We start from the raw sequence: 43,131 nt of genomic DNA on the forward strand, positions 1-43,131 counted from the left end.
GGCGAGGACCAGGGGCCGGCTCGCCCCCGCGGGTTCGGGGGCGGCCGGGGAGGGCACGCCGCGGACGGTGCCGTCGGGGGCGAGGAACGCCGGGTCGCCGCCGGGCACCATGCCCAGCTCGCGGGCCCGGCGCTGCAGGGCCTGAGGGGCGGAGAAGGCGTCGACGTCCCGTTGCAGCGCCTGCTCCTCGTCGGTGAGGGCCTTGGTGTCCTTCTGGAGGTCGTCCAGCTTGAAGGCGCCCTCGCTCAGGGCGGAGTTCAGCACGAGCAGCGCGATGAGGCCGCCGCCCAGCAGCAGGACGACCAGCAGCACGAACGGCGTACGGGCGGCCCGCCCCGGTGTCGCGGCCCCCGGGAGGAGCCGGGCGAGCCGGGCGGCGCGCCCCTTGAGTTCCGGTCTACTGCCCACCGTCCCCCCTCCGATCCGGTTCTCCGCCCCGGCCCGCAGCCGGCGCCGCGGCGGGACCGGCAAGGCCCGCACCCGGGTCTGTCACTCCACGTCCTCCCTGATGCGCTCGGCCCCGCGCAGCCGGGCGGGGGCGGCGCGGCGGTTGGCGGCGATCTCTTCCTCGGTGGGAAGTTCGGCACCACGCGTCAGGAGCTTGAGCCGGGGCTGGTAGCGCTCGGGCACCACGGGCAGTCCGGGCGGCGCGGTGGACGCGGCGCCCGCCGCGAAGACCTGCTTGACCAGCCGGTCCTCCAGCGAGTGGTACGACAGGACGGCGATCCGCCCGCCCACGGCGAGCGCCTTCACCGCGGCCGGGATCGCCCGCTCCAGCACGCTCAGCTCGCCGTTCACCTCGATGCGCAGCGCCTGGAAGGTGCGCTTGGCCGGGTTGCCGCCGGTGCGTTTGGCGGCCTGCGGCAAGGCGTCGCGGATCAGCTCGACCAGGCGTGCGCTGTTGCTGAACGGCTCCTTCTCCCGCTCGCGCACGATCGCCGCGACGATCCGCTTGGCCTGCTTCTCCTCGCCGTACGCGCGCAGGATCCGCACCAGCTCGCCGGGCGGGTAGGTGTTGAGGACCTCGGCGGCGCTGATGCCGGTCGTCTGGTCCATGCGCATGTCCAGCGGCGCGTCCTGCGCGTAGGCGAAGCCGCGGTCGGCCTCGTCGAGCTGCATGGAGGAGACACCGAGGTCGAACAGCACGCCCTGCACGCGCGCGATGCCGAGCCGGTCCAGCACGGCCGGCAGCTCGTCGTAGACGGCGTGCACGAGGGTGGCGCGCTCGCCGTGGGGGGCGAGTCGTTCACCGGACAGGCGCAGCGCCTCCTTGTCGCGGTCCAGGCCGACGAGCCGCGCCCCGGGGAACCGGGTGAGCAGGGCCTCGCTGTGGCCGCCGAGACCGAGGGTGCAGTCGACCACCACCGCCCCGGGCTCCTCGAGTGCGGGCGCCAGCAGGTCCAGGCACCGCTGGAGCATCACCGGGACGTGTCGACTCTGGCTCAAGGGGCCCTCTCAGGTCCGGCGCGGTCGCGCACGTACCGCTCGGTCCCCGCCCGCTCAGGAAGGGGAGGCGGGCCGGCGCCGGGGGCGTCGGCCGGCCGGGAGCGGGAGGAGGCCGGGCCGTACGTACGCACCGCGCACGTGGGAGATCTCCGGACAGCGCGCCGGGGTCTTACGGGTCGGGGGGTCTCACGGTGGAGATCCGTCCAGCGGGGAGGGCCTGGCCTCCCGCTTCGCGTCACTTTAGTCCACCCTGTCTCGCGGTCAATCAACCGGCCTGCGCGTCGCGGGCGGGCAGGAGTGGAACCGCCGGAGGGGGGAAGACGACCCGGACGCCGCACTCTCACCACCTGTGTGGCTTAGCTCACAAGTAGGACGTGATGACGCTCTTCTCCCGCTCTCACAGCGCGACCACGCCGCCTGTGACCAGTACGGTCATGGGTATGACGACTTCCGCATCAGTTCCCGCCGGCTCCCAGGGCGGCATACAGGACACGGTGACCGACCGCTTGGTCGCGGCGAACGCGCGGTACGCCGCCGAGTTCACCGACCCCGGTATGGACGCCCATCCGGTGCTGCGCGTGGCGATCGTGGCGTGCATGGACGCCCGTCTCGACCTGCACGCCGCGCTCGGCCTGGAGCTGGGCGACTGCCACACCATCCGCAACGCGGGCGGTGTGGTCACCGACGACGTGATCCGCTCCCTGACCATCAGCCAGCGCGCGCTGGGCACCCGCAGCGTGGTGCTGATCCACCACACCAACTGCGGTCTGGAGACCATCACCGAGGACTTCCGGCACGAGCTGGAGATGGAGGTGGGCCAGCGCCCGGCGTGGGCGGTGGAGGCGTTCCGGGACGCGGAGCAGGACGTACGGCAGTCGATGCAGCGGGTGCGGACCTCGCCGTTCCTGCTGCACACCGACGACGTGCGCGGTTTCGTCTTCGATGTGAAGACGGGTCTGCTGCGCGAGATCGACCCGGCCTGACGGACACGGCCCGGCCCCGTATTTCACGGATCCCGCTCCCGCCGAGGCCGATAAGGTCGGTAGACCCGACTTGTCGCGGCCAGTTGTCCACAGTCGAGTGACACGAATCGGTAACGGCAGCAAGAATGCGGAGTGTGACGTCACGCGGGCCTGCTCCCGGGTGGTGTCCGTGATTCGGGGTGGGCCGGTTTCGCACGCAGAGCGTCGGCCCGGAAAGTACGGGCCGAGGAGGGCCGGGTGACGACCTATGACGAGCGAGCGAGCCTCACAGACCTGACTGCCACCGTGGAGAGGGTCCGCGGGTCGGTGGAAGGGGTGATCGAGGGCAAGCCCGAGGTCGTACGGCTCACGCTCACGGTGCTGCTCGCCGAGGGACATCTGCTGATCGAGGATGTCCCCGGCGTCGGCAAGACGATGCTGGCCAAGGCGCTGGCGCGGTCCATCGACTGCTCGGTGCGGCGGATCCAGTTCACGCCCGACCTGCTGCCCTCGGACATCACCGGTGTGTCCATCTGGGACCAGCAGCGCCGTGACTTCGAGTTCAAACCGGGTGCGATCTTCGCGCAGATCGTGATCGGCGACGAGATCAACCGCGCCTCGCCGAAGACGCAGTCGGCGCTGCTGGAGTCGATGGAGGAGCGGCAGGTCACCATCGACGGGCAGACGTACGAGCTGCCGAGTCCGTTCATGGTGGTGGCCACGCAGAACCCGGTCGAGATGGAGGGCACCTACCCGCTGCCCGAGGCGCAGCGGGACCGCTTCATGGCCCGGGTGTCGGTGGGCTATCCCAGCGTGGAGGCCGAGCTTCAGATGCTCGACGTGCACGGCGGCATCTCCCCGCTGGAGGACCTCCAGCCGGTGGCGCACGCGCACGACATCGTGAAGCTGATCGAAGCCGTCCGCGACATCCACGTAGCCGAAACGGTACGGCGGTACGCGGTCGAGCTGGTCGCCGCCACCCGCAGCCACCCCGACCTCAGACTCGGCGCCTCGCCGCGTGCGACGCTGCATCTGCTGCGCGCGGCGAAGGCGTCCGCCGCCCTGAGCGGGCGGGACTACGCGCTGCCGGACGATGTGCAGGCGCTGGCCGTCCCGGTGCTGGCCCACCGGCTGCTGCCCACCGCGCAGGCCCAGCTCAACCGCCGTACCGCCGAGCAGGTCGTGCAGGAGATCGTCCAGCACACGCCGGTGCCGCAGGCGCCGCGGACCCATGGCTACGGTCTGGGCGCCGGCGCCCCGGCCTACCCGCAGCAGCCCCCGCGGAGGCTTTGATGAGCAGCGGGGGGACCGGGCGTCCGGAGGCCGACCGCGGGGAGCGGGGCGGCGTGCGGACCGCCCTGGCCGGGCTGACCACCCGCGGCCGTTCCTTCTTCGCCGCCGGTATCGCCGCGGCGATCTGCGCGTACGTGCTCGGGCAGGAGGACCTGCTGCGGGTCGGGCTGCTGCTGGCGGCGCTGCCGCTGGTGTGCGCGGCGGTGCTGTACCGCACCCGGTACCGGGTCGCGGCGAGCCGCCGGCTGTCGCCGGGGCGGGTCCCGGCGAGCAGCGAGGCCCGTGTCCATCTGCGCATGGACAACGTCTCGCGGCTGCCGACGGGGCTGCTGATGCTTCAGGACCGGGTGCCGTACGTGCTGGGGCCCCGGCCCCGGTTCGTGCTGGACCGGGTGGAGGCGGGCGGACGCCGCGAGGTGTCGTACCGGGTCCGCTCGGATCTGCGCGGACGGTACGCGCTGGGCCCGCTGCAGCTGCGGCTGTCGGACCCGTTCGGCATGTGCGAGCTGACCCGCTCGTTCTCGGCGTACGACACGCTGACGGTGATCCCGCGCACCGAGCCGCTGCCGCCGGTGCGGCTGACCGGCGAGGCGACGGGGTACGGCGACGGGCGGCAGCGTTCGCTGGCGCTGGCCGGCGAGGACGACGTGATCCCTCGCGGCTACCGCTACGGCGATGACCTGCGCCGCGTGCACTGGCGGTCCACGGCGCGCTACGGCGAGCTGATGGTGCGCCGCGAGGAGCAGCCGCAGCGCTCCCGCTGCACGGTGCTGCTGGACACCCGCGGCATCGCCTACCGGGGCGCCGGCCCGGACTCGGCCTTCGAGTGGGCGGTCTCGGGTACGGCGTCGGTGCTGGTGCACATGCTGGAGCGGGGTTTCTCGGTACGGCTGCTGACCGACACGGGCAGCTCGGTGCCCGGCGAGGGCGCGGACGGTTTCGCGGGTGCGAGCCAGGAGTCGGCGGACGCGGCCGGGCTGATGATGGACACCCTCGCGGTGATCGACCACTCGGACGGCACGGGCCTGTCACCGGCGTACGACGTGCTGCGCGGCGGCAACGAGGGCCTGCTGGTGGCGTTCTTCGGCGACCTCGACGAGGAGCAGGCCGCGGTGGCGGGGCGGATGCGGCAGCGCAGCGCGGCCGCGATCGCCTTCGTCCTGGACAGCGAGGTGTGGGCGCGTGAACCGAACGGTGTGCCCGGACCGATGAAGAGGACAGAGGAACGGCTGCGGCTGCTGCGGGAGGCCGGCTGGACGGCGGTGGAGGTGCCGCGGGGCGCCTCGCTGACCGAGCTGTGGCGGCAGGCAGACCGGCTGCGCACGGGTGTGCTGTCGGCCGGGGGAACGGGGGAGGCACGGTGAGCGGCGGGACGAGCGAAGGGGGAGCGCGGTGCTGAGCAGTCGGGCCCGGCTGGCCCTGTGCGCGTGGGCGGCCACGCTGCTGGCGGCGTGCGCGCTGCTGCCGCTGGTCGATCCCGCCACGTGGATCCTCCAGGCGGCGTTCCTGCTGGGCGTGCAGACCCTGGTGGGGGTGGCCACGCGCCGGGTGCCGCTGGCCCGCCCGGTCACCGTGCTGTCGCAGGCGATGGTGACGCTGCTGCTGCTCACGCTGCTGTTCGCCCGGCAGCAGGCGCTGGGCGGGATCGTGCCGGGCCCGGAGGCGTTCGCGCGTTTCGCCGATCTGTTCCAGCAGGGCTCGGACGACATCGCGCGGTACGCGATCCCGGCGCCCCTGGAGTCGGACGGCATCCGGCTGATGCTGCTCGGCGGGGTCCTGCTGATCGGGCTGCTGGTGGACACGCTCGCGGTGACCTTCCGCAGCGCGGCCCCGGCGGGTCTGCCGCTGCTCGCGCTGTACTCGGTCGCGGCCGGTCTGTCCGACGGGGCGGGCGACTGGGTGTGGTTCCTGCTGGCGGCGGCCGGCTATCTGATGCTGCTGCTCGCCGAGGGGCGGGAGCGGCTGTCCCAGTGGGGGCGGGTGTTCGGCGGGGCGCCCCGTATGCCGGGGGCCGCTCCGGCGCCGTTGGCGCCGGTGCGCACGGGCCGCCGGATCGGTGCGGTCGCGCTCGGTATCGCCCTGGTGGTGCCGCTGTTGCCGCTGCCCGCGATACAGGGCGGTCTGCTGGACGGCGCCGGGAGCGGCGTCGGCTCGGGCAGCGGCGGCGGGGGCACGATCTCCGCGGTCAATCCGCTGGTGTCGCTGCGGGACAGCCTGAACCAGGACCAGGACCAGGTCGTGATGACGCTGCGCACGACGTCTCCGACGCTGACCGACATGTATCTGCGGATCGTGTCCCTGGACGACTTCGACGGCACGACGTGGCGGCCGGCGAAGCGGAGCATCACCTCCGTGCCGGACACGCTGCCGTCTCCGCCGGGCCTGTCCGCGGACATCCTCCGCTCGGAGGTGCGGACCCGGATCAGGGCGGCCGACGGCTACCGGCAGGAGTGGCTGCCGATGCCGTATCCGCCCAGCTCGGTGCAGGTGGGCGGCGACTGGCGGTACGAACCGGTGGGCATGACGCTGGTCGGCGACCACCGCCAGACCACGGGCGGTCTCACCTGGGACGTGACCAGTCTGGACGTGCAGCCGACGGCCGAGCAGCTGGCGGCGGCGCCGCGGCCTCCGGCGGTAATGCTCCGCGAGTACACGGAGGTGCCGGATTCGCTGCCGTCGGTGGTGGCGCGCACGGCCCGCGCGATCACCGCGGGCGCGGACAGCGACTACGCGCGGGCGGTGAAGCTGCAGGACTACTTCGCCGTCACCGGCGGGTTCCAGTACGACACCGAGGTGGAGGTCGGCAGCGACTCCGGTGCGATAGCCCGCTTCCTGCGGGACAAGCAGGGCTTCTGCATCCACTTCTCGTTCGCGATGGCGGCGATGGCCCGCACACTGGGCATACCGTCCCGGGTCGCGGTGGGCTTCGCGCCGGGCACGCCGCAGGCGGACGGCTCGGTGAAGGTGGGGCTGAAGGACGCGCACGCCTGGCCGGAGCTGTACTTCGAGGGCGTGGGCTGGACCCGGTTCGAGCCGACGCCCAGCCGGGGGACGACGCCGTCGTACACGGTGGCGGACACGCCCGGCAACACCGTCCCGGACGTTCCGCGGCCATCGCATTCGGCGGGCGCCGACGCGTCGACGTCCCCGACGGAGTCCGCGGGCTGTGACGCGCTGGACAAGCGGCTGGAGGCCTGCGCCGGTGCCCTGCCGCCCGTCTCGGGGGACGACGCGGGCAGCGGTACGCCGTGGTGGGGGCTGCTGGGCTGGTCCCTGCTGGGGCTCGCGCTGGCCGCGGTGCCTCTGGCGCCGATGCTGTGGCGGCTGCGGCGGCGGGCGGTGCGGCTGGCGTCGGCGCAGCACGGTCCGGGGACGAGCGGCGCCGACGGCCCGGTGCCCGCGGCCGGCCCGGAGCTCGCTGCCGGGCCGGGTACGGCGCCGGCGGACGGCGAAGGGATCGCCGCGGGGAGGGTGCTCGCGGTGTGGCAGGAGCTCACGGACACCGCCTGGGACTTCGGCATCCCGCCGGACGAGGCGCTGACGCCGCGCAAGGCGGCGGCGCGGATCGTGCGGCTGGGAGAGCTGGACGAGCCGGCCGCGGCGTCGGTGCACCGGGTGGCGGGCGCGGTGGAGCAGGTGCTGTTCGCGCCGCGTCCCGAGACGCGGCCGGGGCTGGCGGAGGACGCCCGCAGGGTACGGGCGGCGCTGCGGGCGCGGGCGAGCCGGCGGACGAGGCTGCGTGCGGTCGTCGCGCCCCGCTCGGCCGTCCGGGCGGTCTGGGACCTGTCGGCCCGCTGGGCAGCGATCCGCAGCCGCTGGGCGGCCCGCTGGTCCGCGCTGCTCCGTCGCCCGACGCCGCAACAGCCGAGCTGACCTGGCCGAGGTCGCGTCGCCGGGCACGGGCGAAGACGTGCGGCGCCGGTCCCGGGTCTGCGGGCGGCGGGGGGGCGGGCCTGCCGCCGCCTGGGCCCCGGGCAGGTGCGATCCGGTGTGCCGGGTCGGGGCGGCCGGCTTCGGACAGCGGCGGCTGCGCTGCCATCGGGTCGGGGCGGCCTGATCGGTGCGCCGGTCCGGGTCAGAGGCGGGGCGGGGCCTGTCCGAGCCCCCTGGGGCCCGCGGCTCCGGGCGGGGCCGGGTCGGCATGCAGGGTGCCTGCTCGGTCAGCGCGCCGGTCGGCGGCGAGGTGCCGGTGTGGGCGCAGGGCGCGCCGGTCGTGGGTATTCGAGGCCGCTGGTGTGCGGGGCCGGTTGTGGGTGTGCGATGCCGAGCGTGGGTCTGCGGGGCCGGACGCTGGTGTGCGGGTGTATGTACGTGAAGGGGCGACCACCGAGGTGGTCGCCCCTTCAGGCGTCTGGCTGATGTTTCCTGGTCAGTGGCCCTGCTCGTCCCGGCGGCGCTGCCAGCGCTGTTCGATGCGGTCCATCATGGAGCGCTTGGGACGGCCCGGGTGCCGACCGTGGGAAGGGGTGCCGGCCTGTTCGCCGGGCTTGGGGGCCTTGCGCCAGCCGGTCACGGCGAGCACCGCGCATCCCAGCATGACGAGGAATCCCACCACGCTGAGCCAGACCTGCTGGGCGACCATTCCGGCCATGAGGAGCGCAATACCAACAAGGAAGCCCGCGACCGCCTGGTAGACCCGCCGCCGGGTGTACGTACGCAGCCCGCTTCCCTCAAGCGCCGACGCGAACTTGGGATCTTCGGCGTACAGCGCTCGCTCCATCTGCTCGAGCATGCGCTGCTCGTGCTCCGAGAGCGGCACGGAGTCCTCCTCATCGTGCAGTCGCCGGGGCGACCCGGGGGGTCTCTTCAGGATAGGCGGGGAATCGCCCCCTTGAAACCCGCCCCTCTGCGCCAGTTGGGCAACCGGGATCCGCCATGCGCGTTCCGGCTCGCTGAGGCTTCCATTCCCCGGCGACCGGCCCGTCATGCCGGGCGGTCTGCTTCGATCATACGGCTCCGAGCCCTCGAACGGAGGGGCTGTGGCTTACTCCATCTGCGGCGCTGCCGCTGATCAGCGGCAGCGCCCCGGCGGTCACGGGCGGCGGCTCAGGCCCCTGCGGCACCTTCGGTCTCACCGAGCACATGGAGCTGTGTGGCCACGGAGTGGAACGCGGGCAGTTGGGCGGCGGCTTCCTCCAGCTTCAGCAGTGCCTCCAGCGCGCCGGGCTCGGTGTCGACGAGGACGCCGGGCACGAGGTCGGCGAAGACCCGCACGCCGTGCACCGCGCCGACCCGCAGCCCCGCGGCCTCGAACAGCGAGGTCAGCTGCTCGGCGGTGAACCGGCGCGGCACGGGGTCGCCGTCGCCCCAGCGACCGCTGGGGTCGTCGAGCGCCTGCCGGGCCTCCTTGAAGTGACCGGCGAGGGCGCGTGCGAGGACGGCACCGCCGAGGCCGGCGGCGAGGACGCTGACGACGCCGTCGGGGCGCAGGGCGGCGACGGCGTTGCGGAGGCCTTCGGCGGGGTCGTCGACGTATTCGAGGACGCCGTGGCACAGGACGACGTCGTACCCGCCGCGCTCGACCACGTCGAAGAGGCCGTGCGCGTCGCCCTGGACGCCCTTGACCCGCTCGGCCACGCCGGCTTCGGCGGCGCGGCGCTCCAGCGCGAACAGGGCGTTGGGGCTGGGGTCGACGACGGTGACGCGGTGGCCGAGCCGGGCGAGGGGCACGGCGAAGTTGCCGCTGCCTCCGCCGGTGTCGAGGACGTCGAGCGAGTCCCGTCCCGTCGCCTTGGCCCGGCGGTCGAGGGCGTCCTGGAGGACCTCCCAGACCACGGCGGTACGGAGAGAGGCTCGGGGTCGCATCGGGTCCGACACGGCAGTTGACTCCTCGGCGCGGCACCGTCGGCGGCCCGGCGGTGCGATCGGGCTGCCTCCGCTCGGTCCGGGGACGGTGAAGGAGGCGTTCAGGCGTCCTCCACCCTATTGCCTCCGGCGCGCTGCCCGGCCATGACGGTCACGGACCGGGACATCCGGGTCACCGGCGCCCGGGGCCGCCGCGGGCGCGGGCGGGCTGCGCCGACACGTGCGGGGGCTGCTGTCGCCGTCTCGGGCGGGACCGCTGCCGCCGTCACGGGCAGGGGCGGTAGCTGCCGTGGCGGGCTGAGGCGGCGGCCGGCGTGGCGGGCGAGGGGCGTGGCCGGTCGGCGGGCCGGTGCTGTCAGCCGGCGTCAGGCATGTCGTCCCTCCCCTGCCTCGTCTCCCCCGCCGTGCGCGCGTCGGCGCCGCTTCCCCCTCCACGTGCGCCGTCCGTGTCCTGGCGGGGCTGGGGCAGGACCGGCTGGAGGACCAGCATCCGTTCGACGAGGCGGACGAACATCGCCACGTCACGTATCAGATCGTCGGCGTCGCGGCGGCTGGCCGCGCCCTGGATGCCTGCCTCGGCCCGGGCGCGGCGCCGGGCCCCGGAGGCGAAGAGCGCGCTCCACTCGGTCAGTTCCGGCGCGATCTCGGGGAGCACTTCCCAGGCGCTCCGGATCCTGGCCCGTTTGCGCGGCGAGGTCTCGGGGCGTCCGCGGGCGGCGAGCACGGCGGCGGCGGTGCGGAGGGCGGCGAGGTGTGCGGTGGCGTACCGCTCGTTGGGGGTTTCGAGCAGGGCGGCCTCGTCGAGGCCGGCGCGGGCCTGGGCGAGCAGGTCGAGGGCGGCGGGCGGGGCGCTCGCCCGGCGCAGCACGGGGTGCACGTCGCTCGCCGGGCCGGTCAGTGAGGGGGCAGGGCCGGTGGCGCGGCGCCGGCGGGCGGCTGCTGCGTGGTAGCTGGCCATGACGAACCTCCTGTCGTCTGTCGACGGCACGCTCCGCAGCGGAGTGCCGTATGTGCCCATCGTGAGGTATGGCACTGACAATCCGGTCTGACCTGGGCTTTTGCTTCGATCGCAGGTTCGGGTTAGTTTTTGCACTGACCAGTCAGTTCAAAATGAGCCGCTCGTGGCGGCGGCTCGCATCAAAGGGGGTGGGACTGTGGCCGGAGCACGTGTCGTCGCCGACGATCTGGGGCTGCGGGGTCCCCGGGGCTGGGCGTTCCGCGGTGTCGGCCTCGACGCCGAGCCCGGTTCGCTGATCGCGGTGGCGGGGCCGTCCGGTTCCGGCCGCACATGCCTGCTGCTCGCGCTGACCGGGCGGATGCGGCCCACGGAGGGCACGGCCGCCGTGGACGGCCTGCGGCTGCCCCGGCAGATGTCCGCCGTCCGCCGGGTCAGCGCGCTCGCCCATGTGCCGGGGGTGACCGACCTCGAACCGGCGCTCACGGTGGGCGAGCACCTGAGGGAGCGGGCGCTGTTGCAGCGGCGGTTCGGCGACTCGGTGCGCTCGCTGCTGCGCCCGCGCGCGCAGCGCGCCTGCGAGACCCGGCTGCGCATCGACGCGGCGCTCGAGGCGGCCGGTCTCGACCGTGAGGCGCTGCCCAAGGGGTCCCGGACCGCCGTACGTGATCTGGAGCGGCTGGAGGCGCTGCGGCTGTCGGTCGCGCTGGCCCTGATCGGCCGGCCGCGGCTGCTGGGCGTGGACGACACCGATCTGAAGCTGTCGGACGCGGAGCGCGAGGAGGCCTGGGCGCTGCTGCGGTCCGTCGCCGAGTCCGGCACGACCGTGCTGGCGGTGTGCAGCGAGGCACCGGACGGCGCGGTGACGGTGTCCACGGCAGCGGACGCGGCGGCGACACCGGCGGAAGCGTCCGGCACCGGCGAGGCCCCGGCGCCCGGCACCGACGACAGCGACGACAGCGACGACAGCGACGACGCCCACGACGACACCCCCGACACCGAGGAGACCGCGGATGCGCACCCCGCGACTGGCCGCGCTTGAGCTGCGGCGTTTCGGCCGGGGCAAGCTGCCGCGCGCCGCGCTGGTGGCGCTTCTGCTGCTGCCCCTGCTGTACGGCGCCCTGTACCTGTGGTCGTTCTGGGACCCGTACGGCCGCCTGGACCGTATCCCCGTGGCGCTGGTCAACGCGGACCGGGGCGCGACCGTCGACGGCAAGAGGATCACCGCGGGCGACGACATCGCCGAGCGGCTGCACGCCTCACAGACCTTCGACTGGCGGGAGGTCGACGCCGAGGAGGCCCGGCGGGGCGTGGAGGACGGCACGTACTACCTGTCGCTGACCATGCCGGCGGACTTCAGTGCCCGGATCGCCTCCAGTTCGGGCAGCGCGCCGGAGACGGGCGCGTTGCAGGTGCGCACCAACGACGCGAACAACTACATCGTCGGGCAGATCTCCCGGACGGTGTTCAGCGAGGTGCGCACGGCGGCGTCCACGCGGACGGCCCGCACGTTCCTGGACCGCATCTTCATCTCCTTCTCCGACATCCACGACAAGACCGTCGAGGCGGCCGAGGGCGCGGACGAGCTCAGCACCGGCATCGGCAGGGCGAAGAAGGGCTCCAAGGATCTCGCGGACGGGCTGAAGGAGGCCAAGGAGGGCAGCGGCAAGCTGTCCGGCGGGCTGAAGAAGCTCCACACGGGCGCCGGGGAGCTGAAGGACGGCTCGGCGCAGGTCGCCGAGGGCACGAAGAAGCTCGCGGAGAAGGTGAACGGCACCGCGGACAAGGTGCGGCCGTTCCTGCAGGACAACGAGAAGTTCATCGGCGACACCGCGCGGCTCGTCGCCGACTCGGCCGCCGGCATCCGGCACAACCTCGACACGCTGGTCGAGCGGGCCCCGAAGACCGCCGCGCGCGCCCACCTCGCCGCCGATCTGCTCGACGGGGTGTACGAGCGGCGCTGCGAGACGCCGGTGCTGCCCGACACGGCCTGCGAGGACCTGAAGAAGGCCAAGACGGGTGCCGCCGACGTGGCGACCGTCGCCGACGACCTCAACACACTGATCGGCGACGTGCACGGGGACCTGAAGACGCTGGACACGCATCTGGCCACGCTGGAGAAGCAGGCCAGGCAGCTCGCCGAGCGCGCCCCGCATCTGTCGGAGGACCTCGACGACGCCGCGGCGAAGATCAACAAGCTGAACAGCGGCGCCGCCGAAGTGGCCAAGGGCGCGAAGGCCCTGCACACGGGTCTCGGCTCGGCGAAGAAGGGCGCGGTCTCCCTCGACACGGGCGTGGGCAAGCTGAAGACGGGCGCGGACACGCTGAACGGCGGCATGTTCAAGCTGGTCGACGGCTCCGGCAAGCTCGCCGGCGGGCTCCACGACGGCGCGGGCAAGATCCCCGACTACGACCAGCGGGAGCGTGACGAGCGCACGGACGTGATGGCCGACCCGGTCCGGCTGGCCACGCAGAACCTGCACCGCGCGCCCAACTACGGCACCGGTTTCGCCCCGTACTTCATCCCGCTGTCGCTGTGGGTGGGCGCGATGGTGGCGTACATGCTGATCCCGCCGATGAACCGGCGTGCGCTCGCCGCGGGCGCCCCGGCGTGGCGGATCGCGCTCGCGGGCTGGCTGCCGGTGGCGGCGATCGGGGTGCTGCAGTCGGCCGCGCTGATGGCGGTGCTGCACTGGGCGGTCGGCCTTCAGGCGGTCCGGGCGGCGGGCACGGTGGGCTTCCTGTTCCTGGTGACGGCCTGTTTCGCGGCGATCGTGCAGTGGCTGAACGCCCGGTTCGGCGCGGCCGGCCGGATCCTCGTCCTCGCGTTGCTGATGCTCCAGCTGACGTCGGCGGGCGGCACCTACCCGGTGCAGACGTCCCCGGGCTTCTTCAACGCGCTCCACCCGTATCTGCCGATGAGCTACGTCGTCCAGGCGCTGCGGCGGCTGATCACGGGCGGCGATCCGGGGCCGGTGTGGACGGCGTGCGCGGTGCTGGTGGCCTTCACCGCGGGCGCGCTGGCGCTGACCGCGCTGGCGGCGCGCCGCCGCCAGGTGTGGACGCTGGACAAGCTGCACCCGGAGCTGAGCCTGTGACCACGCGCGCGTGCCCGCCTGTGACAATCGGTGCCATGGAAAGCAGCACCACGTCGGGCGGCACGTCCCGCCGCGAGGCCACCCGGCAGAAGCTCTACGAGGCGGCCGTCACGCTCATCGCCGAGCAGGGCTTCTCCGCCACCACGGTCGACGAGATCGCCGAGCGCGCGGGAGTCGCGAAGGGCACCGTCTACTACAACTTCGCGAGCAAGTCGGTCCTCTTCGAGGAGCTGCTGCGGCACGGGGTGGGTCTGCTGACCGCCTCGCTGCGTGAGGCGGCCGAGGCAACGGCCCGGGAGGGCGGCTCGAAGGTGGACGCGCTGGACGCGATGATCCGCGCCGGCCTCGTCTTCATCGACCGCTACCCGGCCTTCACGCAGCTGTACGTGGCCGAGCTGTGGCGCACCAACCGCGCCTGGCAGTCCACGCTGCTGGTGGTGCGGCAGGAGGCGGTCGCGGTGGTCGAGGGGGTGCTGCGCGAGGGCGTGGCGGCCGGCGAGTTCAGCGAGGAGATCGATGTGCCGCTCACGGCGGCGGCCCTGGTCGGGATGGTGCTGGTGGCGGCGCTGGACTGGAAGTCGTTCCAGCCGGAGCGGTCTTTGGACGATGTGCACGCGGCGCTGTCGCGGCTGCTCCAGGGCCGGGTGAGCGGGCGCCGCTGACCCCGGCGCCCACGGCCGGCGTCACGGCCGCGGAAAGCGCCGGTTCCGGCAGGGGCCCTGTCCCCCGACAGGCCCGCTCGCCGGAACCGGCGCTCGTGTCGCTCCCCGTACGTCCCGCACGAGGGACGCGGCACGCGTGCGTGTGCCGCTGTTCCCCGTGCGGTGCGTACGCCCCCGTCGGAACCCCCGTCGACGGTCGTCCCCCGGGTTCCCCCTGCCTCGCTCCCGCCGACGCTCCGGCCGGCGGAAGGAGCGGATCGAGGGCGGCTCCGTTCCGGCGCCCCGTGTCGCCGGTGCCGGAGCCGTGCCCTGTCTCCGTGCCTCCACTCTCCCGGTTGGACGGGCCCGTCCCCATCCGCGCGGGTACTCATCTCTGCGCCTAGGTACGGATACTCAGTCCTGAGCACTCACCCCCGGCCGCCTGAGGGCAGGGGCGGTGGCGCGGACACTCCCGGGCGCCGGCCGACACGCCCGTCAGCGGGGCGGACGCGCCCCGCGACCGGGGCGGCCACTCCCCCGGCCCGGCTGTCGGTGGCGGCGGATAAAGTCGCGGGCATGGCACGGATTGCGGTGATCGGCGCCGGGATGGGCGCCCTGGCGGCGTCCGCCCGGCTGGCCGTGGCAGGCCACCGGGTGGTGGTGTACGAGCGGACGGACACGTACGGCGGTGCGCTGCGCCGCGTCGAGCGGGACGGCTTCCGTTTCGACACCGGTCCGGGCCTGCTGCCGCTGCCGGCCGTCTGGCGGGACCTGTTCGTGAAGACGGGCAAGGAGCCGCTGGAGGACCGCGTCGACCTGGTCCAGGTCGATCCGGCGGCCCGGCACGTCTTCCCGGACGGCACACGGGTCGCGCTGCCGAACGCCTCACGTGCCGGTGTCGTCGCCGCCCTCGACGAGGCGCTGGGCGACGGGGCCGGGCAGCGCTGGGGCGACTTCCTGGTGCGCGCCCGCGAGACCTGGGACCGCACCCGGCGGCCCCTGCTGGAGGAGCCGCTGTGGCCGAACTGGCAGGTGCTCGCCGAGAAGGAGCCGTATCCGTCGGTGCCGGTCAAGCGGCTGCTGCGCACCCGGCGTGCCCGCACCCTGCGCGAGATCGGCGCCTTCGAGCTGCGCGACGAGCGGCTGGCCGCGCTGCTGGAGAGCCACGCCCTCGCGTACGGCCTGGACCCGCGGACCGCCCCGGCGAGCACGGCCGTGCTGCCGTACATGGAGCACGCCTTCGGCATGTGGTACGTCCGCGGCGGGCTGCGTGAGCTGGCCCGTGCCGTGTACGAGCGGTGTCTGGCGCGGCGGGTCGAGTTCGTGTTCGGCGCCGAGGTCACGCGTGTCGTGGAGAAGGACGGCCGGGCGGCCGGGGTGGAGCTGGCCGACGGGACGGTCGCCGAGGTGGACCATGTGGTGGCGGACGTGGACCCGGCGCGGCTGCGCACCCTGACGGGTCACCAGCTGGACGGGGAGGGCGAGGTACGGGCTGACCCGGCCGGCGAGGGGAAGGGCCGGGCCGTGCTGCTGCTGGCGTTGCGCGGGGAGCGCGAGGAAGGCGCCGCCCACCGCACGGTGGTGCATGCGCGGGACCGGGAGACGGAGATGGACTTCCTGGTGGCGACCGGTGGCGAGGAGATCCCCTCCACCACGGCGACGGTGCTGCGCCCGGACGATCCGACGCTCGCCCCTGAGGGTCACGAGGCGGCGGTCGTGTCGGCGGTGCTCCCCGCCGGCCTGGACTGGGCGGACGAGGGCACGGTACGGCGCTGTACGGACGTGCTGCTGGACGCGGCGGAGCGGGCGGTGCCCGGTCTGCGGGAGCGGCTGCTGTGGCACGAGCTGCGCACCCCGGCGCACACCGCGGAGGAGACGGGCGCCCGTCCGGGTGCGGTGCCGCCTCCGGCGTTCGCCGCCGCCGGGGGCCGGCTGCTGCATCCCGCGAACACGACGCGGCTGCCGGGCCTGTACCGGGTGGGCGGCTGGGCGCATCCGGGCGGCGGTCTGCCGCACGCGGGCATGTCGGGTGCGCTGGTGGCCGGGCTGATCGTGGAGGGGCCGGACTTCCGCGGCTCGCAGTGAGCCCGGACCCGTGCGGGGCGCCGGGGGTTCAGAAACGGTACTGCTCGTCGTACCCGGCGCTCTGCCCGTTGCCCTGCTGGTACGGGTAGGGCTGCTGCTCCGGCGGCAGTTCACCGCCGTAGGTCTCGTCGTTGCGCTGCTGCGGCACCCACACCCCGCCGGCCGGGGTCGTCCCGTCGTAGCCGCCGGTGGCGTACTGGTCGCCGCCGTACGTCTGCTGGCCGTAGGCCTGGTCGCCGTAGCCGGTGTCGTATCCGGCGCCGCCGTAGGTCTGCGTGCCGATGTACGGGTCGGAGTAGGCGGCGTACTGCTGCTGACCGGTGTCGTAGCCGTAGCCGTAGCCGGAGTACGCGTCGTAGCCGTACGTCTGGTCGGTGGACTGGGCGGTCGCGGCGTACTGGTCCTGCGGCCGGGCCTCGCCTGCGCGGTCGCCGTAGACGCCGTAGGAGCCGGTGTCGTCGGGCAGCGGCTCCGGCTGGTAGACGGCCGTGGTCCCGCCGGCGGCCGGGCGGGCCGGGGTGAACACGTCGTCGCGGTCGTCGTCGTAGGAGAGCCGGTCCTCGTAGGCTCCGGAGGCCGCGGTGGCGTCGGCCCCGCTGTCGTCGTCGGCCTGGAGGTCGGACACCTCCAGGGTGGGCTCCCGGCGCTCCGCGCCGCCGCGGCGGCGCTTGCTGCCCTTGTCGGCGCCGGGACGGCTGACCGCCCAGCCGGCGGCGAAGCCGCGCCGGAACGACAGCGTGACGTAGGTCTGCCCGACGGCGAAGGCGGCGGCGCCCGCCGCGATCACGAGGACAGACGGGATCAGTACACCGAAGACGACGCCGAGGAAGCCGACGAACGCGAGCAGCCGCCAGCGGAGCCGCGCCTTGTACTGCAGCAGCACCTCACCGAGCAGCCACAGCGCGACGACGCCGAACGCGATGTAGAGGACCGTCCAGCCCATGTACGCCCCTCTCCCAGTGGCCGCTGTGCAGTGTGTCGTACGGCAGTGCGACCGGTCTAGGCCTGCGGCGGGTGGTGCAGACCCAGGTTCTCGTAGATTTCCAGCGTGGCCGTGGAGTTGTTGAGCGTGATGAAGTGCAGACCGGGCACACCTTCGGCCAGCAGTCGCGCGCAGAACTCCGTGGCGAATTCGATGCCAATGGAGCGTACAGCGGCCGGATCGTCTTTCGCTGTGAGGATCCGCTCTTTCAGGCTGTCGGGGAAGGCCGCCGTGCTCAGCTTGGGCAGCCGCTCCAGCATCCTGATGCTGGTGACCGGCAGGATCTCGGGGATCACGGGGGTGTCGCAGCCGGCCGCGGCGACGGTGTCCCGCAGCCGCAGATAGGGCTCCGGGTCGAAGAACATCTGTGTGATGGCGTAGTCGGCGCCCGCCCGGCACTTGTCGACGAAGTACCGCACGTCCGTGTCCCAGTCCGTGGACCGCGGGTGCATCTCCGGGAACGCGGCGACGCCCACGCAGAAGTCACCGGACTCCTTGATGAGCTGCACCAGCTCCGCCGCGTACGTCAGCCCCTGCGGGTGGGGCACCCAGGGGCCCATGGGGTCGCCGGGCGGGTCGCCGCGTACGGCGAGCATGTTGCGGATCCCGGCGTCGGCGTACTGGCCGATGATGTTGCGCAGTTCGGCGATGGAGTGGTCGACGGCGGTGAGGTGGGCGACCGGCGTCAGCGTCGTGTCGGCGACGATCTGCTGGGTCTCCTTGACCGTGGTGGCGCGGGTGGTGCCGCCCGCGCCGTAGGTGACGGAGACGAAGTCGGGGGCCACGGCCTCGACCCTGCGCAGCGCGTTCCACAGGTTGCGCTCACCGGCCGGCGTCTTCGGCGCGTAGAACTCGAACGAGTACGTCGTCTTGCCGGCGGCGAGGATCTCGCGCACGGTGCGCGCGCGATCAGTCCTGGTGGATGCGGTTCCTAGGGCCATACGGGCAGGTTAACCACGGGTAGGCGGTCCCCCAACCGGATGCCGGATATTTGCCCGAATTGCCGGTTCTCTGTCCACTCCTTGGACAGATGGGGGTCCCCGGCCGGGTGAACGGCTCCGCTCAGGCCTCCCGCAGCCGCTTGGCGAACTCCGCGGCGGCGGCGCCCGGGTCGGCGGCCTCGGTGATCGCCCGGACGACGACGACGCGGCGGGCGCCCGCCTCGATCACCTCGTCGAGGTTGCCGAGGTCGATGCCCCCGATCGCGAACCAGGGGCGGTCGGTGCCGAGCGCGGCCGTGTTCCGGACCAGGCCGAGGCCGGGCGCGGGGCGGCCGGGTTTGGTGGGGGTGGGCCAGCAGGGGCCGGTGCAGAAATAGTCCACGCCCTCCTGCACGGCGGCAGCGCGGGCCTCGTCCTCGGAGTGCGTGGATCGCCCGATGAGCACGTCGGGGCCGAGGACGGCGCGGGCGGCGGGCACCGGCAGGTCGCCCTGCCCGAGGTGCAGCACATCGGACCCGGCGGCGTGCGCGACGTCGGCGCGGTCGTTGACCGCGAGGAGCTTGCCGTGCCGGGCGCAGGCCTCGGCGAACACCTTCAGGTGCTCCAGCTCCTCGGCGGCCTCCATGCCCTTGTCGCGCAGTTGCACGATGTCGACGCCGCCGGCCAGCACCGCGTCCAGGAACGCGGGCAGGTCGCCCTGGCGCCGTCGGGCGTCCGTGCAGAGGTAGAGCCGGGCGTCGGCGAGCCGGGCGCGGGCGTCGGTGTGCGGCATGCGAAGTCCCCCCGTGGTGGGTGTCGAGGGCGTACGGGCCGGGGCGGGCGGCGGGCGGCCCTGAGGGCCGTCCTCACCCGGTACCCGGTGCCGGGACGGCCGCGGAGGCCGTCCCCGACCGGGGTCGTGGCCTGCGCGGACGCGGGCCCCGGCCCGTACGCCGGACGGTGTTCGGTGGTGCTGCGGAGTCGGCTCAGACGGCGAGCGCCTGGGCGCGGCGCTTCACCTCCGTGCCGCGATTCTCGCTCAGGGCCTGCGCCGGGGTGCCGGGCAGGCTCGGGTCGGGGGTGAAGAGCCACTCGATCATCTCTTCGACCGTGAAGCCGTCGTCCCGCAGCAGGGTCAGGGTCCCGGACAGACCCTTGACGACCTTGTCCCCGTCGATGAAGGCGGCGGGGACGTGCAGCGCGCGGTTCTCGCCACGGCGTACGGCGATGAGCTGGCCCTCCTTGACCAGCTGCCGCACACGCGTCACCTCGACGCCGAGCTTCTCGGCGATGTCGGGGAGGGTGAGCCAGGCGGGGACGAGAGCATCGATCTTTGCGTCAATCTCGGTCACGGAACCAAGACTGCCATCTGCCACTGACAGTCGGAAGCCGGGCCGGTCCACCTGGGAGAACACACCCCACGAGCGGGTCAGTGCCGGGGCCCACGCTGCTGTCGCGAGCGGGCCTGCGCCAGGGGACGGTGCGGGCGTCGCGGGCGGACCGGCCGCGCCGGGACCGGTGCGGCCGTCACGGCAGATCCGCACCAGGGCCGCCGCGGTGTCGGGCGACCGCCTTTTTCAACGGCACAGCCGGGTCCGTCAGCAGGTCCGCGTCCACGGGGGTGCCCGCCTCGATCAGGCGCCGTCCCTGAGCCATGTCACGGGGCCGGCCGACGGCCAGGAGGGCGACCAGCCGGGCGTCGCGCAGCCAGCACACCGTCCAGGCCGGTTCGCCCGGGTCGCCCCGCCACACCAGGCGGTCGGCGGCGGCATGGTGACCGGCGTACTGGACGAACCGGCCGAACTGCTCCGACCAGAAGTACGGCACCGGGTCGTACACGGCGGGCGGCGCCGCGCCGTCCGCGCCGACGATGTTCGCGGCGACGGTGCGCGGTCCCTGAAGCGCGTTGTCCCAGTGGTGGACGAGCAGCCGCTCGCCGTAACGCGCGGACGGGAAGGAGGCACAGTCACCGACGGCGTACACGTCGGGCACGGAGGTCCGCAGCATGTCGTCGGCGAGGACCTCGCCCTGCGCGCCCAGCGCGACGCCGGAGCCGGTCAGCCAACCGGTGGCCGGGCGGGCGCCGATGCCGACGACGACCGCGCCGGCCGGCACGCGCGTGCCGTCGTCCAGCACCACCGCGCCGGGCTCGACTCGCTCCACGCGCGCGTGGGTGCGCAGGACGGCGCCGCTGTCGGCGTACCAGGCGGTCATGGGGGCGGTGACCTCGGCGGGCAGCGCCTCGGCGAGGGGGCGGCCGGCCGCCTCGACGACGGTGACGGCGCAGCCCGCCTCGCGGGCGGCGGTGGCGAACTCGGCGCCGATCCAGCCGGCGCCGACCACCACGACGTCGTGCTGCCGTGCCAGCACCGGCCGCAGCCGCTCGGCGTCGTCCAGGGTGCGCAGCAGATGCACGCCGGGGATGCCGTCGGCGCCGGGCAGCCGCGCCGGTTCGGCACCGGTGGCGAGGACCAGCACGTCGTACGGGACGGGCCCGGCCTCGGTGTCCACCTCGTGGTCGGCGGGGCGCAGGCCGGTGACCTCGCGGCCGAGCAGCAGGTCGATGCCGAGGCCGTCGAAGTCGACGTCGAAGGCGGAGCCCTCGGCGGTGCCGAGCAGGACGGCCTTGGACAGCGGGGGCCGGTCGTAGGGCTGGTGGGGTTCGGCGCCGATGACGGTCACCGTGCCGGTGAAGCCCTGTTCGCGCAGGGCGACGGCGGTCTGCACCCCGGCCATGCCCGCGCCGACCATCACCACGCGTCGCGTCCCGCCCCGCCGTACGGCCTCTTCCCGTGTCTGCTCGCTCACCCGATCACCTTAGACATGTGACCCGCCGTCACTTCAGGGCCCCGGCTCGGCGACCTGTTCCACCACGCTGGTGCCGCTGCCCTCCGCCGACTCCCACTGCCACCTCTCCTCCAGCCGGACCCGCCCGTCGGGCAGCTCCACGACGTCCGACACACAGTGCCCGGAGGCGGTCGTGCCGTCGGTCCTGAGCTGCACGTACCGGAAGTCCAGCCGGTCCTCGTGCCGCATACCCACGAGGTGCCCGCGCACGACGTCACCGCCCGCGTACTCGGCCCAGATCACCCCGTCCCGCTCGTGGTACGCGAACCGGGTGTCGGTGCCGACCTGGCCTGCGGCCTGGTCGGCGACGGGCGCGAGGACGAGTCCGTCGAGCGAACGGGCCATGGCCGAGGCTCCCTTACACGGGCGGAGACGGGACGGTTAGGGTGGCCACCGTAAAGCACTCGCGGGAGCCCGGACGCACCGGGCTGAGAGGGAGGCTGGCGGCCTCCGACCGTACGAACCTGATCCGGGTCATGCCGGCGAAGGGAGGGGCTGGACGCCCATGTCGCCCACGCGTACGTCAGACGTCCTCGTCGTCGGGGGCGGGATCATCGGCCTGGTCACGGCCTGGCGGGCCGCGCAACGCGGCCTTTCCACCACGGTCGTCGACCCGGAGCCCGGCGGCGGCGCCGCTCAGGTGGCGGCCGGGATGCTGGCCGCCGTCACGGAACTGCACCACGGCGAGCAGACCCTGCTCGGCCTGAACCTGGCCTCCGCCGAGCGCTACCCCGCCTTCGCGGCCGAGCTGACCGAGGCCACCGGGCACGACCTCGGCTACCGCCGGTGCGGCACCCTCGCGGTGGCACTCGACGCCGACGACCGCGCCCACCTGCGGGAACTGCACGCCCTGCACCAGCGGTCGGGGCTGGACTCCGAGTGGCTGACCGGGCGGGAGTGCCGTCGGCTGGAGCCGATGCTGGCGCCCGGCGTGCGGGGCGGGCTGCGGGTGGACGGCGACCACCAGATCGACCCGCGGCGGCTCGCTGCGGCCCTGGTCACCGCGTGCGAGCGGGCCGGTGTGGCCTTCCGCCGGGAGTGGGCCGAACGGCTCACCCTGGACGGGGACCGGGCGACGGGAGTCGTCACGCGCGCGGGGAACGCCCTCGGCGCCGGGCAGACGGTGCTCGCGGCCGGCAGCCTCAGCGGACGGCTGGCCGGCGTGCCGACGGAGGTGCTGCCGCCGGTACGGCCGGTCAAGGGCCAGGTGCTGCGGCTGACGATGCCGCAGCGGTACGGGCCGTTCCTCAGCCGCACCGTGCGGGCCGTCGTACGCGGCAGCCATGTCTACCTGGTGCCGCGGGAGAACGGCGAACTGGTCATCGGCGCGACCAGTGAGGAACTCGGCTTCGACACCACCGTCACCGCGGGCGGAGTGTACGAACTCCTGCGCGACGCGCACGAGCTGGTGCCCGGACTCACCGAGCTTCCCCTCACCGAGACACAGGCCGGGCTGCGGCCCGGCTCCCCCGACAACGCGCCCCTGCTCGGCCCGACCGGCCTGGACGGGCTGCTGCTCGCCACCGGCCACCACCGCAACGGCGTCCTGCTCACGCCCGTCACCGGCGACGCCCTGGCGCACGCGCTGACGACCGGGGAACTCCCGGACGTGGCCCGCCCGTTCACCCCGCGGCGGTTCGGTGCCGCCGCTCTCCAGGAGCAGCCCGCATGAACATCACCGTCAACGGCGAGCCGCGGGAGTTCGCGCCCGGCACCGCGCTCGACACCGTCGTGCGTTCCCTGACCGCCGCGCCCTCCGGGGTGGCCGCCGCGCTCAACGAGACGGTCGTGCCCCGCACGCAGTGGCCGGTGACCGCGCTCGCCGACGGCGACCGTGTCGAGGTCCTCACCGCCGTCCAGGGAGGCTGACCATGGCGGACGATCCCCTCGTCATCGGCGGTACGGCGTTCTCGTCCCGCCTGATCATGGGCACGGGCGGGGCGCCCAGCCTGGAGGTGCTGGAGCGGGCGCTGGTCGCCTCCGGCACGGAGCTGACGACCGTCGCGATGCGGCGCGTGGACCCCTCGGTGCGGGGTTCGGTGCTGTCGGTGCTGGACCGGCTCGGCATCCGCGTCCTGCCGAACACGGCGGGCTGCTTCACCGCCGGCGAGGCCGTGCTGACGGCGCGGCTGGCACGGGAGGCGCTCGGTACGGACCTGATCAAACTGGAGGTCATCGCCGACGAGCGGACGCTGCTGCCGGACCCGGTGGAGCTGCTCGACGCGGCGGAGACGCTGGTGGACGACGGGTTCACGGTGCTGCCGTACACGAACGACGATCCGGTGCTGGCGCGGAAGCTGGAGGACGTCGGCTGTGCGGCGGTCATGCCGCTGGGCTCGCCGATCGGGTCCGGGCTCGGCATCCGCAACCCGCACAACTTCGAGCTGATCGTGGAGAACGCGCGTGTGCCGGTGATTCTGGACGCCGGCGCGGGGACCGCGTCGGACGCGGCGCTGGCGATGGAGCTGGGGTGTGCGGGGGTGATGCTGGCCAGTGCGGTGACGCGGGCGCAGGAGCCGGTGCTGATGGCCGACGCGATGCGGCATGCCGTGGAGGCGGGGCGGTTGGCGTACCGGGCGGGGCGGATTCCGCGGCGGCACTTCGCGCGGGCGTCGTCGCCGGTGGAGGGGGTGGCTCGGCTGGATCCGGAGCGGCCGGCGTTCTGACGGACGGGGGGTGCCTGCGGGGTGCCGCCCGCCGGGGCGGGCACACCGCCCCGGCGCACGACCGGCCGCAGGCGCACCGCGTTGCCGCTGTCGGGGGAGCCTGTGTCTCCGGGTTGCCCGGGACGTCACAGGTCGGCTGCAGTCGGGGTGCGATCTTGTCGGGTGGGCAGGGGCGACGGTGGTGGCTCGTAGACTCGCGTGCGTGGACACGACCCTTCAGGACCCTCTCGTCGGGCAGGTGCTCGACGGTCGTTACCGCGTGGACGCGCGGATCGCGGTCGGCGGGATGGCCACGGTCTACCGGGCCGTGGACACCCGCCTGGACCGCGTGCTCGCGTTGAAGGTGATGCACCCCGCGCTCGCGTCGGACGGCACGTTCGTGGAGCGGTTCATCCGTGAGGCGAAGTCGGTCGCGCGGCTCGACCACCCCAATGTCGTCCAGGTCTTCGATCAGGGCACCGACGGGTCGTACGTGTATCTGGCGATGGAGTACATCGCCGGGTGCACGCTGCGGGACGTGCTGCGCGAGCGCGGGGCGCTGCAACCGCGGGCCGCGCTGGACATCCTGGAGCCGGTGCTGGCCGCGCTGGGCGCCGCGCACCGGGCCGGGTTCGTGCACCGCGACATGAAGCCGGAGAACGTCCTGATAGGGGACGACGGGCGGGTCAAGGTCGCCGACTTCGGTCTGGTGCGGGCCGTGGACACGGTCACGGACACCACCGGGGCGGTCCTCGGCACGGTCGCCTATCTGGCGCCGGAGCAGATCGAGCACGGCGTGGCCGATCCCCGCGTGGACGTGTACGCGTGCGGTGTCGTGCTGTACGAGATGCTGACCGGTGAGAAGCCGCACGACGCGGAGTCGCCCGCGACGGTGCTGTACAAGCATCTGCACGAGGACGTGCCGCCGCCGTCGGCCCTCGTGCCGGGGCTGGCGTTCGCGCTGGACGAGCTGGTGGCGTCGGCGACGGCGCGTACGGCGGAGGTCCGGCCGCACGACGCGGTGGCGCTGCTGGCGCAGGCCCGTGAGGCGCGCGCCGGTCTCACCGAGGAGCAGCTGGACGCCGTACCGCCGCAGGCGCGTGCCGTGGAGCACGACAACGCGGACGACCGTACGAGTGTCATCCCGCGTGCGCCGGCCGTGCCCAGGCCGCTGCCGGTGAACGAGGACGAGGGCGACGGGGCCGGGCGGGAGGAGTTCCACCGGACGAGCCGGCTGGAGGCGCCGCCGGTTTTGCCGCGGCGCCGTCAGGTGAGCCCGCGGCAGCGGGTCTGGGCGATCGTCGTCGCGGTGCTGGTGGTGCTCGGCCTGGGCGGGGGCGTCTGGTACATCAACTCGGGCCAGTTCACGAAGGTGCCTCCGCTGCTGGCGAAGACGGAGGCGCAGGCCCGTTCGGAGCTGGAGAAGGCCGGGCTGGACGTGTCCGTGCGGCGGGCGTACAGCGACACCGTGAAGCGGGGCACCGTGATCAGCACGGACCCTGCGCCGGGTGAGCGCATCCGCGGCAACGGCAGGGTGACGCTGACCGTGTCGCGCGGCCCGGAGACGGTGAAGGTGCCCGATCTGAAGGGCTACCGGCTGGAGAAGGCGCGGTCCGTGCTCAAGGACAGCGGTCTCGAACCGGGCATGGTCACGCGGGAGTTCAGCGACGACGTCCCGAAGGGCTTCGTGATCTCCACGAACCCGTCGGCCGGTACGGAGCGGCACGCGGACTCGGCGATCGCGCTGGTCGTCAGCAAGGGCAGCCCGGTGGACGTGCCGGATGTCACGGGCGAGGACCTGGCCGAGGCCAGGAGCGATCTGGAGGCCGCCGGGCTGAACGTCGTGGTGGCCGACGAGCGGGTGAACTCCGAGCACGACGCGGGGAAGGTCGCCGCGCAGACGCCGGAGAGCGGCAGCGAGGCCGCCGAGGGCGACACGGTGACGCTGACGCTGTCGAAGGGCCCGGAGATGGTGGTGGTCCCGGACGTGGTCGGCGACAGCGTGTCCGAGGCCAAGGAGAAGCTGAAGGCGGCCGGGTTCGAGGTCGACGAGGACCGGGGTCTGCTGGGCCTGTTCGGCGACACGGTGAAGAAGCAGTCCGTGAAGGGCGGCGAGCGGGCACCGAAGGGCTCCACCATCAAGATCACCATCCGGTGACGCACACCACCGTTTCCAGCCCGCCCGCGGTGCCGGGGCAGCCCGGACCGCGTGGCAGGCTGAACGGGTGACATCTGCTGACCTCGCGCATCGCCCCCTCCCTCGCAATCCCGTCGGCGCCCATGTCCCCGTCGCGGGCGGACTGCACAGCGTGGGACTGCCGTACGCCCGTGATCTGCGGGCGGAGGCCGTGCAGGTCTTCGTGGCCAATCCGCGCGGCTGGGCCACCCCGGCCGGGAACCCCCGGCAGGACGAGGCGTTCCGCGCGGCGTGCGCGGCGGAGTCGCTGCCGGTGTATGTGCACGCGCCGTATCTGATCAACTTCGGATCGCACACCGAGGCGACGGTGGAGCGGTCGGTGGAGTCGCTGCGGCACTCGCTGCGGCGCGGCCGGGAGATCGGCGCGCTGGGCGTGGTGATGCACACCGGAAGTGCGACGGGCGGCCGGGACCGCGCGGTGGCGCTGAAGCAGGTACGGGAGCATCTGCTGCCGCTGCTGGACGAGCTGACCCACGACGACGACCCGTATCTGCTGCTGGAGTCCACCGCCGGGCAGGGCGCCTCGCTGTGCTCGCGGACCTGGGACTTCGGGCCGTACTTCGAAATGCTGGACGCCCATCCCCGGCTCGGCGTGTGCCTGGACACCTGCCACATCTTCGCCGCCGGGCACGACCTGACCGGGCCGCACGGCATGCGTCAGACACTGGATCTGCTGGTGGAGACGGTCGGTGAGGGCCGGCTGAGGCTGATCCACGCCAACGACTCCAAGGACGTGGCCGGGGCGCACAAGGACCGGCACGAGAACATCGGCGCGGGACACATCGGCGAGGAGCCGTTCCGCGCGCTGATGACGCACCCGGCGACGGCCGGTGTCCCGCTGGTGATCGAGACGCCGGGCGGCAAGGAGGGGCACGCGGCGGACGTGGAACGGCTGAAGAAGCTGCGCGACGGGTAGCCGGTCCGGGGCGGCGGGCCCTGACGCCGGTTCGGGGAGCGGCCCGGGGAGGGCCCTGACGCCGCTCCGGGAGCGGCCCGGGGAGGGCGTCCTCACTCCGGTCCGGGGCCGGGTCCGTAAGGGGCCGACCCGCACGGGAATACCCCGGTGGGGTATGTGGTTCCACTCGATGCAGGAACCGTGATCCGACATCGGGGGCAGTCATGCAGCACGAGGCGCACACGGCACACCGGCACGCCGCCCACGAGACCCACGCCGCCCACGCCGGGCACACCGGCCCCGAGCACCACCGACACCACCGCACCTCCGGCACCGCCCCCGCCTCCTGGGCCGTGGCGGCGCAGGCCACGCTGCACTGCCTCACCGGCTGCGCCATCGGTGAGGTGCTCGGCCTGGTGATCGGCACCTGGCTCGGCTGGGGCAACGTCCCCACGATGGTGCTGGCCATCGCGCTGGCGTTCCTCTTCGGCTACTCGCTCACCCTGCGCGGCGTGACCGAGGCCGGCGTGGGCTTCCGCGCCGCCGTGCGGGTGGCGCTGGCGGCGGACACCCTGTCGATCGCCGTGATGGAGCTGATCGACAACGGCGTGATCGCGCTGTGGCCGGACGCGATGGACGCCCAGCTCGGCGACGCGCTGTTCTGGGGCGCGCTCGCGGCCTCGCTGACGATCGCGTTCCTGGTGACCACGCCGGTCAACAAGTGGATGATCGGCCGCGGCAAGGGGCACGCGGTGGTGCACCGGTACCACCACTGACACCGCGGGCCGGCGCGGGACTCAGAGCTCGGGGCCGTCCCCGGGCTCTTCCTGGTAGGAGTACCGCTGTTCCTTCCAGGGGTCGCCGATGTTGTGGTAGCCGCGCTCCTCCCAGAAGCCGCGCCGGTCGGCGGTCATGTACTCCACGCCGCGGACCCATTTGGGTCCTTTCCAGGCGTACAGATGGGGGACGATCAGGCGCAGCGGGAAGCCGTGCTCGGCGGTCAGCAGCTCGCCGTCCTTGTGGGTGGCGAACAGGGTGTGCTCGGCGGTGAAGTCGGACAGCCGCAGATTGGAGCTGAAGCCGTACTCCGCCCACACCATCACATGGGTGACGTCGGGGGCGGGCGGGGCGATGTCGAGGACGGCCCGGGCGGGGATGCCCTCCCACTCGGCGCCGAGCATGCTGAACTTCGTCACGCAGTGCAGATCGGCGACGACGGTGGTGTGCGGCAGGGCCGTGAACTCCTCGTGCGTCCACGAGTGCTTCTCGCCGTCGGCGGTGGCCCCGAAGACCCGGAAGTCCCAGCGCTCCGGCCGGAACTTGGGCACCGGCCCGTAGTGGGTGACCGGCCAGCCCTTCTGCACTCGCTGCCCCGGCGGAAGCTCGGACCGTGCTGCTTCTCCGCTCTCGCTCTCCACCGGCTGACCCATGACTCCATCCTGACAGACCCGGAGCAGTGCACAGGACCAGGCACCCCACCCAACCGGACATCTGACACTAAGCATGCACTTACTTACTAAGTGCGCACTTACTGGACGATCTTCTCTCACCGGTGCAATCATTCGGCCGCAACCCCTCCCCCGTCCCCTCCGTGGAAGGAGCCAGGCGCGATGCAGGGCGACCCCGAGGTCATCGAGTTCCTCAACGAGCAGCTGACCGGCGAGCTGACCGCCATCAACCAGTACTTCCTGCACGCCAAGATGCAGGAGAACTTCGGCTGGACGAAGCTCGCGAAATACACGCGGCACGAGTCGTTCGACGAGATGAAGCACGCGGAGGTGCTCACCGACCGGATCCTGTTCCTGGAGGGGCTGCCGAACTACCAGCGCCTGTTCCACGTACGCGTCGGGCAGACGGTGAAGGAGATGTTCGAGGCGGACCGGCAGATCGAGGTGGAGGCGATCGACCGCCTCCGGCGCGGCATCAAGGTCATGCGCGAGAAGGGCGACATCACGTCCGCGAACATCTTCGAGGACATCCTCGCGGACGAGGAGCACCACATCGACTACCTCGACACCCAGCTGGAGCTGCTGGAGAAGCTCGGCGAGGCGCTGTATCTGGCCCAGCTGATCGAGCAGCCGGAGAGCTGACAGAGCCGGCGCACCACCCGACACAGCCCTCGTACGACGGGGGCGAGATCCACGGAGCCACAGGGAGCCGCCGGGAGCCGCGCGGGCACCCCAAGGGCCCGAAGGGGCCGTACGGGGCCTACGGGCCTACGCCGCCTCGTCCAGGCGCTCCGGCGCCTCCAGGGAGGCGAGGACCGGCTTGCCCTCGTCGGCCAGCTCACGCCGGGGGCAGACACCACGGCCCAGCAGGGCCTGGATACGGCGGACGCACGAACCGCAGTCCGTGCCGGCCTTGCAGGCGGAGGCGATCCGGCGGGGCGTGCAGGCGCCGTTCTCCGCGTGCTGCTTGACCTGCTGCTCGGTGACGCCGAAGCAAGAGCACACGTACACGCGGATCACCTCCCGCCGGGGATCGAATGTCTGGTGCCGTCCCCGTTGATCGGTGAGGCAAACCTAACCTTACCCATAGATGTGCGGTCGCAAAAGTGGCGCGGGGCGCGGATCGGGTGTGATCCGCGCCCCATCAAGTGGCCGAAAGTCGCCGTGGAACGGCGGAAAGGTCACTGGTCCCGGTACATCTCCGCGACCAGGAACGCCAGGTCCAGCGACTGGCTGCGGTTGAGCCGCGGGTCGCAGGCGGTCTCGTACCGCTGGTGCAGGTCGTCGACGAAGATCTCGTCGCCGCCGCCCACGCACTCGGTGACGTCGTCGCCGGTCAGCTCCACGTGGATGCCGCCGGGGTGCGTACCGAGCGACTTGTGCACCTCGAAGAACCCCTTGACCTCGTCGAGCACATCGTCGAAACGGCGCGTCTTGTGACCGGAGGCCGCCTCGAAGGTGTTGCCGTGCATCGGGTCGGTCACCCACGCCACGGTGGCACCGGAGGCGGTGACCTTCTCGACCAGCTCGGGCAGCTTGTCGCGGATCTTGTCCGCGCCCATCCGCACGATGAAGGTCAGCCGGCCCGGCTCCCGCTCGGGGTCGAGACGCTCGATGTACCGCAGCGCCTCCTCGGCCGTCGTGGACGGGCCGAGCTTGATGCCGATCGGGTTGCGGATCTTCGACGCGAACTCGATGTGCGCGTGGTCCAGCTGCCGGGTGCGCTCACCGATCCACACCATGTGCGCCGAGACGTCGTACAGCTGCCCGGTGCGCGAGTCGACGCGGGTCAGCGCCGTCTCGTAGTCGAGCAGCAGCGCCTCGTGCGAGGAGAAGAACTCGACGGTCTTGAACTCCTCCGGGTCCACCCCGCAGGCGTGCATGAAGTTCAGCGCGTTGTCGATCTCCCGCGCGAGCTGCTCGTAGCGCTGGCCCGACGGGGACGACTTCACGAAGTCCTGGTTCCAGGCGTGCACCTGCCGCAGATCGGCGTAGCCGCCGGTGGTGAAGGCGCGCACCAGGTTCAGCGTCGAGGCCGACGCGTGGTACATGCGCTTCAGCCGCTCCGGGTCCGGGATGCGGGAGGCCTCGGTGAACTCGAAGCCGTTGACCGAGTCGCCCCGGTAGACCGGCAGGGTCACACCGTCACGGGTCTCGGTCGGCTTGGAGCGCGGCTTGGAGTACTGACCGGCGATCCGGCCCACCTTCACGACGGGCACGGACGCGGCGTACGTGAGCACGGCGCCCATCTGGAGCAGCGTCTTCAGCTTGTTGCGGATGTGGTCCGCGGACACCGCGTCGAAGGCCTCGGCGCAGTCGCCGCCCTGGAGGAGGAACGCCTCTCCCTTGGCGACGGCCGCCATCCGGGCACGCAGCTGGTCGCACTCGCCCGCGAAGACGAGCGGCGGATACGACTCGAGGTCCGCGATCACTGCGCGCAGAGCCTCGGGGTCGGGGTACTCGGGCTGCTGCGCCGCGGGCAGGTTTCGCCAGGTGTTGCCAGCGCCGAGGCTGGTCTTAGCGTTCACGGTCACCCCCACAACATTACGCGGCCGTTGCGGCCGTCCATGCCGTGGCTCAACAGATGAGACAAGCGGGGCTCATCGCAAGACGAGCCCCGCCCATTTCGCCGTGCCCGGTGTCAGTGCAGGTTCTGCACCGCCGGGTCGCTGAAGCCGACGGTGAAGACCGTGCGGAGGGACAGGTTGCCGGCGCCGGTGTGGTGCCGGCAGGCGTCCGTGGTCTCGCTCTCCGGTACGGCCTTGAACTCGCTGTGCTGCGACCGCAGGGTGCTGCCCGCGCAGATGCCCTCGGTCAGCCCCCACAGCTCGTCCACGGTCTGCGTGCCGAGCCTGGGCCAGTGGCTCAGGGCCTGCGGCGGGCCCGCCGCCCAGTTGCCGCCGGCCGCGCAGCTGGTGCCGGCGCGCGTGTCACCGACCCAGGTGTGCGAGTACACGCCGGGCTTGGTGCCGCAGCCCTTGTGGAAGCCGAAGTGCAGCACGCCCTGGGCGTCGGTCCAGGTCATGCCCCCCTGAAGCCCACGGTAGCGGGAGGCGGCGTACGCGTCCTGGATCACGGTCCTCCCGCCGGACATGTTGAGCAGGCCCGGATAGGAGGAGGCGCTGGTCGGGTTGAGCTGGTAGCGCACCACCCGGCCGCCGTCGACATAGCCGTGCCACTCGCCGGCGACCAGCTTGTAGGGGCCGCCGCCGGTCTTGTCCAGGGACAGCCACGAGAAGCACAGCCGGTCGGGGTCGATGCTGTTGCCGGAGCAGTCGGACGGGGTGCCCGCCTGCTTGTAGTAGTGCACCTCCGGCAGCACGTACGGGTAGCCGCAGGCACTGGACCGGCCGCCGGAGATGCCGTAGGTGCTGACGCCCGAGCCGTAGGTGTCCACCTTGGCCATCTTGTTGATGTCGAAGACCCGGATGCCGTGCGCGGTGTCCGTGACGTAGATGTAGTTCGCGTACCAGACGATGCCGCCGCCGTGCCCGGTGACGTACTTGAAGCCGCTGCCCGAGCCGGTGGGCTCCACCAGCAGGACGTGCCGGTACTTGAGGGTGTCCCGGTCGAGGAAGGTCAGCTTCAGCAGGTTGTTGGTCTTGCAGCCCGCCGAGGTCTCGCCGCTGAGAGTCCGGTAGTGCCAGGCGACCGCCGCGACCCGGCGGTCCTGGATCGCGCCGTCGCCGCCGTCGGCGGTGCCGGTGGTGCTCATGCCCTGCGGCCACCAGTGCGGGGTGGTGTCGTCGGTGTGCGCGCTCGACCAGCACCAGGCGTTCTTGGTGCCCACCGGGGGCAGCGCCTTGGTCTCGGTGCCGGTGCAGGAGCGCATGGACCGCAGGTTCATCCAGCTGTCGGCCGCCCCGGACGAGTTGGTCGTGAAGTTCGTGGTGACGACGTCCGTGAGGTCGACGTGCTTGGTGAGGTGGTCGTTGTAGAGCTTGTTCGTGGCCGACACGAAGCTGGTGTCGGTCAGTTTGAAGCGGTCGGCGCCGAGCGAGAGCTTCGTCATCGTCGGCGACTCCGCGGCCGTGGCGGGCTGCGCCGTCAGAGCCGTGAGCAGCGCCGCGCCGGCCGCGACCCAGGCCAGCAGCCTGGATCCCCGTATGCGTCCCATAACGTCCTTTCGCGAAGTCGAGTGGGACATGCCATGAAGAACAGGCGGTGATCGTATGCCCTTCGCGGGTGCGGCTGCGTCGGGTAGGGTGGCCCGCATGTTCGCGCTCAGGAACCAGAACTGGTGGTGGACCGCTTCTCCGGCGGCCCACTGACGCGCGTACGCACCGACTTCGCGAAGGCCGCCCGAGGGGCGGCCTTCGGCGTTCCAGGGGCCGGGCCGTTCCTCCCACGAGAAGGACACGGACCCATGACCCAGCCCGATCTGCTCGCCCTGCTGGACGACCCCCGCCCCTTCGCCCTGCTGCGCCGCCGCACGCCGGGCCACGACGAGGACACGGTGGAGCTGCTGCTCGGCCCGGTGAGCGAGCGCGAGCGGCTCGCCGACCTGCCCGACCGGTGCCTTGCGCTGGTGCCGTTCCGGCAGATCAGGGAGCGCGGCTTCGACGTCCGCGACGACGGCACCCCGCTCGCGGTGCTGGTACCGCAGGAGTCGTACGTCTTCCCGCTCGACGAGGTGGTGGAGCGGCTGCCCGGACACGAGGTGCGGGTGCGGGGCGGCGGCTTCGATGTGAGCGACGAGGAGTACGCCGGGACCGTCGGGCGCGTCCTGCGTGAGGAGATCGGGCGGGGCGAGGGCGCCAACTTCGTGATCAGGCGCACGTACGAGGGCCGGGTCCCGGGGTTCTCCCGCGCCTACGCCCTCGCGCTGTTCCGGCGGCTGCTGGAGGGCGAGCGGGGCGCGTACTGGACGTTCGTCGTGCACACCGGGGACCGCACGCTCGTCGGGGCGAGTCCCGAGGTGCATGTGCGGATGTCCGGCGGCACGGTCGTGATGAACCCGATCAGCGGCACCTACCGCTATCCCGCCGAGGGGCCCACCCCTGAACATCTGCTGCGCTTCCTCGCCGACGGCAAGGAGATCGAGGAGCTGTCGATGGTGGTCGACGAGGAGCTGAAGATGATGTGCACCGTCGGCGACATGGGCGGTGTCGTCGTCGGCCCCCGGCTGAAGGAGATGGCGCACCTCGCGCACACCGAGTACGAGCTGCGCGGGAAGTCCTCGCTGGACGCGCGGGACGTGCTGCGGGAGACCCTGTTCGCGGCGACCGTCACCGGCTCGCCCGTGCAGAACGCGTGCCGGGTGATCGAGCGGCACGAATCCGGCGGGCGCGGCTACTACGCGGGGGCGCTGGCCCTGCTCGGCCGGGACACGGGCGGCGCGCAGACCCTGGACTCCCCCATCCTGATCCGCACCGCCGACATCGACGCCGACGGACGGCTGCGGGTGCCGGTCGGCGCGACGCTGGTGCGGGGCTCCGACCCGGAGAGCGAGGTGGCGGAGACCCACGCGAAGGCGGCGGGCGTGCTCGCGGCCCTGGGTGTCGTACGGCCGTCGCGGCCCCGCGCGGAGCACGCGCGCGTACGGCTCGCCGACGACCCGCGGGTGCGGGCCGCGCTCGACGGGCGCCGCTCCTCGCTCGCGCCGTTCTGGCTGCGGATGCAGGAGCGTTCCCAGGCCCTGGACGGGCATGCGCTGGTCGTCGACGGGGAGGACACCTTCACGGCGATGCTCGCGCACCTGCTGCGCGCGGGCGGGCTGGAGGTGACCGTACGGCGGTACGACGAGCCGGGGCTGCGCGGGAGCGTCCTCGCGCACGACGGACCGGTCGTGCTCGGCCCCGGCCCCGGCGACCCGTCGGACGAGGACGACCCGAAGATGCGTCTGCTGCGCGACGTGACCCGGGCGGTGCTCGCAAAGAACCGGCACGGGGTGCTCGGGGTGTGCCTCGGGCACGAGCTGATCGCGGCCGAGCTGGGGCTGGACATCGTCCGCAAGGAGGTGCCGTACCAGGGGGCGCAGACGGTGATCGACCTGTTCGGGCGTGCCGAGACCGTCGGCTTCTACAACAGCTTCGTCGCCCGCTGCGACGACGATGCGGCCGTGGAGCTGGCCGCGCACGGCATCGACGTGAGCCGCGGCGCCACGGGCGAGGTGCACGCGCTGCGCGGCGCCGGGTTCGCGGGCGTGCAGTTCCACCCGGAGTCGGTGCTCACGCTGAACGGCGCGGCGATCGTGCGGGAGCTGATCGGTCAGCTGCGGGGCACCAGCACGTTCTCCGAGCGGCGGCCCGCGAAGTAGTCCTGGACATTGCCCAGGGTGGTCTGGACGATCTGCGTGACGGCGTCCTCGGTGTAGTACGCCTGGTGCGAGGTGACCAGCACGTTCGGGAAGGTGACCAGGCGGGCCAGTGTGTCGTCCTCGATGGCCTGGAGGGACTTGTCGAGGAAGAACAGGCCCGCCTCGGCCTCGTACACATCGAGGCCGACGCCGGTGAAGCGGCCCGCGCGCAGCTCGTCGACGAGGGCGGCGGTGTCGATGAGGCCGCCGCGACTGGAGTTGACCAGGATCGCGTCGTCCTTCATCGACTTCAGCGCGGCGGCGTCGATGAGGTGCTGGGTGGCGGGCAGCAGCGGCACATGCAGGGTGATCAGGTCGGACTCGGCGAGCAGCCGCTCCTTGGACACGTACTCCATGCCGAGGTTCACGCAGGCCGGGTTCTCGGCGATGTCCCAGCCGAGCAGCCGCATGCCGAAGCCGTGCGCGATACGCGCGAACGCCTCGCCGATCTTGCCGGTGCCGAGGACGCCCGCGGTGCGGCCGTGCATGTCGCGGCCCATCAGCCCGTCGAGGCGGAAGTCGAAGTCACGGGTGCGGGTGGAGGCGCGGACGATGCGCCGGTTGACCGCCATGGCGAGGGTCCAGGCGAACTCGGCGACCGAGTACGGCGAGTAGTACGACACGCGGGCGACGGTCAGGCCGAGGCGTTCCGCGACGGCCAGGTCGATGTTGTTGAAGCCGGTGGAGCGCTGGGCGATCATCCGGGTGCCGCCGGAGGCGAGCATCTTCAGGACGTTGCTGCCGAGGTCGGCGTTGACGCTGGAGGAGATCACCTCGTGGCCCACGGCGATGGGCGCGGTGTCCTCGTTGAGGAACATGTCCAGGCAGCGGATGCCGTGGTGGCCGGCGAACGCCTTCTCCAGCATCGGCTTCTCGTCGGCCTGCACACCGAAGGCCAGGATCTCCATGGGCGCTCCCCGTCCGGTCGGCTACGGGGCGAATATACGACCGGGCCCGGGGCCCCGCCGGTCGGCCGAAGGTCCCGGCGTCCCGGCCGGAGGGCCCGCGGGCCGGGACGCACGGCGCCGGGCGGGGTCCGGGAGCCCCGGCACGGTCCGGGCCTCAGCCGAAGAACACCCCCGCCTCCGCGTACAGCTCGGGCGAGACCCGCTTGACGCGGGACGTGGCCTCGGCGATCGGGATGCGGATGACGTCGTTGCCGCGCAGGGCGACCGTCCTGCCGAAGTCGCGGTCGTGCACGGCGTCGATGGCGTGCAGGCCGAACCGGGTGGCGAGCCAGCGGTCGAAGGGGCTGGGCGTGCCGCCCCGCTGAAGATGGCCGAGGACGGTCGTGCGGGCCTCCTTGCCGGAGCGCTGTTCGATCTCCCGGGCGAGCCACTCCCCCACCCCCGACAGCCGTACCCCGGAGCCCCCCAGCCGCATCGAGCCGTCCGCCGGGCGGGCCCCGTCGGCGACGACCACGATCGGGGCGTACGACGCCCGGAAGCGGGAGGTGACCCAGGCGCAGACCTGCTCGACGTCGAAGGGCTGCTCGGGGACGAGGACGACGTTGGCGCCACCGGCCAGCCCGGCCCGCAGGGCGATCCAGCCGGTGTCGCCGCCCATCACCTCGACGACGAGGACCCGTTTGTGGGACTCGGCGGTGGTGTGCAGCCGGTCGATGGCGCTGGTGGCGACGCCGACGGCGGTGTCGTGGCCGATGGTGCAGTCGGTGCCCCACAGGTCGTTGTCTATGGTCTTCGGCACGCCGACTATCGGCAGCCCGTGCTCGTCGGCGAGCCGCGCGGCCGTGCCGAGGGTGTCGCGTCCGCCGACCGTGATCAGCGCGTCGAGGTCGTGCTCGGCGAGGTTCTCGCGGATGCGTCGGACACCGTCGGGGTGGTCGAGGGGGTGGGTGCGGGAGGTGCCGAGGACGGTGCCGCCGCGCGGCAGTGTGCCGCGTACGGCGCGGATGTCCAGGGGCACGGTGTCCCCGTCGAGCGGGCCGCGCCAGCCGTCGACGAAGCCGAGGAACTCGTCGCCGTAATGCTGGACGCCCTTGCGGACCACGGCCCGCACCACGGCGTTGAGGCCGGGGCAGTCCCGGCCACCGGTCAGTACTCCGACGCGCATGGGATGTCCCTCCGCGAGAGCATGGCTGCTCCTCCCACGCTAGGGCACGTCTTCCCGGTCTTGCCGCGGGTCGCGGGGTCCGGTACGCATTTCCCCACCGCCCTGGACGGGCGTGGGGGCACCCCCATGACCCCGCTCGGGTCGGCAGGAAGGCACCGCTGGTCGATGCGGCAAGATCGGAAAGACGCGCCCCGACGGGACGAGGGGCGCTGGTGCTCCCGACTCACGCGGATGCGCGGGCGTCGGGTCACTCCTCGTCGAGGCCGCGCTCTATGGCGTAGCGGACCAGTTCGACACGGTTGTGCAGCTGGAGCTTGCCGAGGGTGTTCTGGACGTGGTTCTGGACGGTGCGGTGGGAGATGACGAGGCGTTCGGCGATCTGCTTGTAGCTGAGGCCCTTGGCGACCAGGCGCAGCACCTCGGTCTCCCGGTCGGTGAGGCGGGGCGCCTCCGGCTCCTCGGCTCCGGCGCCTGCGGCGGGCGCGGGCTCGGCGGCGAGCCGGCGGTACTCGCCGAGGACGAGTCCGGCGAGGCCCGGCGTGAACACGGCGTCGCCCTCGGCGGTGCGGCGCACCGCGTCCTGCAGTTCCTCGGTGGACGCCGATTTCACCAGGTAGCCGGTGGCGCCGGACTTCACGGCCTCCAGCACGTCGGCGTGCTCTCCGCTGGCGGACAGCACCAGCACGCGGACGGTGGGCCGGTCGGCGACCACTTCCTTGCACACCTGCACGCCGGGCTTGCCGGGCAGGTTGAGGTCGAGGACCAGCACATCGGGTGCGGCGGCCTTGGCGCGGCGTACGGCCTGCTCGCCGTCGCCGGCGGTGGCGACCACCTCGAACCCGGACTCGGCGAGGTCGCGGGCGACCGCGTCGCGCCACATGGGGTGGTCGTCGACCACCATGACCTTGATGGGCCCCTTGTCGTGCTGTGCGCTGTCGCTCACCGCTGTTCCGCCTTCCCCCGTGTCGTCGTGCTGTGCTTCGGTACCGTCAGTTCGACCTCGGTGCCCTGGCCGGGCACGGAGATCCACTCGGCGCTGCCGCCGAGGTCGCGCAGCCGCCCGCGGATGGACAGGGCCACGCCGAGGCGTCCCTCGTGCTCGGCCTGCGCCAGCCGGCCCTCGGGGATGCCGGGCCCGTCGTCCCGTACGGTCACGACGACCCGGTCGGGTTCGTCCTCGACGAGGATCCACGCGCGTGCCTGCTCGCCGGCGTGCACGCGCACGTTGTCGAGGGCGGCGCCGACGGCGGCGGCGAGTTCCCGCGCGGCGGGCGGCGCGAGTTCCACGGGGGCTCCGGGCTCGGCGAGGCTGACCCGGGCCCCGGCGTAGGGGGCGAGCAGGGTGCGCAGGTCGACGGGGGTGTCGGCGCCCTCGGGCGGGTCCTCCACGACGCGTACGACCGCTCCTTGCGCGGTGTCCTCAAAGACCCGGGAGACGGGGCGCAGTCCGCCGGAGACCAGGGTGCGCAGCGCCACTTCCTGCTCGCCGGCGAGCCGTCCCAGCTCGGCGGCCTCGCCGCCGATGACGGCGCCGCGCCGCTGCACCATGGCGAGGACCTGGAGGACGCTGTCGTGGATGTCCCGGGCGAGGCGTTCTCTTTCCCGGCTGGCGGCCTCGATCTCCAGGGCGCGGGCGAGGGTGCGTTCGGAGGCCCGGGCGACCTCGACGACGTAGCCGATGGCGATGGAGGCGACCCAGACGAGGATGACGTTGTGGACGGTGTCGCGGGCCGGGGTGCCGCGTTCGATCAGGTTGACCACGGCGACGGCGGTGGAGGCGTACGCGGCCCAGCGCCAGCCGCCCTTGACGGCGAAGGCGAGGACGGAACCGGCGGTCCATATCGACGGCAGGGTCGGCCCGCCGTCCATGATCCGCTGGTGGGAGTCGGCGACCGGGGTGAGGAGGATGCCGGTGAGCGCGACGGCGAGGTCGACGGCGAGGAAACGGCGGGTGCAGCGGGCTTCGCCGGCCACCCTGGGGAGGGTGGCGAGGGTCCACACGCACAGCACGCCGTAGTAGGCGATCGCGACCCAGGGGCGTACGAACTGGTCGTAGGCGGTGGCGAACAGGCCGACCGCGTACAGCATGGTGAGGACGCGGTAGCCGGCGAGCGCACGCCACAGCGGCAGCTCGACCGACATGCGCATGACTTTCTCGCGTGCCGCCACGTCCCCCAGCCCCCCGGTGTCCGCCCCAGTCCAGGCCCTGTTGCTGCCCAGGCCCTGTGCGGCCCAGGCCGTGTCCGGCCTAGGCGTCCTTCTCCTTCTTCGCCTGTTCCTTCTCGGCCTTGGCGAGCGCCGCCTTGGCCTCCTTCTCCGCCTTGGCCGCCTCGGCGATCTGCCGCTTGGCGGCGGTCGCGTACATGTCGACGTACTCCTGGCCGGAGAGCTTCATGATCTCGTACATGACCTCGTCGGTCACCGCCCGCAGCACGAACCGGTCGTGCTCCATGCCCTGGTAGCGGGTGAAGTCCAGCGGCTTGCCGATGCGGATGCCGGGCCGCATGACCTTCGGGACGACCTTCCCCGGCGGCTGGATCTTCTCCGTGTCGATCATCGCGACGGGGATCACGGGCGCTCCTGTGGCGAGCGCCACACGCGCGAGGCCGCCGGGCTTGCCCCGGTAGAGACGGCCGTCGGGCGAGCGGGTGCCCTCCGGGTAGATCCCGAACAGCTCACCGCGCTCCAGCACCTCGATACCGCTCTTGATCGCGGCCTCGCCCGCGCCGCGCACCCCGGAGCGGTCCACGGGCAGCTGGCCCACGCCCTTGAAGAACGCCGCGGTCAGCCGGCCCTTCACGCCGGGGGTGGTGAAGTACTCGGCCTTCGCGATGAAGGTGACCTTCCGGTCGAGCACCGCCGGCAGGAAGAACGAGTCGGAGAACGACAGGTGATTGCTCGCCAGGATCGCCGGGCCCTCGGCTGGAACGTTCTCCAGGCCCTCCACCCAGGGCCTGAAGACGAGCTTCAGCGAACCCCCGACGGTGACCTTCATCGCGCCGTACAACAACCGAGTGCCTCCTGATGTGTGTCGATCAGACCTTAACCCCAAGGACGCCGAACAGCCCGACGGCCCTGGTCGGTGTCAGTGCGGTCGCGTACGGTGAACCCACACCTGGACGTTGCTCATGCCTCTCTCATGAACAGGAGACCGAAGTGGCGGTCCTTCCTGGAGCCGAGCCGTACCGCCATGAGGGCGGGGAGGTCGGGGTTCTCCTCTGTCACGGCTTCACCGGTTCCCCGCAGTCGCTTCGCCCGTGGGCGGAGCACCTCGCCGAGCACGGGCTGACCGTGTCGCTCCCGCTGCTGCCCGGGCACGGGACCCGCTGGGAGGACATGGCGGTCACCGGCTGGCAGGACTGGTACGCGGAGGTGGACCGTGAGCTGCGTGTGCTGCGGGACCGGTGCGCGCGGGTGTTCGTCGCGGGCCTGTCGATGGGCGGCGCGCTGGCGCTGCGGCTGGCGGCCCGGCACGGGGACGCCGTCAGCGGGGTGATCGTCGTGAACCCGGCGAACAAGGTCCACGGCGTGGCCGCGCACGCCCTGCCCGTGGTGCGGCATCTGGTGCGGGCGACGAAGGGCATCGCCAGCGACATCGCCAAGCCGGGCGTGGCCGAGCTGGGGTACGACAAGGTGCCGCTGCACTGCGCGCACTCGCTGCGGAACTTCCTGCGGATGGTCGACGGGGAGCTGCCGCAGGTCACGCAGCCGCTGTTGCTGCTGCACAGCCCGCAGGACCATGTGGTGCCGCCCGCGGACTCGGCGCGGATCCTGTCGCGGGTCTCCTCGCTGGACGTGCGGGAGGTGCTGCTGGAACAGAGCTACCACGTGGCGACGTTGGACCACGATGCGGAGCGGATCTTCGAGGAGAGCCTCGCCTTCATCGGCCGGCTCGCTCCCAGTGTCGGCAAGGAAGGGACGACGGCAGGTGGCTGAGCACGACGCGGACCGCGAGGACGGGCGCGACGAGCCGGAGGAGCAGAGCGTCCCCTTCGACGAGGAGGCGGCTTGGAAGGCGATCGTGGCGGCGTACGGCGAGGAGCCGGCCGACCCGCCGGGCGCCAAGCCGTTCCGGTCGGTGGAGGACCTGGCGCTGCCGGAGCCGGCCGGCGACGACGACTCCGCCCAGGCACCGCAGGCCCCGCAGGCCACGCTGGACAGGACGGACACCAAGGACAAGCCGGCGACCCCGCTGGGCGGCTCGGTCTCCTTCGCGCCCGGGGTCGGCGGGCCGCGCGACTACTCGCTGCCCGAGCCGTCCGACGACGACTTCGACGAGGACGACGAGGGTCACTTCGTCCCGCCGGAGCCGCCACCGCTGCCCGAGGCCGACGCGACGGCGAAGTTCGCCTGGCTGGGCGTGCTGGGCGGCCCGGTCCTGCTGCTGCTCGCGGTCGTGCTCGGCTGGGACATGACCTGGTGGCTGGCGACCGTGGGCATCGGCGGCTTCCTCGGCGGGTGCGCGACGCTGGTGATGCGGATGCGCACGGACGACGAGGACGACGGCGATCCGGGGCGGGGGGCCGTGGTCTGACGGGGGCTGTCGTCTGCCGGGGCCGAGGTTCCCGTCGGATGCTAGGGCGCCGGGATGCGTACGGCCGCCAGGACCGGCAGATGGTCGGTGGCCGCCCTCAGGTCCGCGTCGGTCACTCCGGGGTGGCCGTGGGGCACTCCGCAGCCGAGGACCTCGACGCCGTCCGTGGCGAAGACCGCGTCGATGCGCTGATGCGGATCGGACGGCGTCCAGGTTGCCTCGCCGCCCCAGGGGGCGACGGCCCGGCAGTCCTGGAGCCGCTCTGCGATCCGGCGGAACGTGCGGCCTTCGGGCCCCTCGTTGAGGTCGCCGCCCGCGATGACGTGCGGTACGTCCAGCGCCGCGATCCGGTCGAGGAACATGCCGCCCTGCTCGTACCGCTCGCTGCGGTCCAGGGAGAGATGGCAGGAGACCACGCCCAGGCGGACCCCGCCGAAGCGGACCACGGCCGTGGACAGGCCCCGCCGGTGCAGGCCGGGCGTGAGGGGCAGCAGGACGTCCTCGGTGCGTTCGACGGTGGCCCGCAGGCCGCACAGCAGGGCGGGCCCGGACGCGGTGGCCCCGCCGGAGAGGATCACCAGGTCGGCGGCGCGGGCCAGCCGGGCGAGCTTCTTGCGCCAGCGGAAGAAGCGGGGCGCCTCCTGGACGAGGACCAGATCGGGGGCGCAGGCCTTGATGACGCGGGCGAGGGCGTCGGTGTCGTCGCGCATCGAACGGATGTTGTAGCTCAGGACGCGCAGCACGACCGAACCGTCCGGCGCGGTGCGGGAGTTGGGGAGCGGCTCCATGTGGATCAATGTACGCCCGCAAGCGCAGGGCGCGGGGGTGGCGCGGCCCACCGGTCGCCGGTGGCTCGTCGCGCCGCTCCCCGCGCCCGTGCGGTGACGGTTACATGATCGGGTCGGGCTCGCGGGCCAGGTCGGCCGCGCCCACGAGGCCGGCCTTGTTGCCCAGTTCCGCGGCGCGGACCTCGGCGACGGGACGCCAGTTGCCGCCGACGAGCCAGCGCTTGTACGACTTGCGGATCGGGTCGAGGACCAGTTCGCCCTCGTCGGAGAGGCCGCCGCCGACGATGAACGCCGACGGGTCGAACAGGGAGGCGAGGTCGGCGAGGCCGGCGCCGACCCAGCGGGCCAGCTCACGGTAGGAGTCGACGGCGACCTTGTCGCCCTGCCGGGCGGCCATGGAGATGTGCTTGCCCTCGATGCCGTCGGGGGTGCCGTCGCCCAGGGACAGCAGCAGCTCGGCCCGCTCGGGGGTGGCGTTGGCGCGCTGCTTGGCGTAGCGGACGAGGGCGCGGCCGGAGGCGTACTGCTCCCAGCAGCCCTGCGAGCCGCAGCCGCACAGCAGGCCGTCCGGCACCATGCGGATGTGGCCGAACTCGGCGGCGACGCCGAAGTGGCCGCGGCGCAGCTTGTTGCCGATGATGATGCCGCCGCCGAGGCCGGTGCCGAGCGTGATGCAGATGACGTTCCGGTGGCCCTTGCCGGCGCCGAACTTGTACTCGCCCCAGGCGGCGGCGTTGGCGTCGTTCTCCACGACGACGGGCAGGCCGGTGCGCTCCTCGACCTCCGCCTTCAGCGGTTCGTTGCGCCAGTCGATGTTCGGCGCGAAGTAGACCGTCGAGCGCTGACGGTTGACGTATCCGGCGGCGCCGATGCCCACGCCCACGATGTCGTGCCCAGCTCGTGCGCCCTCCACGGCCGAGGCGATGGCGTCCACGATGGCCTCGGGCGTGGTGGGGGTCGGCACCTTGAAGGTCGAGAGGATGTTGCCTTCCTCGTCGACCACGCCGGCCGCGATCTTCGTGCCGCCGATGTCGACGCCGATGGTGAGTCCCATGAATCCCTCAGTTTCGGTCGAGCCCCGCTACGGCCAACGGTACCCGAGGCGTTTGCCCTGAGGTCGCGTCGTCCGCCCGGTGGACCGGGCGGACGACGCGACCTCAGGGCAAACGCCTCGGGTACCGTTGGCCGTAGCCTGTCTCTTTTACAAATCTCCGGTCCC

Annotated in this window: 41 protein-coding genes and 1 riboswitch; of the genes, 19 read left to right on the plus strand and 22 right to left on the minus strand. The window is 72.8% G+C overall.

The genetic code is table 11. From position 1 onward, the window contains the following. Both MTQ10_RS03265 and rsmH read right to left on the minus strand, forming a co-directional pair. Positions 1 to 408: hypothetical protein (locus tag MTQ10_RS03265; protein WP_247461983.1), on the minus strand; the 408-nt coding region annotated here is incomplete at its 3' end. An 81-nt stretch (positions 409 to 489) separates the two neighbouring features. Beyond that, positions 490 to 1,446, minus strand: coding sequence for a 16S rRNA (cytosine(1402)-N(4))-methyltransferase RsmH (rsmH, locus tag MTQ10_RS03270; RefSeq protein ID WP_247461985.1), 957 nt, complete (start codon positions 1,444 to 1,446; stop codon positions 490 to 492). A gap of 440 nt (positions 1,447 to 1,886) precedes the next feature. Here rsmH and MTQ10_RS03275 point away from each other — a divergent pair, with 440 nt between their 5' ends. The 4 genes from MTQ10_RS03275 to MTQ10_RS03290 all read left to right on the plus strand — a co-directional run bounded on the left by MTQ10_RS03275 (position 1,887) and on the right by MTQ10_RS03290 (position 7,574). Next, on the plus strand, positions 1,887 to 2,429 hold the full coding sequence (locus MTQ10_RS03275; protein WP_247461986.1) for a beta-class carbonic anhydrase: 543 nt from the start codon (positions 1,887 to 1,889) through the stop codon (positions 2,427 to 2,429). A 237-nt stretch (positions 2,430 to 2,666) separates the two neighbouring features. After that, on the plus strand, positions 2,667 to 3,701 hold the full coding sequence (locus MTQ10_RS03280; protein ID WP_247461988.1) for an AAA family ATPase: 1,035 nt from the start codon (positions 2,667 to 2,669) through the stop codon (positions 3,699 to 3,701). Further along, positions 3,701 to 5,065 (plus strand): DUF58 domain-containing protein, encoded by a 1,365-nt coding sequence (locus tag MTQ10_RS03285; RefSeq protein WP_247461989.1) that lies wholly within the window; start codon positions 3,701 to 3,703, stop codon positions 5,063 to 5,065. The genes MTQ10_RS03280 and MTQ10_RS03285 overlap by 1 nt, the downstream gene beginning before the upstream one ends. A gap of 31 nt (positions 5,066 to 5,096) precedes the next feature. Next, positions 5,097 to 7,574: a transglutaminase TgpA family protein gene (locus MTQ10_RS03290; RefSeq protein WP_247462052.1), complete on the plus strand. Its 2,478-nt coding sequence runs from the start codon at positions 5,097 to 5,099 to the stop codon at positions 7,572 to 7,574. Between the two features lie 496 nt (positions 7,575 to 8,070). Here the strand turns inward: MTQ10_RS03290 and MTQ10_RS03295 are convergent, their stop codons facing one another. From MTQ10_RS03295 to MTQ10_RS03305, 3 genes are all read right to left on the minus strand, one after another. Next, complete coding sequence (locus MTQ10_RS03295) at positions 8,071 to 8,460, minus strand: DUF3040 domain-containing protein (protein ID WP_247461991.1); 390 nt, start codon at positions 8,458 to 8,460, stop codon at positions 8,071 to 8,073. Positions 8,461 to 8,747: 287 nt separating this feature from the next. After that, on the minus strand, positions 8,748 to 9,518 hold the full coding sequence (locus MTQ10_RS03300) for a methyltransferase domain-containing protein (protein ID WP_247461993.1): 771 nt from the start codon (positions 9,516 to 9,518) through the stop codon (positions 8,748 to 8,750). Between the two features lie 343 nt (positions 9,519 to 9,861). Continuing rightward, positions 9,862 to 10,464 carry an SAV_6107 family HEPN domain-containing protein gene (locus MTQ10_RS03305; RefSeq protein WP_247461995.1) on the minus strand — a complete coding sequence of 201 codons (603 nt, stop codon included), beginning with the start codon at positions 10,462 to 10,464 and terminating at the stop codon, positions 9,862 to 9,864. Positions 10,465 to 10,660: 196 nt separating this feature from the next. Here MTQ10_RS03305 and MTQ10_RS03310 point away from each other — a divergent pair, with 196 nt between their 5' ends. From MTQ10_RS03310 to MTQ10_RS03325, 4 genes are all read left to right on the plus strand, one after another. Next, complete coding sequence (locus MTQ10_RS03310) at positions 10,661 to 11,503, plus strand: ATP-binding cassette domain-containing protein (RefSeq protein ID WP_247461997.1); 843 nt, start codon at positions 10,661 to 10,663, stop codon at positions 11,501 to 11,503. After that, positions 11,475 to 13,559 (plus strand): YhgE/Pip domain-containing protein, encoded by a 2,085-nt coding sequence (locus MTQ10_RS03315; protein WP_247461998.1) that lies wholly within the window; start codon positions 11,475 to 11,477, stop codon positions 13,557 to 13,559. Before MTQ10_RS03310 ends, MTQ10_RS03315 begins: the two co-directional genes overlap by 29 nt. A gap of 35 nt (positions 13,560 to 13,594) precedes the next feature. Next, entirely contained in the window at positions 13,595 to 14,221 is a 627-nt protein-coding gene (locus tag MTQ10_RS03320) for a TetR/AcrR family transcriptional regulator (protein WP_247462000.1), read from the plus strand. A 555-nt stretch (positions 14,222 to 14,776) separates the two neighbouring features. Next, the gene (locus MTQ10_RS03325) at positions 14,777 to 16,285 is read left to right on the plus strand and encodes a phytoene desaturase family protein (protein WP_247462002.1); all 1,509 of its coding nucleotides are present in this window, start codon (positions 14,777 to 14,779) and stop codon (positions 16,283 to 16,285) included. A 28-nt stretch (positions 16,286 to 16,313) separates the two neighbouring features. Here the strand turns inward: MTQ10_RS03325 and MTQ10_RS03330 are convergent, their stop codons facing one another. From MTQ10_RS03330 to MTQ10_RS03355, 6 genes are all read right to left on the minus strand, one after another. Beyond that, positions 16,314 to 17,228 (minus strand): SCO2102 family sporulation regulator, encoded by a 915-nt coding sequence (locus MTQ10_RS03330; protein ID WP_247462004.1) that lies wholly within the window; start codon positions 17,226 to 17,228, stop codon positions 16,314 to 16,316. A gap of 56 nt (positions 17,229 to 17,284) precedes the next feature. Beyond that, complete coding sequence (metF, locus tag MTQ10_RS03335) at positions 17,285 to 18,208, minus strand: methylenetetrahydrofolate reductase [NAD(P)H] (RefSeq protein WP_247462005.1); 924 nt, start codon at positions 18,206 to 18,208, stop codon at positions 17,285 to 17,287. Positions 18,209 to 18,329: 121 nt separating this feature from the next. After that, the gene (thiE, locus tag MTQ10_RS03340) at positions 18,330 to 18,980 is read right to left on the minus strand and encodes a thiamine phosphate synthase (protein ID WP_247462007.1); all 651 of its coding nucleotides are present in this window, start codon (positions 18,978 to 18,980) and stop codon (positions 18,330 to 18,332) included. Between the two features lie 193 nt (positions 18,981 to 19,173). Further along, positions 19,174 to 19,539: an Rv2175c family DNA-binding protein gene (locus MTQ10_RS03345; protein ID WP_247462010.1), complete on the minus strand. Its 366-nt coding sequence runs from the start codon at positions 19,537 to 19,539 to the stop codon at positions 19,174 to 19,176. 175 nt (positions 19,540 to 19,714) lie between these two features. Next, positions 19,715 to 20,944 (minus strand): NAD(P)/FAD-dependent oxidoreductase, encoded by a 1,230-nt coding sequence (locus MTQ10_RS03350; protein ID WP_247462054.1) that lies wholly within the window; start codon positions 20,942 to 20,944, stop codon positions 19,715 to 19,717. An 84-nt stretch (positions 20,945 to 21,028) separates the two neighbouring features. After that, the gene (locus MTQ10_RS03355; protein ID WP_247462012.1) at positions 21,029 to 21,379 is read right to left on the minus strand and encodes a hypothetical protein; all 351 of its coding nucleotides are present in this window, start codon (positions 21,377 to 21,379) and stop codon (positions 21,029 to 21,031) included. A 51-nt stretch (positions 21,380 to 21,430) separates the two neighbouring features. Next, positions 21,431 to 21,542: riboswitch (TPP riboswitch) on the plus strand. Here MTQ10_RS03355 and thiO point away from each other — a divergent pair. The 6 genes from thiO to MTQ10_RS03385 all read left to right on the plus strand — a co-directional run bounded on the left by thiO (position 21,540) and on the right by MTQ10_RS03385 (position 27,547). Beyond that, positions 21,540 to 22,706 (plus strand): glycine oxidase ThiO, encoded by a 1,167-nt coding sequence (gene thiO, locus MTQ10_RS03360; protein WP_247462014.1) that lies wholly within the window; start codon positions 21,540 to 21,542, stop codon positions 22,704 to 22,706. Its footprint overlaps the riboswitch before it by 3 nt. Further along, a complete protein-coding gene (gene thiS / locus MTQ10_RS03365; RefSeq protein ID WP_247462016.1) occupies positions 22,703 to 22,903 on the plus strand; it encodes a sulfur carrier protein ThiS in 201 nt (66 codons plus the stop codon). Before thiO ends, thiS begins: the two co-directional genes overlap by 4 nt. Positions 22,904 to 22,905: 2 nt before the next feature. After that, positions 22,906 to 23,700, plus strand: coding sequence for a thiazole synthase (locus MTQ10_RS03370; RefSeq protein ID WP_247462018.1), 795 nt, complete (start codon positions 22,906 to 22,908; stop codon positions 23,698 to 23,700). 202 nt (positions 23,701 to 23,902) lie between these two features. Further along, the gene (pknB, locus tag MTQ10_RS03375; protein ID WP_247462019.1) at positions 23,903 to 25,837 is read left to right on the plus strand and encodes a Stk1 family PASTA domain-containing Ser/Thr kinase; all 1,935 of its coding nucleotides are present in this window, start codon (positions 23,903 to 23,905) and stop codon (positions 25,835 to 25,837) included. 67 nt (positions 25,838 to 25,904) lie between these two features. Further along, a complete protein-coding gene (locus MTQ10_RS03380; RefSeq protein WP_247462021.1) occupies positions 25,905 to 26,792 on the plus strand; it encodes a deoxyribonuclease IV in 888 nt (295 codons plus the stop codon). A gap of 203 nt (positions 26,793 to 26,995) precedes the next feature. Continuing rightward, entirely contained in the window at positions 26,996 to 27,547 is a 552-nt protein-coding gene (locus MTQ10_RS03385; protein WP_247462023.1) for a DUF4396 domain-containing protein, read from the plus strand. Positions 27,548 to 27,568: 21 nt separating this feature from the next. Here MTQ10_RS03385 and MTQ10_RS03390 read toward each other — a convergent pair whose 3' ends face one another. Beyond that, positions 27,569 to 28,201, minus strand: a complete 633-nt coding sequence (locus MTQ10_RS03390) for a sulfite oxidase-like oxidoreductase (RefSeq protein ID WP_247462025.1) — start codon at positions 28,199 to 28,201, stop codon at positions 27,569 to 27,571. Positions 28,202 to 28,381: 180 nt separating this feature from the next. Here MTQ10_RS03390 and bfr point away from each other — a divergent pair, with 180 nt between their 5' ends. Beyond that, a complete protein-coding gene (gene bfr, locus MTQ10_RS03395) occupies positions 28,382 to 28,861 on the plus strand; it encodes a bacterioferritin (protein ID WP_247462027.1) in 480 nt (159 codons plus the stop codon). A 126-nt stretch (positions 28,862 to 28,987) separates the two neighbouring features. On the opposite strand, the gene MTQ10_RS03400 is transcribed toward bfr, so the two are convergent. The 3 genes from MTQ10_RS03400 to MTQ10_RS03410 all read right to left on the minus strand — a co-directional run bounded on the left by MTQ10_RS03400 (position 28,988) and on the right by MTQ10_RS03410 (position 32,336). Continuing rightward, positions 28,988 to 29,230 (minus strand): (2Fe-2S)-binding protein, encoded by a 243-nt coding sequence (locus MTQ10_RS03400; protein WP_374117555.1) that lies wholly within the window; start codon positions 29,228 to 29,230, stop codon positions 28,988 to 28,990. A 170-nt stretch (positions 29,231 to 29,400) separates the two neighbouring features. Continuing rightward, positions 29,401 to 30,753 (minus strand): class II 3-deoxy-7-phosphoheptulonate synthase, encoded by a 1,353-nt coding sequence (locus MTQ10_RS03405; RefSeq protein ID WP_247462032.1) that lies wholly within the window; start codon positions 30,751 to 30,753, stop codon positions 29,401 to 29,403. A gap of 107 nt (positions 30,754 to 30,860) precedes the next feature. After that, the gene (locus MTQ10_RS03410) at positions 30,861 to 32,336 is read right to left on the minus strand and encodes a hypothetical protein (RefSeq protein WP_247462034.1); all 1,476 of its coding nucleotides are present in this window, start codon (positions 32,334 to 32,336) and stop codon (positions 30,861 to 30,863) included. A 97-nt stretch (positions 32,337 to 32,433) separates the two neighbouring features. Here MTQ10_RS03410 and MTQ10_RS31575 point away from each other — a divergent pair, with 97 nt between their 5' ends. Continuing rightward, the gene (locus MTQ10_RS31575) at positions 32,434 to 32,490 is read left to right on the plus strand and encodes a trp operon leader peptide (protein ID WP_374117556.1); all 57 of its coding nucleotides are present in this window, start codon (positions 32,434 to 32,436) and stop codon (positions 32,488 to 32,490) included. Positions 32,491 to 32,585: 95 nt separating this feature from the next. Continuing rightward, a complete protein-coding gene (locus MTQ10_RS03415; protein WP_247462036.1) occupies positions 32,586 to 34,478 on the plus strand; it encodes an anthranilate synthase family protein in 1,893 nt (630 codons plus the stop codon). On the opposite strand, the gene MTQ10_RS03420 is transcribed toward MTQ10_RS03415, so the two are convergent. From MTQ10_RS03420 to MTQ10_RS03440, 5 genes are all read right to left on the minus strand, one after another. Then, on the minus strand, positions 34,430 to 35,425 hold the full coding sequence (locus MTQ10_RS03420; RefSeq protein ID WP_247462037.1) for a 2-hydroxyacid dehydrogenase: 996 nt from the start codon (positions 35,423 to 35,425) through the stop codon (positions 34,430 to 34,432). The genes MTQ10_RS03415 and MTQ10_RS03420 overlap by 49 nt on opposite strands. 154 nt (positions 35,426 to 35,579) lie before the next feature. Beyond that, positions 35,580 to 36,590, minus strand: coding sequence for an ATP-dependent 6-phosphofructokinase (locus tag MTQ10_RS03425; protein ID WP_247462040.1), 1,011 nt, complete (start codon positions 36,588 to 36,590; stop codon positions 35,580 to 35,582). Positions 36,591 to 36,837: 247 nt separating this feature from the next. Beyond that, entirely contained in the window at positions 36,838 to 37,491 is a 654-nt protein-coding gene (locus MTQ10_RS03430; RefSeq protein WP_247462056.1) for a response regulator, read from the minus strand. A gap of 38 nt (positions 37,492 to 37,529) precedes the next feature. Further along, complete coding sequence (gene macS, locus MTQ10_RS03435) at positions 37,530 to 38,759, minus strand: MacS family sensor histidine kinase (protein WP_247462042.1); 1,230 nt, start codon at positions 38,757 to 38,759, stop codon at positions 37,530 to 37,532. Positions 38,760 to 38,838: 79 nt separating this feature from the next. Further along, positions 38,839 to 39,585, minus strand: a complete 747-nt coding sequence (locus MTQ10_RS03440; RefSeq protein WP_247462057.1) for a lysophospholipid acyltransferase family protein — start codon at positions 39,583 to 39,585, stop codon at positions 38,839 to 38,841. 161 nt (positions 39,586 to 39,746) lie between these two features. On the opposite strand from MTQ10_RS03440, the gene MTQ10_RS03445 reads away from it, so the two are divergent. Together MTQ10_RS03445 and MTQ10_RS03450 are read left to right on the plus strand one after the other, a co-directional pair. Continuing rightward, positions 39,747 to 40,526, plus strand: a complete 780-nt coding sequence (locus MTQ10_RS03445; RefSeq protein WP_247462044.1) for an alpha/beta hydrolase — start codon at positions 39,747 to 39,749, stop codon at positions 40,524 to 40,526. Beyond that, on the plus strand, positions 40,519 to 41,124 hold the full coding sequence (locus MTQ10_RS03450) for a hypothetical protein (RefSeq protein ID WP_247462046.1): 606 nt from the start codon (positions 40,519 to 40,521) through the stop codon (positions 41,122 to 41,124). Before MTQ10_RS03445 ends, MTQ10_RS03450 begins: the two co-directional genes overlap by 8 nt. A 41-nt stretch (positions 41,125 to 41,165) precedes the next feature. Here MTQ10_RS03450 and MTQ10_RS03455 read toward each other — a convergent pair whose 3' ends face one another. Both MTQ10_RS03455 and MTQ10_RS03460 read right to left on the minus strand, forming a co-directional pair. After that, positions 41,166 to 41,912 (minus strand): endonuclease/exonuclease/phosphatase family protein, encoded by a 747-nt coding sequence (locus tag MTQ10_RS03455; RefSeq protein ID WP_247462048.1) that lies wholly within the window; start codon positions 41,910 to 41,912, stop codon positions 41,166 to 41,168. 100 nt (positions 41,913 to 42,012) lie between these two features. Beyond that, entirely contained in the window at positions 42,013 to 42,966 is a 954-nt protein-coding gene (locus MTQ10_RS03460; RefSeq protein WP_247462050.1) for an ROK family glucokinase, read from the minus strand. Positions 42,967 to 43,131: the final 165 nt, after the last annotated feature.

The organism is Streptomyces sp. XM83C (assembly GCF_023072675.1).
GTDB lineage: Bacteria > Actinomycetota > Actinomycetes > Streptomycetales > Streptomycetaceae > Streptomyces > Streptomyces thermocoprophilus.

Excerpts from the sequence above, each read along its gene's own strand:
- MTQ10_RS03455 (WP_247462048.1), bottom strand. The coding sequence starts at position 41,912 with ATGGAGCCGCTCCCCAACTCCCGCACCGCGCCGGACGGTTCGGTCGTG.
- MTQ10_RS03315 (WP_247461998.1), top strand. The coding sequence starts at position 11,475 with ATGCGCACCCCGCGACTGGCCGCGCTTGAGCTGCGGCGTTTCGGCCGG.
- MTQ10_RS03430 (WP_247462056.1), bottom strand. The coding sequence starts at position 37,491 with ATGGTGGTCGACGACCACCCCATGTGGCGCGACGCGGTCGCCCGCGAC.
- MTQ10_RS03415 (WP_247462036.1), top strand. The coding sequence starts at position 32,586 with ATGACCCAGCCCGATCTGCTCGCCCTGCTGGACGACCCCCGCCCCTTC.
- MTQ10_RS03355 (WP_247462012.1), bottom strand. The coding sequence starts at position 21,379 with ATGGCCCGTTCGCTCGACGGACTCGTCCTCGCGCCCGTCGCCGACCAG.
- MTQ10_RS03460 (WP_247462050.1), bottom strand. The coding sequence starts at position 42,966 with ATGGGACTCACCATCGGCGTCGACATCGGCGGCACGAAGATCGCGGCC.
- MTQ10_RS03325 (WP_247462002.1), top strand. The coding sequence starts at position 14,777 with ATGGCACGGATTGCGGTGATCGGCGCCGGGATGGGCGCCCTGGCGGCG.
- MTQ10_RS03425 (WP_247462040.1), bottom strand. The coding sequence starts at position 36,590 with ATGCGCGTCGGAGTACTGACCGGTGGCCGGGACTGCCCCGGCCTCAAC.
- metF (WP_247462005.1), bottom strand. The coding sequence starts at position 18,208 with ATGGCCCTAGGAACCGCATCCACCAGGACTGATCGCGCGCGCACCGTG.
- MTQ10_RS03330 (WP_247462004.1), bottom strand. The coding sequence starts at position 17,228 with ATGGGCTGGACGGTCCTCTACATCGCGTTCGGCGTCGTCGCGCTGTGG.
- bfr (WP_247462027.1), top strand. The coding sequence starts at position 28,382 with ATGCAGGGCGACCCCGAGGTCATCGAGTTCCTCAACGAGCAGCTGACC.
- MTQ10_RS03285 (WP_247461989.1), top strand. The coding sequence starts at position 3,701 with ATGAGCAGCGGGGGGACCGGGCGTCCGGAGGCCGACCGCGGGGAGCGG.
- MTQ10_RS03410 (WP_247462034.1), bottom strand. The coding sequence starts at position 32,336 with ATGGGACGCATACGGGGATCCAGGCTGCTGGCCTGGGTCGCGGCCGGC.
- thiE (WP_247462007.1), bottom strand. The coding sequence starts at position 18,980 with ATGCCGCACACCGACGCCCGCGCCCGGCTCGCCGACGCCCGGCTCTAC.
- MTQ10_RS03320 (WP_247462000.1), top strand. The coding sequence starts at position 13,595 with ATGGAAAGCAGCACCACGTCGGGCGGCACGTCCCGCCGCGAGGCCACC.
- MTQ10_RS03370 (WP_247462018.1), top strand. The coding sequence starts at position 22,906 with ATGGCGGACGATCCCCTCGTCATCGGCGGTACGGCGTTCTCGTCCCGC.
- MTQ10_RS03440 (WP_247462057.1), bottom strand. The coding sequence starts at position 39,585 with ATGAAGGTCACCGTCGGGGGTTCGCTGAAGCTCGTCTTCAGGCCCTGG.
- MTQ10_RS03305 (WP_247461995.1), bottom strand. The coding sequence starts at position 10,464 with ATGGCCAGCTACCACGCAGCAGCCGCCCGCCGGCGCCGCGCCACCGGC.
- thiS (WP_247462016.1), top strand. The coding sequence starts at position 22,703 with ATGAACATCACCGTCAACGGCGAGCCGCGGGAGTTCGCGCCCGGCACC.
- MTQ10_RS03275 (WP_247461986.1), top strand. The coding sequence starts at position 1,887 with ATGACGACTTCCGCATCAGTTCCCGCCGGCTCCCAGGGCGGCATACAG.
- MTQ10_RS03420 (WP_247462037.1), bottom strand. The coding sequence starts at position 35,425 with ATGGAGATCCTGGCCTTCGGTGTGCAGGCCGACGAGAAGCCGATGCTG.
- MTQ10_RS03390 (WP_247462025.1), bottom strand. The coding sequence starts at position 28,201 with ATGGGTCAGCCGGTGGAGAGCGAGAGCGGAGAAGCAGCACGGTCCGAG.
- MTQ10_RS03385 (WP_247462023.1), top strand. The coding sequence starts at position 26,996 with ATGCAGCACGAGGCGCACACGGCACACCGGCACGCCGCCCACGAGACC.
- thiO (WP_247462014.1), top strand. The coding sequence starts at position 21,540 with ATGTCGCCCACGCGTACGTCAGACGTCCTCGTCGTCGGGGGCGGGATC.